55 protein-coding genes and 1 other RNA gene (1 of these 56 only partly in view) are annotated in these 55,742 nt (G+C 65.0%); 32 read left to right on the top strand and 24 right to left on the bottom strand.

Annotated elements, in window-relative coordinates; translation table 11 throughout:
• Positions 1–69: 69 nt before the first annotated feature.
• Together N2603_RS03970 and mddA are read right to left on the bottom strand one after the other, a co-directional pair.
• Complete coding sequence (locus N2603_RS03970) at positions 70–492, bottom strand: GFA family protein (protein WP_260387765.1); 423 nt, start codon at positions 490–492, stop codon at positions 70–72.
• A gap of 87 nt (positions 493–579) precedes the next feature.
• Positions 580–1,368, bottom strand: coding sequence for a methanethiol S-methyltransferase (mddA, locus tag N2603_RS03965; RefSeq protein ID WP_260387764.1), 789 nt, complete (start codon positions 1,366–1,368; stop codon positions 580–582).
• Between the two features lie 133 nt (positions 1,369–1,501).
• Between mddA and N2603_RS03960 the strand changes: the two genes are divergently transcribed.
• Complete coding sequence (locus N2603_RS03960; protein WP_018643407.1) at positions 1,502–3,052, top strand: winged helix-turn-helix domain-containing tetratricopeptide repeat protein; 1,551 nt, start codon at positions 1,502–1,504, stop codon at positions 3,050–3,052.
• Positions 3,053–3,299: 247 nt separating this feature from the next.
• On the opposite strand, the gene irr is transcribed toward N2603_RS03960, so the two are convergent.
• The 4 genes from irr to N2603_RS03940 all read right to left on the bottom strand — a co-directional run bounded on the left by irr (position 3,300) and on the right by N2603_RS03940 (position 6,224).
• A complete protein-coding gene (irr, locus tag N2603_RS03955) occupies positions 3,300–3,782 on the bottom strand; it encodes a Fur family transcriptional regulator Irr (RefSeq protein ID WP_311741122.1) in 483 nt (160 codons plus the stop codon).
• 273 nt (positions 3,783–4,055) lie between these two features.
• Complete coding sequence (locus N2603_RS03950) at positions 4,056–4,625, bottom strand: DUF2147 domain-containing protein (RefSeq protein WP_260387763.1); 570 nt, start codon at positions 4,623–4,625, stop codon at positions 4,056–4,058.
• A gap of 28 nt (positions 4,626–4,653) precedes the next feature.
• The gene (locus N2603_RS03945) at positions 4,654–5,316 is read right to left on the bottom strand and encodes a DUF3313 domain-containing protein (protein WP_260387762.1); all 663 of its coding nucleotides are present in this window, start codon (positions 5,314–5,316) and stop codon (positions 4,654–4,656) included.
• A gap of 269 nt (positions 5,317–5,585) precedes the next feature.
• Complete coding sequence (locus N2603_RS03940; RefSeq protein WP_260387761.1) at positions 5,586–6,224, bottom strand: TetR/AcrR family transcriptional regulator; 639 nt, start codon at positions 6,222–6,224, stop codon at positions 5,586–5,588.
• Positions 6,225–6,440: 216 nt separating this feature from the next.
• On the opposite strand from N2603_RS03940, the gene N2603_RS03935 reads away from it, so the two are divergent.
• From N2603_RS03935 to N2603_RS03905, 7 genes are all read left to right on the top strand, one after another.
• Positions 6,441–7,991 (top strand): ABC transporter substrate-binding protein, encoded by a 1,551-nt coding sequence (locus N2603_RS03935; RefSeq protein WP_260387760.1) that lies wholly within the window; start codon positions 6,441–6,443, stop codon positions 7,989–7,991.
• Positions 7,992–8,196: 205 nt separating this feature from the next.
• A complete protein-coding gene (locus N2603_RS03930) occupies positions 8,197–9,168 on the top strand; it encodes an ABC transporter permease (RefSeq protein ID WP_260387759.1) in 972 nt (323 codons plus the stop codon).
• Positions 9,165–10,004 (top strand): ABC transporter permease, encoded by an 840-nt coding sequence (locus N2603_RS03925; RefSeq protein ID WP_260387758.1) that lies wholly within the window; start codon positions 9,165–9,167, stop codon positions 10,002–10,004. The genes N2603_RS03930 and N2603_RS03925 overlap by 4 nt, the downstream gene beginning before the upstream one ends.
• 2 nt (positions 10,005–10,006) lie before the next feature.
• Positions 10,007–11,626: an ABC transporter ATP-binding protein gene (locus N2603_RS03920; protein ID WP_260387757.1), complete on the top strand. Its 1,620-nt coding sequence runs from the start codon at positions 10,007–10,009 to the stop codon at positions 11,624–11,626.
• Between the two features lie 371 nt (positions 11,627–11,997).
• Entirely contained in the window at positions 11,998–12,174 is a 177-nt protein-coding gene (locus N2603_RS03915; RefSeq protein ID WP_018643416.1) for a hypothetical protein, read from the top strand.
• Positions 12,171–12,380 carry a hypothetical protein gene (locus N2603_RS03910; protein ID WP_183246088.1) on the top strand — a complete coding sequence of 70 codons (210 nt, stop codon included), beginning with the start codon at positions 12,171–12,173 and terminating at the stop codon, positions 12,378–12,380. The genes N2603_RS03915 and N2603_RS03910 overlap by 4 nt, the downstream gene beginning before the upstream one ends.
• A gap of 119 nt (positions 12,381–12,499) precedes the next feature.
• Entirely contained in the window at positions 12,500–13,438 is a 939-nt protein-coding gene (locus N2603_RS03905) for an AEC family transporter (protein WP_260387756.1), read from the top strand.
• A gap of 3 nt (positions 13,439–13,441) precedes the next feature.
• On the opposite strand, the gene N2603_RS03900 is transcribed toward N2603_RS03905, so the two are convergent.
• On the bottom strand, positions 13,442–13,729 hold the full coding sequence (locus N2603_RS03900; RefSeq protein WP_260387755.1) for a hypothetical protein: 288 nt from the start codon (positions 13,727–13,729) through the stop codon (positions 13,442–13,444).
• 181 nt (positions 13,730–13,910) lie between these two features.
• Between N2603_RS03900 and N2603_RS03895 the strand changes: the two genes are divergently transcribed.
• The 4 genes from N2603_RS03895 to N2603_RS03880 all read left to right on the top strand — a co-directional run bounded on the left by N2603_RS03895 (position 13,911) and on the right by N2603_RS03880 (position 18,748).
• Positions 13,911–14,231 carry a helix-turn-helix domain-containing protein gene (locus N2603_RS03895; RefSeq protein ID WP_018643420.1) on the top strand — a complete coding sequence of 107 codons (321 nt, stop codon included), beginning with the start codon at positions 13,911–13,913 and terminating at the stop codon, positions 14,229–14,231.
• 223 nt (positions 14,232–14,454) lie between these two features.
• On the top strand, positions 14,455–15,180 hold the full coding sequence (locus tag N2603_RS03890; protein ID WP_260387754.1) for an outer membrane protein: 726 nt from the start codon (positions 14,455–14,457) through the stop codon (positions 15,178–15,180).
• A gap of 163 nt (positions 15,181–15,343) precedes the next feature.
• Positions 15,344–17,500 (top strand): methyl-accepting chemotaxis protein, encoded by a 2,157-nt coding sequence (locus tag N2603_RS03885; RefSeq protein WP_260387753.1) that lies wholly within the window; start codon positions 15,344–15,346, stop codon positions 17,498–17,500.
• Positions 17,501–17,686: 186 nt separating this feature from the next.
• The gene (locus tag N2603_RS03880) at positions 17,687–18,748 is read left to right on the top strand and encodes an MBL fold metallo-hydrolase (RefSeq protein WP_018643423.1); all 1,062 of its coding nucleotides are present in this window, start codon (positions 17,687–17,689) and stop codon (positions 18,746–18,748) included.
• A 44-nt stretch (positions 18,749–18,792) separates the two neighbouring features.
• Here the strand turns inward: N2603_RS03880 and aroQ are convergent, their stop codons facing one another.
• Complete coding sequence (gene aroQ / locus N2603_RS03875) at positions 18,793–19,224, bottom strand: type II 3-dehydroquinate dehydratase (RefSeq protein WP_063686565.1); 432 nt, start codon at positions 19,222–19,224, stop codon at positions 18,793–18,795.
• Positions 19,225–19,566: 342 nt separating this feature from the next.
• Here aroQ and hemA point away from each other — a divergent pair, with 342 nt between their 5' ends.
• Both hemA and N2603_RS03865 read left to right on the top strand, forming a co-directional pair.
• On the top strand, positions 19,567–20,796 hold the full coding sequence (gene hemA, locus N2603_RS03870; protein WP_130365820.1) for a 5-aminolevulinate synthase: 1,230 nt from the start codon (positions 19,567–19,569) through the stop codon (positions 20,794–20,796).
• A 293-nt stretch (positions 20,797–21,089) separates the two neighbouring features.
• On the top strand, positions 21,090–24,599 hold the full coding sequence (locus tag N2603_RS03865) for a PAS domain-containing hybrid sensor histidine kinase/response regulator (RefSeq protein ID WP_260387752.1): 3,510 nt from the start codon (positions 21,090–21,092) through the stop codon (positions 24,597–24,599).
• Between the two features lie 24 nt (positions 24,600–24,623).
• Here the strand turns inward: N2603_RS03865 and N2603_RS03860 are convergent, their stop codons facing one another.
• The 3 genes from N2603_RS03860 to N2603_RS03850 all read right to left on the bottom strand — a co-directional run bounded on the left by N2603_RS03860 (position 24,624) and on the right by N2603_RS03850 (position 26,744).
• Positions 24,624–25,187 carry a cytochrome P460 family protein gene (locus N2603_RS03860; protein WP_260387751.1) on the bottom strand — a complete coding sequence of 188 codons (564 nt, stop codon included), beginning with the start codon at positions 25,185–25,187 and terminating at the stop codon, positions 24,624–24,626.
• A 72-nt stretch (positions 25,188–25,259) separates the two neighbouring features.
• Positions 25,260–26,288: an alpha/beta fold hydrolase gene (locus N2603_RS03855; RefSeq protein WP_260387750.1), complete on the bottom strand. Its 1,029-nt coding sequence runs from the start codon at positions 26,286–26,288 to the stop codon at positions 25,260–25,262.
• A 36-nt stretch (positions 26,289–26,324) separates the two neighbouring features.
• Positions 26,325–26,744 carry an organic hydroperoxide resistance protein gene (locus N2603_RS03850; RefSeq protein ID WP_260387749.1) on the bottom strand — a complete coding sequence of 140 codons (420 nt, stop codon included), beginning with the start codon at positions 26,742–26,744 and terminating at the stop codon, positions 26,325–26,327.
• 196 nt (positions 26,745–26,940) lie between these two features.
• On the opposite strand from N2603_RS03850, the gene N2603_RS03845 reads away from it, so the two are divergent.
• Positions 26,941–29,796 (top strand): ATP-binding protein, encoded by a 2,856-nt coding sequence (locus N2603_RS03845; protein ID WP_260387748.1) that lies wholly within the window; start codon positions 26,941–26,943, stop codon positions 29,794–29,796.
• 88 nt (positions 29,797–29,884) lie between these two features.
• Here the strand turns inward: N2603_RS03845 and N2603_RS03840 are convergent, their stop codons facing one another.
• The gene (locus N2603_RS03840; protein WP_018643430.1) at positions 29,885–30,556 is read right to left on the bottom strand and encodes a response regulator; all 672 of its coding nucleotides are present in this window, start codon (positions 30,554–30,556) and stop codon (positions 29,885–29,887) included.
• Between the two features lie 342 nt (positions 30,557–30,898).
• Here N2603_RS03840 and N2603_RS03835 point away from each other — a divergent pair, with 342 nt between their 5' ends.
• The gene (locus N2603_RS03835) at positions 30,899–32,524 is read left to right on the top strand and encodes an MFS transporter (protein ID WP_018643431.1); all 1,626 of its coding nucleotides are present in this window, start codon (positions 30,899–30,901) and stop codon (positions 32,522–32,524) included.
• A 129-nt stretch (positions 32,525–32,653) separates the two neighbouring features.
• On the opposite strand, the gene N2603_RS03830 is transcribed toward N2603_RS03835, so the two are convergent.
• Positions 32,654–33,127, bottom strand: coding sequence for a secondary thiamine-phosphate synthase enzyme YjbQ (locus N2603_RS03830; RefSeq protein ID WP_018643432.1), 474 nt, complete (start codon positions 33,125–33,127; stop codon positions 32,654–32,656).
• Between the two features lie 305 nt (positions 33,128–33,432).
• Positions 33,433–33,951 carry a hypothetical protein gene (locus tag N2603_RS03825; protein ID WP_260387747.1) on the bottom strand — a complete coding sequence of 173 codons (519 nt, stop codon included), beginning with the start codon at positions 33,949–33,951 and terminating at the stop codon, positions 33,433–33,435.
• 356 nt (positions 33,952–34,307) lie between these two features.
• Here N2603_RS03825 and N2603_RS03820 point away from each other — a divergent pair, with 356 nt between their 5' ends.
• The 5 genes from N2603_RS03820 (at position 34,308) to gspM (ending at position 36,943) form a co-directional block, all read left to right on the top strand.
• The gene (locus N2603_RS03820) at positions 34,308–34,682 is read left to right on the top strand and encodes an AtpZ/AtpI family protein (RefSeq protein WP_018643434.1); all 375 of its coding nucleotides are present in this window, start codon (positions 34,308–34,310) and stop codon (positions 34,680–34,682) included.
• A gap of 112 nt (positions 34,683–34,794) precedes the next feature.
• Entirely contained in the window at positions 34,795–35,544 is a 750-nt protein-coding gene (locus N2603_RS03815) for a F0F1 ATP synthase subunit A (RefSeq protein ID WP_018643435.1), read from the top strand.
• A gap of 53 nt (positions 35,545–35,597) precedes the next feature.
• On the top strand, positions 35,598–35,825 hold the full coding sequence (locus N2603_RS03810; protein WP_018643436.1) for a F0F1 ATP synthase subunit C: 228 nt from the start codon (positions 35,598–35,600) through the stop codon (positions 35,823–35,825).
• A 60-nt stretch (positions 35,826–35,885) separates the two neighbouring features.
• Positions 35,886–36,452 carry a F0F1 ATP synthase subunit B gene (locus N2603_RS03805; RefSeq protein ID WP_018643437.1) on the top strand — a complete coding sequence of 189 codons (567 nt, stop codon included), beginning with the start codon at positions 35,886–35,888 and terminating at the stop codon, positions 36,450–36,452.
• A gap of 5 nt (positions 36,453–36,457) precedes the next feature.
• Entirely contained in the window at positions 36,458–36,943 is a 486-nt protein-coding gene (gene gspM / locus N2603_RS03800; protein ID WP_018643438.1) for a type II secretion system protein GspM, read from the top strand.
• An 81-nt stretch (positions 36,944–37,024) separates the two neighbouring features.
• Here gspM and truA read toward each other — a convergent pair whose 3' ends face one another.
• The 3 genes from truA to def form a co-directional block, all read right to left on the bottom strand.
• Positions 37,025–37,765 (bottom strand): tRNA pseudouridine(38-40) synthase TruA, encoded by a 741-nt coding sequence (gene truA, locus N2603_RS03795; protein ID WP_260387746.1) that lies wholly within the window; start codon positions 37,763–37,765, stop codon positions 37,025–37,027.
• Positions 37,766–37,879: 114 nt separating this feature from the next.
• Complete coding sequence (gene fmt, locus N2603_RS03790; RefSeq protein WP_260387745.1) at positions 37,880–38,803, bottom strand: methionyl-tRNA formyltransferase; 924 nt, start codon at positions 38,801–38,803, stop codon at positions 37,880–37,882.
• Positions 38,804–38,944: 141 nt separating this feature from the next.
• On the bottom strand, positions 38,945–39,469 hold the full coding sequence (gene def / locus N2603_RS03785; protein WP_018643441.1) for a peptide deformylase: 525 nt from the start codon (positions 39,467–39,469) through the stop codon (positions 38,945–38,947).
• Positions 39,470–39,640: 171 nt separating this feature from the next.
• Here def and N2603_RS03780 point away from each other — a divergent pair, with 171 nt between their 5' ends.
• Both N2603_RS03780 and N2603_RS03775 read left to right on the top strand, forming a co-directional pair.
• Complete coding sequence (locus tag N2603_RS03780; protein WP_260387744.1) at positions 39,641–40,843, top strand: DNA recombination protein RmuC; 1,203 nt, start codon at positions 39,641–39,643, stop codon at positions 40,841–40,843.
• Between the two features lie 176 nt (positions 40,844–41,019).
• A complete protein-coding gene (locus N2603_RS03775; RefSeq protein WP_260387743.1) occupies positions 41,020–42,384 on the top strand; it encodes an AmpG family muropeptide MFS transporter in 1,365 nt (454 codons plus the stop codon).
• A 126-nt stretch (positions 42,385–42,510) separates the two neighbouring features.
• On the opposite strand, the gene N2603_RS03770 is transcribed toward N2603_RS03775, so the two are convergent.
• The 5 genes from N2603_RS03770 to ffs form a co-directional block, all read right to left on the bottom strand.
• A complete protein-coding gene (locus N2603_RS03770) occupies positions 42,511–42,948 on the bottom strand; it encodes a hypothetical protein (protein ID WP_260387742.1) in 438 nt (145 codons plus the stop codon).
• A gap of 30 nt (positions 42,949–42,978) precedes the next feature.
• Positions 42,979–43,581, bottom strand: a complete 603-nt coding sequence (recR, locus tag N2603_RS03765) for a recombination mediator RecR (protein ID WP_018643446.1) — start codon at positions 43,579–43,581, stop codon at positions 42,979–42,981.
• Position 43,582: 1 nt separating this feature from the next.
• On the bottom strand, positions 43,583–43,903 hold the full coding sequence (locus N2603_RS03760) for a YbaB/EbfC family nucleoid-associated protein (protein WP_018643447.1): 321 nt from the start codon (positions 43,901–43,903) through the stop codon (positions 43,583–43,585).
• Positions 43,904–43,931: 28 nt separating this feature from the next.
• Positions 43,932–45,773 carry a DNA polymerase III subunit gamma/tau gene (locus N2603_RS03755; RefSeq protein ID WP_260387741.1) on the bottom strand — a complete coding sequence of 614 codons (1,842 nt, stop codon included), beginning with the start codon at positions 45,771–45,773 and terminating at the stop codon, positions 43,932–43,934.
• Between the two features lie 94 nt (positions 45,774–45,867).
• Positions 45,868–45,964, bottom strand: an RNA gene (gene ffs, locus N2603_RS03750) — signal recognition particle sRNA small type.
• 183 nt (positions 45,965–46,147) lie between these two features.
• On the opposite strand from ffs, the gene N2603_RS03745 reads away from it, so the two are divergent.
• The 9 genes from N2603_RS03745 (at position 46,148) to N2603_RS03705 (ending at position 53,663) form a co-directional block, all read left to right on the top strand.
• Positions 46,148–46,993 carry a transporter substrate-binding domain-containing protein gene (locus tag N2603_RS03745; protein WP_018643449.1) on the top strand — a complete coding sequence of 282 codons (846 nt, stop codon included), beginning with the start codon at positions 46,148–46,150 and terminating at the stop codon, positions 46,991–46,993.
• Positions 46,994–47,182: 189 nt separating this feature from the next.
• Positions 47,183–47,845 carry an amino acid ABC transporter permease gene (locus N2603_RS03740; protein WP_018643450.1) on the top strand — a complete coding sequence of 221 codons (663 nt, stop codon included), beginning with the start codon at positions 47,183–47,185 and terminating at the stop codon, positions 47,843–47,845.
• A complete protein-coding gene (locus tag N2603_RS03735) occupies positions 47,842–48,636 on the top strand; it encodes an amino acid ABC transporter ATP-binding protein (protein ID WP_260387740.1) in 795 nt (264 codons plus the stop codon). Before N2603_RS03740 ends, N2603_RS03735 begins: the two co-directional genes overlap by 4 nt.
• Positions 48,636–49,391 (top strand): SDR family NAD(P)-dependent oxidoreductase, encoded by a 756-nt coding sequence (locus tag N2603_RS03730; RefSeq protein ID WP_018643452.1) that lies wholly within the window; start codon positions 48,636–48,638, stop codon positions 49,389–49,391. The genes N2603_RS03735 and N2603_RS03730 overlap by 1 nt, the downstream gene beginning before the upstream one ends.
• Positions 49,388–50,515, top strand: a complete 1,128-nt coding sequence (locus N2603_RS03725; protein ID WP_260387739.1) for a muconate cycloisomerase family protein — start codon at positions 49,388–49,390, stop codon at positions 50,513–50,515. Before N2603_RS03730 ends, N2603_RS03725 begins: the two co-directional genes overlap by 4 nt.
• Before the next feature lie 257 nt (positions 50,516–50,772).
• Positions 50,773–51,192, top strand: coding sequence for an HIT domain-containing protein (locus N2603_RS03720; protein WP_026312062.1), 420 nt, complete (start codon positions 50,773–50,775; stop codon positions 51,190–51,192).
• Positions 51,193–51,202: 10 nt separating this feature from the next.
• Positions 51,203–52,141 carry an NAD(+) diphosphatase gene (nudC, locus tag N2603_RS03715; RefSeq protein WP_260387738.1) on the top strand — a complete coding sequence of 313 codons (939 nt, stop codon included), beginning with the start codon at positions 51,203–51,205 and terminating at the stop codon, positions 52,139–52,141.
• A 6-nt stretch (positions 52,142–52,147) separates the two neighbouring features.
• Entirely contained in the window at positions 52,148–53,056 is a 909-nt protein-coding gene (locus tag N2603_RS03710; protein ID WP_260387737.1) for a sugar kinase, read from the top strand.
• Between the two features lie 97 nt (positions 53,057–53,153).
• Positions 53,154–53,663 carry an Lrp/AsnC family transcriptional regulator gene (locus tag N2603_RS03705; RefSeq protein ID WP_018643457.1) on the top strand — a complete coding sequence of 170 codons (510 nt, stop codon included), beginning with the start codon at positions 53,154–53,156 and terminating at the stop codon, positions 53,661–53,663.
• 191 nt (positions 53,664–53,854) lie between these two features.
• Here the strand turns inward: N2603_RS03705 and N2603_RS03700 are convergent, their stop codons facing one another.
• Both N2603_RS03700 and N2603_RS03695 read right to left on the bottom strand, forming a co-directional pair.
• Positions 53,855–55,354, bottom strand: a complete 1,500-nt coding sequence (locus N2603_RS03700; protein ID WP_260387736.1) for a phosphomannomutase/phosphoglucomutase — start codon at positions 55,352–55,354, stop codon at positions 53,855–53,857.
• Positions 55,355–55,561: 207 nt separating this feature from the next.
• On the bottom strand, positions 55,562–55,742 hold the 3' portion of the coding sequence (locus tag N2603_RS03695; RefSeq protein ID WP_260387735.1) for a TIGR02281 family clan AA aspartic protease. The gene runs 332 nt beyond the window's last position; only the last 181 of its 513 coding nucleotides appear in the window; its start codon lies off the right edge, out of view — the gene reads right to left on this strand; the stop codon is at positions 55,562–55,564.

The following is a 55,742-nucleotide window of genomic DNA, read 5'->3' as shown; positions in this document are numbered from 1 at the left end:
GAGATCACCCCACCCCGCTCGCGCTTCGCGCGATCGACCCTCCCCCTCCAGGGGAGGGTAAGAACGAGCCTACTCCTGCATCATCTCGCCGCTGCCGCCAAACTCGGCCGGGAAATCCTTCAGCTTGGGCAGGCCGTCATGCATCGGCAGCACGGTCTCAGCGTAGTTGACGTGGACGCCGGGCGTGAAGGCGAGCGTGGGAATGGTGGCGGTGAAGACGTCGATGAGGCCGAGCGGCGGATGATTGGTCATCAGATGGCCGCCGCATTTCCTGCAAAATTTGCGCTGGCTGAGCGGCGTCTTGGCGAAAGTCTCGACATGCTGGGCGCCCTCGGTGATGCGCACGGCTTCGGGCTTCCACAGGCTGAAGGCATTCACCGGTCCGCCGGACCAGGACCGGCAGGAGCGGCAATGGCAATAGCCCATCGCCTCCGGCGCGCCCGTGACCTCGACCGTGACAGCGCCACAGAAGCAGTTTCCGACATGTTTCATTTGGTCGTCTCCATGATGAGGGATCGATATCGCGTGTCGGGGCGCCATGCGTCCTCCTTTCGGTGGACGCATGGCGCGAGGCAGAGACTATACTGATCTGCGCCAGGGAATAAGCATCGACACCCGTTGTTTGTACTGCCGGTACTCGTCGCCGAAGAGCTCGACGAGGTCGCGCTCCTCCAGCGCGATGCCGACGAAGATGTAGATCGTGGTCACGGCCGCGAACAGCAGATGGCCTACAGTCATGACCGGCGCCGCCCAGAACGCGATGATGAAACCGAGATAGATCGGATGGCGAACGAACTTGTAGAGCAGCGGCGTCTTGAAACGCGGCGGCGCGGCTTCCCTGCCGACGAGATGATCGGTCACCTGGGACAGGCCGAACAATTCGAAATGGTTGATGATGAAGGTCGAGGTGAACACCAGCACCCAGCCCGCGAAGGACAGCGTGACCACCGTCACGGCAAGATCCGGGTTCTCGACCTCCCATATGACCGTGGGCAGCGGACGCCACTGCCAGAACAGGAGGAGCAATGACAGGCTCGCGAACAACACATAGGTCGAGCGCTCGACCGGCTTGGGGACGAACTGCGTCCACCACGCCTTGAATTGTTGACGCGCCATCACGCTATGTTGAACCGCAAATAGCGACATCAGCAGCAGATTGATGATGACCGCGCGAAAGACGGGCGCTTCGGCTCCGGTGTCGATGGTCTTCGGCACCATCACCCCCATGACGAAGCCGATGGCGTAGAGAACGGTGACGAAAAAGACGAGATATGCCGCAATTCCGTACAGAAAGGCGATGAACCTGAAAATGCGCGAGCCCGCAACCTCCGGGCCGATGGAATGAACCTGGTGATCAAGTTGGGTCATAGAACGCTCCGTTGTGCCGAGGCATCGGCACTGTTTGGTCTTCGCACCATGCCGGATCGGACGTCCTCCGGCTTTCGCGGAGGGTTGATTTTCGCCTGAGACGACTTTGATTTTTGCTTGAGACGACAGAAACGTGCGATTTTGCTTTGAAAACAACGTGCTGGACGGCGATCTGCGGGAGCTCACCTGCGGCGGGGCGGCCGTGCCGTTGCAGCCGCAGGTGTTCGATCTCCTGCTTTACCTGGTCGCGGAGCGCGCCCGGGTGGTCAGCAAGGATGACCTGATCAGCCAGATCTGGAGCGATCGCATCGTCTCGGATTCCGCCCTGAACAGCCGCATCAACGCCGCGCGCAAGGCGCTGGGCGACGACGGAGCGACCCAGCGGCTGATCAAGACCATTCCGCGCAAGGGCTTTCGTTTCGTCGGCGACGTCAGGGAAGACGTGGCGGCCGCGCCGGTGCCAGCTGAACCCGGCACAGCCCGGCCGCGCGCAGTGACGGACCGCCCGGCGATCGCGGTGCTTGCCTTCGAGAACATGAGCGGCGATCCCGCGCAGGACTATTTTGGTGACGGAATCAGCGAGGACATCCTCACGGCGCTGTCGAGGCAGCGCTGGTTCATGGTGATCGCCCGCAACTCGTCCTTCACCTACAAGGGTCGCGCGGTCCACATCAGGCAGATCGCCGAGGAGCTCGGTGTCCGCTACATCGTCGAGGGCAGCGTGCGCAAGGCGGACAACCGGGTGCGCATCACCGCGCAGCTCAACGACGCCACGTCGGGCAGCCATCTCTGGGCCGAGCGCTACGACCGCGAGCTCGTCGACGTCTTCGCCGTGCAGGACGAGATCACCAACGCGATCGTCGCGGCGATCGAGCCGCAGATCCACGCCGCGGAGAATTTTCGCAGCCATCGCAAGCCGCCCGCGAGCCTGGACGCCTGGGATCTCTTGATGCGCGCGCTGTCGCATTACTGGCGCGTGACCCGGCAGGATCACGAGGCCGCGAAGACGCTGCTCGAGCGCGCGATCGCGATCGATCCGAATTATGGCCAGGCGCTGTCGGTGCTGGCCGTGAACGACATGTTCGGCGTGCATCTCGGCTGGGCCGAGCTGACCGCGGTTGCCCCGGCCGCGGAAACCGCCGCGCTCAAAGCGGTGCGCTGCGACCATGAGGATGCCTGGGCGCACGCCGCGCTCGGCAGCGTCTACTTCTCGACCCGCAGACTTGCGGACGCGTTGTCCGAGTTCGAGCAGGCCCTCGCGCTCAATCCGAACTTCTCGCTGGCGCAAGGCTACCACGCGCTGGCGCTGTCCTATGCCGGACGTTCCGGGGATTCATTCGAGGCGGCGCAGAAGGCGATCCGGCTCTCACCACGCGATCCGTCGCTGGCGATCTATCACGGCATCGCGGGCTATGCGCGCTTCACCGAGCGGCAGTATGACGAAGCCATCGCGCTCGCGCGCGAAGCGATCCGCCACCGCGGCGACCTCACCGGCGCCTACCGCGTTCTCGCCGTTTCGGCCGGTATGACCGGCGATAGCGCGCTCGCAGAGATGGCGCTCGACGAGCTCCGCCGCACACAGCCGGGCATCTCGCTGCACTGGATCGCGACGAAGCTGCCGTGGGCCAGCGACGCCGATCGCGAGCACTATCTGGAGGGATTCAGACGAGCGGGGTTGCGGTGAGGCGCGACGCTGCTCTTACCCTCCCCTCCACAATCGTAGGGTGGGCAAAGGCGCATTTGCTCCGTGCCCACCATCGATCCAATACCGCTAATGAAGAGGTGGGCACGCTTCGCTTTGCCCACCCTACGATATCTATGGGCGTCGACAGAAACTGCCCGTGTTGAGAGATCACCCCACCCCGCTCGCAGCGCGATCGACCCTCCCCCTCCAGGGGAGGGTAAGAGCGGAGGGTAAGAGCGCGGCGACGCTAGGCGACGCTCTTCCGGCGCAGATGGACGATGACGTCGAGCCGCGCGATCTCGTGGCCGGGAAGCGCCTCGGGCACCCTGGTGAAGGCGAGGCCGTCGGCGACATCGACCAGCACATCCTCGCCTTCGAGGTAGAAGTGCGGATGCACCGATGTGTCGGTGTCGAAGAACGACTTGATGCCGTCGGCGGCGATCCGGCGCAACAGGCCGGCTTCGGTGAACTGGTTCAGGGTGTTGTAGACGGTCGCGAGCGACAGATAGGCGTTCGCCGCCATCGCCTCTTCATAAAGGCTCTCTGCGGTGACGTGACGGTGGCCGCGCAGGAACAGCAACTGGCCGAGCGCAAGGCGCTGGCGGGTCGGCCGCAGGCCGGCATCGACGAGCAATTGCAGACAGTGCTGCATGCCCTCATCGACCTCCGGTCCGGCGACATCGGGGCCGCTGTCGTCGCACGCAGGAATATTCGTGACCTGGATGTCCATCGATCGTCTCACGTCTGCAAGAACCAGGACGCGCAACACGACATCCCGCCAGTTGCTATTGGATCGCAGAAGCGGCGCGCCGGCTTTGATCCGGATCAAATTTGGGACTTCGACTGCCTCCACGCCGTCATTGCGAGGAGCCCTTGCGACGAAGCAATCCAGAATCTTTCCGCGGAGAGATTCTGGATTGCTTCGCTGCGCTCGCAATGACGGAATTCGTGGGAGCAGCGCCTGCCCTTTTGGCGACTGGGGAGCCGCCGCAGTTTCGTGCGGCTACTTCGCTTTCACCTGGATCGGCTTCGGGGCCGGCACCGCCGCCCATTCCTTGTCGGCGCGCGGGCCGTTGAGATCGCCGGTCAGGCCGACGAGCTGGCCAGGCAGCACGTCGAGGGTCTGCTGCCAGGTCTGGGTCTGGCACAGGAATTTGATGAGGCAGCCTTTCAGCTTCAGGCGATCGGCGGATTCGCGCCAGAGCGAGACCGAGTAGAACTTGCCGTCCTCGGCATTGTAGATGTCGCCGGCAAACCGTCCCTCCGGCGTCGCCTGCAGGCCCATGATGAGCTGGTGACCGAGCAGCGTGCGGGCACGCTTGTCGGGGTCGGGGTTTTCCTTGTCGCGATAGGGCTGGCCGCGCTTGTCGGCCGGCTCCTTCATCCAGACGATGAAGCCGCAGATGCGGTCGCGCGCCGGGCCGCAGCGCTCGAGCCGGATACGGGCGCGGCCGTCCTCGACGAGCCATGTGCCGCTGGGATCGGCCGGGGCGGCCGCGCCGGCCCGGCCACCGATGATCATCATCACGACGGTGATCGCCACGCGCAGCACGAAGCGAAGGAGAAAGTTCATCTCAATGCCTTTCGTTGAGGGGGCCGCGTCAGTTGAGTTGCGCCATCAGCGCGTCGGCGCCCTTGTCGATGCCGGCGGTGGCGGCCGCGAGCGCGCCGACGCTGGCCTTGATGTCGTAGGCGCCGGGATATTGCTTGGTGACGTAGGCCGAGAGCAGGCGTGAGGTCGAAGCGTCGAAGATCTCGACGCCGTAGATGACCGAGCCGGTCAACATGCCCTCGCCGTCGCGTGCCGCCTGCACGCCGTTGTAGACCGCGCCGGCCATGTCGAAGCGGGAGAGCGTGCCGAGCACCGGCGTGTTGGTGACGGCGCCGGTCAGCGTCAGCCTGATGCGCAGCGTGTTCGGCCCGCGCTCGCGCACCAGCGCGAAGCGGCCGCGCAGCCGGTCGGCGAAACAGTTCTGCATGTAGGCGGCGAGCGTCGCCTTGTCCTTGTCGGACATGTCGCCGAACTGGTGATCCCTGCCGCGATAGACCACGACGGGATCGAGGATCACTTTGTTATATGAGCGCCAATCGACCGGCGTGGAATAGCGGTAGGGCACGCGGCCGGAGGCGTCGGACTTGTCCGGGGCCATGTAGGCCGAGGACGCCATCTCCGAATAGGGCACGGGCGCGACCGAGGCGCAGCCGGCCGAGGTGACGCAAAGCACCAGCGCTCCCAGACCGCGCAGGGCGATCGAGCAATCCATTCCAGACTCCTCTTGCGGCTTCTTTGGAAGGCCAACCTTTAAAGATGCAATGACGACCGCAGCCGCGCTTGGGACCAGACACGGCTGCGGCGCTCACCATTGCCGGCCCAAGGCATCGTCCGGGGCCTTTTCGGATGCCCTTGGCCGTCTCAGTGTTTCCATTTATAAAACCGACCAGTTGGTTTGTAAAGTGTCAAAAGAGAGCCCTGACACATTTGGCCGCAGGCGCGGTTTTGGGCAGCGCTCGGTTGGAATTCGTTAACGATGAATCAGGCGCGCTTGCGCGGGGTTGCCGCCTTGGCCGCCGATGCCGCTCCGGATTTTGCGACACGCTTCGTGGCCGGCTGTTCGAGGCCGGTCCACTGCCCGTCGTCGAGCAGGCGCGCGAACAGCCGCTGGTGCTCGTCCTTGCTGAGCGGCGACATGCCGAACAATGAACTCAGCAGCAGTCCGAGTGCTCCGGCCCAGCGCAGCATCGCGAGATCAGGGTCGGCAGCCTCTTCCTTGATCGCCGTCATCCGCTTCGTCTCGAGTTCGCGCGGCAGGGCCATCAGGCTCGGATTTTCAACCATGGCCGCAACCAGGGCCAGCGCGGCGGAATTCGGCGAGGTCGCCGCCTCCCTGATCGTGGCGAGCTGGGTTGCCAGATTGGGATTTGCCGAGGTCGCGCTCACCTTCGCCATGTATCGGGTCGAGAACTCCTCGAAATGCGCCATCTGCCGCTCGAGCAATGCCTTCAGCACCGCCTCCTTGGTGCGGAACTGGTGCATCACCCCGCCCTTGCTGAGGCCGCTCTCGCGCGCGATCGCATCGAGCGTCAGCCGGCCGGGCCCGTCGCGCGCGATGATGGCGATGGCCGCCTCGAGCGCAGCATTGCGGGACCGTTCGGAGCGCGTGGCATTGTCCATGGCGGACTTGTCTCCGTGACACGTCCATGAATCAAGTGAAAACAGGACGCGCTGTACATTTTTTGTGCGAACCCTGTCGAGACTTTCATCTTGCGGCGCCGAATGAGACTGTGTGAGCCTCGATACCGGATGGGGACTGGGATGGGCCGGCCGTCGCTTTGCGCGCGAGGACGTCGCGAAGCGTTTGCGGCTGGCCGCGCTTGAGAAAGATACGATATGCCAAAACGCGTGTTGCTTGGTCTCCTCCTCGCTTGCGGCCTCACAGCCCCGGCGCTGGCGCAAGAGCCGAAAACGGGAGGCGTGATCAATGCCGTGATCCAGCCCGAGCCGCCCGGCCTGATGCTGGCGCAGGTCCAGAACGGCCCGACCCAGATGGTCTCGGGCAACATCTTCGAGGGCCTGCTGCGTTACAGCCCCAAGCTCGAGCCGCTGCCGGAGCTTGCCGAAAGCTGGAGCGTCAGCGAGGACGCCAAGACCTACACCTTCAAGCTCAAGAAGGGTGTGACCTGGCATGACGGCAAGCCCTTCACCGCCGCCGACGTCCTGTTCTCGATGGAGATGCTGAAGCAGACGCATGCGCGTGCCCGCACCAATTTGGCGCAGGTCGACAAGATCGAGACGCCGGACGACTATACGGTGGTCTTCACGCTGAAGCAGCCGTTCGGCCCCTTCCTCGGCATCTTCGAGGTCGGCTCGATGCCGATGGTGCCGAAACATCTCTACGAAGGCACCGACTGGAAGACCAACCCCTACAACAACGCACCCGTCGGCACCGGCCCCTTCATGTTCAAGGAGTGGCAGAAGGGCTCGTTCATCCGCCTGGTCAAGAACCCGAACTACCACGAAAAGGGCAAGCCCTATCTCGACGAGATCTACTGGCAGATCATTCCCGACGCGGCTGCGCGCTCGGTGGCGTATGAGACCGGTAAGGTCGACGTGCTGCCCGGCGGCTCGGTGGAGAATTTCGACGTGCCGCGGCTGTCCAAGCTGAAAGACACCTGCGTCACCGGCGCCGGCTGGGAGTTCTTCTCGCCGCTGTCCTGGCTGTGGCTGAACAACCGCCAGGGTCCACTCTCCGACAAGCGGGTGCGGCAGGCGGTCATGTACGCGATCGACCGCGATTTCGCCAAGGACGTGATCTGGAATGGACTCGGCAAGGTGGCGACCGGTCCGTCCGCCTCGACCATCAAGTACTATACGGACGACGTGAAGAAATATCCGTACGATCCGGCCAAGGCCAAGGCGCTGCTGAAGGAAGCCGGCTACAAGGGCGAGAAGATCCGCCTGCTGCCGCTCGCCTATGGCGAGACCTGGCAGCGCTGGGGTGAAGCGGTGAAGCAGAACCTCCAGGACGTCGGCATGACCATCGAGACGATCGCCACCGACGTTGCCGGCGGCAACCAGAAGATCGGCGACTGGGACTACGACATCGCCTTCACCTATCTCTACCAGTATGGTGATCCCGCGCTCGGCGTCGGCCGCAATTACATCTCCAGCAACATCGCCAAGGGGCAGGTCTTCAACAACGTCGAGGGCTACTCCAACCCGGAGATCGACAAGCTGTTCGCCGACGGCGCGACCGCGACCCCGGATTCCAAGCGCAAGGAGATCTACGACAAGGCACAGAAGATCCTGGTCGAGGATGTGCCGGTGGCCTGGATGCTGGAGCTGCAATTCCCGACCATCACGCGCTGCAAGGTCAAGAACCTGATCACCACGGGGATCGGGGTCAATGACGGCTTCAAGGACGCATGGCTCGACAAGTGAGGGCGTGCCTTCCTTCACCTCTCCCCGCCTGCGGGGAGAGGTCGAATGTGCGCGAAGCGCATATTCGGGTGAGGGGGTACAGGTCCATCGGCATTCTCACGTGTGGAGAGAGGCCCCTCACCCCAACCCTCTCCCCGCAAGAGCGGGGCGAGGGAGCGCACCGCCCCAGTGGCTCCAGGTCACGTTACAAGATATGATTCTCTAGATGCTCTCCTTCGTCGCTCAGCGTGTCGTGAAGGGCGTGATCGTCCTGCTCGCGATCGTCGTCCTCAATTTCTTCCTGATCCGGCTTGCGCCCGGCGACCCCGCGATCGTGATGGCGGGCGAGGCCGGCGCCAGCGACCAGGTCTTCGTCAAGCAGCTTCGGGAGAAGTTCGGCCTCGACAAGCCGCTGCCCGAGCAGCTCCTCATCTACGTCAAGGGCGTCGCCACCCTCGACCTCGGCTTCTCCTTCCGCCAGCAAGCGCCGGTCGCCAAGCTGATCGGCGAACGGCTGCCGGCGACGCTGCTGCTGACGCTGACCGCCTTCGCGATCTCGCTCGCGCTCGGCATTCTGTTCGGCACATTCGCCGCGCGCTTCGCCGGAACCTTTCTCGACACTGGCATCACCATCTTCGCGCTGATCTTCTACGCCATGCCGATCTTCTGGGTGGCGCTGATGGGCATCCTGCTGTTCTCGGTCACCATGGATTGGCTGCCGAGCTTCGGTTACGAGACGGTCGGCGCCAACCTGACCGGCCTTGCCCATGCGGTCGACGTCGCAAAGCACCTGATCATGCCGGCGATGACACTCGGCCTGTTCTTCATGGCGACCTATACCCGCATGACCCGCGCCTCGATGCTGGAGGTGAAGCGGCTCGACTTCGTCAAGACGGCGCGCGCGAAGGGCCTCTCCGACGCCGTGATCCAGCGCCGCCACGTGCTGCGCAATGCGCTGCTGCCGGTCGTGACGCTTGCCGGCGTGCATTCCGGCACGCTGATCGGCGGCGCCGTCATCACCGAGACCGTGTTCGCCTGGCCCGGCATCGGGCGGCTGATGTACGACGCGCTGCTGCAGCGGGACTACAATTTGCTGCTCGGCGTCTTCGTGATCTGCTCGGCCATGGTCCTCATCTTCAACCTCATCACCGACCTCGTCTATCGCCTGGTCGATCCGCGCATCGAATACGCCACATGAAACAGTTCTGGAAATCGATGCTGAGGAGCCCCAGCGGCGTCATCGGCCTCATCATCCTTCTCCTCGCGATCTCGGTCGCGGTGTTCGGGCCGATGCTGTTCCCGAACTCGCCCTGGCGCATGGTGCAGCGGCCGTTCCTGCCGCCCTTCACGCTCTCGGCTGTGCCGCTCGGCACCGACGCGCTCGGCCGCGACGTGTTCGCCGGCATGATCTTCGGCGCCCGCGTCTCGCTGCTGGTCGGTCTCGTCTCCACCCTGGTCGCACTGGTCGTGGGCGTGCCGATCGGCGCCATGGCCGGCTATTTCGGCGGCAAGGTCGACGACGCCCTGATGCGCTTCACCGAGTTCTTCCAGACCATTCCGAGCTTCGCGCTCGCCATCGTGCTGGTCGCGATCCTGCAGCCCTCGATCTATTCGATCGTGGCCTCGATCGCGGTGGTGAGCTGGCCGCCCGTCGCGCGCCTCGTGCGCGGCGAGGTCCTGTCGCTGCGCACGCGCGAATATGTCCAGGCCGCCGTCGTCACCGGGCAGTCGCACAGCTGGATCATCCTGCGCGAGATCCTGCCGAACGCGCTGTCGCCGGTGATCGTGCTGGCCTCGCTGATGGTGGCGACCGCGATCCTCCTGGAATCCTCGCTGGCGTTCCTCGGCCTCGGCGATCCCAATTTGATCTCCTGGGGCTACATGGTCGGCGCCGGCCGCACCGTGATCCGCCAGGCCTGGTGGATCACGGTATTTCCCGGCGTCGCCATCCTGATCTCCGTGCTCGGGCTGAACCTGATCGGCGAAGGCCTCAACGACGCGCTCAATCCGCGCCTGTCGCGGGAGGGCCGCTGACGATGACCGCCCCGCCCGCCGTCTCGATCAAGAACTTGCGGATCGCGCTGCCCAAGGGCGCCGAGCGTCCCTTCGCCGTCGACGGCGTCTCGCTGGACCTGCGGCCCGGCAAGATCGTCTGCGTCGTCGGCGAATCCGGCTCGGGCAAGTCGATGTGCGCCCATGCGTTGATGGGGCTGCTGCCCGACACGGTCTCCGTCACCTCGGGCGAGATCCAGTTCGAAGGCCGCGATCTGCTCAAGCTCGACGACGACGGCTGGCGCGACCTGCGCGGCCGCCGGCTCGCGATGATCTTCCAGGAGCCGATGACCGCACTCAATCCGTTGATGCGGATCGGCGATCAGATGGCCGAGATGTTCGAGGCCCACGGCCTGCTGACGCCGAAGGAGCGGCGCGCGCGGGCACTCGCTTTGGCGCGCGAGGTCGGCCTGCCCGACCCCGAGCGCATCGTGCGCGCCTATCCGCACCAGCTCTCCGGCGGCCAGCGCCAGCGCGCCATGATCGCGATGGCGCTCGCGCTCGAACCGGCCGTGCTGGTCGCGGACGAGCCGACCACCGCGCTCGACGTCACCACGCAGGCGCAGATCCTGAAGCTGATCCGCAACCTGCAGCGCAACCGCAATATGGCGGTGATGTTCATCACCCACGATTTCGGCGTCGTCGCCGACATCGCCGACCAGGTCGTGGTGCTCCGCCACGGCAAGGTCGTCGAGGAAGGCCCCGCCGCGACTGTCTTCAGCGAGCCGCAGCACGACTACACCAAGGTGCTGCTCGCCGCCGTGCCGTCGATGGATCCGCCGGCGCGCGAGCCCCTCGACGACGAGGCCAGGGCCGTCGAGGTGATCGGGCTGGACAAGACCTATGTCACCTCGGGCGGCTGGTTCCGCGAGGACCGCCGCGTCGATGCCGCGCGCGCGGTCAACTTCAACATCCTCAAGGGCGAGACGCTCGGCCTCGTCGGCGAATCCGGCTCCGGCAAGTCGTCCGTCGCGCGCCTCGTGATGCGGCTGATCGAGGCCGACCGCGGCACGGTGCGGATCGGGGAGACCGATCTCACCTCACTCTCGGGCAAGGCGCTGCGCGCTGAACGCCATCGCATCCAGATGATCTTCCAGGATCCGTTCGCCTCGCTCAATCCGCGCCGCAAGATCGGCAACATCATCGCTGACGGCCCGATCGCGGCCGGCACCGATCCGAAGGTGGCGTTCGATCGCGCCCGCGATCTCTTGAAGATGGTGGGCCTCGATGCCGGCGCACTCGAACGCTATCCGCACGAATTCTCCGGCGGCCAGCGCCAGCGCATCGGCATTGCCCGCGCGCTCGCGCTCGAGCCCGAGATCATCGTCGCCGACGAAGCCGTGTCCGCGCTCGACGTCTCGGTGCAGGCGCAAGTGTTGAAGCTGCTGGAAGACCTCAAGGCGCGCCTTGGTCTGTCGATGCTGTTCATCACCCACGACTTACGCGTCGCTGCGCAAATCTGCGACCGCATCGCGGTGATGCAGCGCGGCGCCATCGTCGAGCTGAAGCCGACCGCGCAGCTCTTCGCTGCGCCCGAACATGCCTATACGCGTGAGCTGCTGGCGGCCGTGCCGGGACGGAAGGAACGCGCGCCGGCGGCCTGAGGCGGCCGATCGCCGTTCATCGATCTCAGTGATGGTTCCAAAACTTGCGCGCTGCGCGAGACGAAACATATTCGATCCAGCAGCATTTGCTTCGTGAGACGATCCTTGCTGATGGCAGCAAGGGGTAAGTTGACACCAGCAATCGTTCGCTCGCCGGCGGGAGCCTTACAGCGAACGTGACGTGGTGGAAGCTTCACAACGCAGCGCGTGAGCCACACCGGGACATTTCGGTTTCCGGGCGCATGGTCACGCGCTTTTTATCCGGTCGTGACCGGCTGCGCCGCTTCAAAGCCGAAGACGGCACCTTAGATAAGGATTGAATGATCGACGTCATCTCATGACGGACTCACACACCGATATTCGGAGCCAACATGGGCGAAGTTATTCGATTTGTCTCAAAGTCCGAGCGCGAGCGAGCACGCCTCATCGCGGAGGCCCGCGCCATCTACGACAGCATCTTCCCGCCGGACGATCCGGCCAACGAGAGCCAGGGCAAGCCGGCGATCGGCCGCGCGTTCATCGGCCGCGACGGAGGTAACCTGTCGTGATCAAGATCATCGCGGTGCTCTGCAGCCTCGCCTCTCCGACCAATTGCCACGAGCAGATCGTCACCACCTCGGACTTCGCGCAGGTCTCGGTGCAGTCCTGCCTGATGGGCGCGCCGCAGCTCGCCGAATGGATGAACCAGCATCCGGCCGAACGCCTGGCGGCGTGGCGCTGCGTGATCGGCCAGCAGACCGGCCGGGGCATCTAGGGCCGGCGGCCCGCTGTCCCCGGACTTTCAAGCCGGAAGCAGCTCACGCAAGGCAGTGACGACGATCCATCGCCGGGGTAACCTCTCGTTGCGGCCATTGGCAGCAAGGGGGAAGCCGGATGGAAGTCGCCAGCCTCGTTCTTCCCGTATTCGCGATCATCGTCACCGGCTGGCTCGCCGGTGAGCTCGGCTATCTCTCACGATCGCTGGCCGATGCGCTGGTGCACTTCGCCTACAATGTGGCGATGCCGGCGCTGCTGATCGTCACGATCGCGCAGGAGCCGGCGCGCAATCTGCTGGAATGGCGTTTCCTGCTCGCCTTCGGCGGCGGCTCCCTGATCTGCTTCGCGCTGGTCTTCGTGGCGGTCCGCGCCGGCGGAAAGCATGATCTCGCCAGCAGCACGATCCATGGCATGGCGGCGGCGATGACCAATACCGGCTTCGTGGCGCTGCCGATCCTGCACGCGATCTACGGCCAACCCGCCGTGCTGCCGGCTGCGGTGGCAACGGTGTTCGTCGCCGCCGTGATGTTTCCGATCACGGTCATCCTGCTGGAAAGGGACGCGCGCGGATCGTCGGCGCAGTCCGCGGGCCTCGCCAAGCAGATCCTGCTCAATCCGATGGTCCTGTCGACACTCGTCGGCCTCGTCTGGGCGATCACGGGCCTGCCGATTCCGGCGCCGGTCGCGGCCTATCTCAACATGATCGCCGCCGCGCTGACGCCCTGCGCATTGTTTGCCATCGGGCTCGGCCTGTCGGTCGAAGGCCTGCGGTCCAACCTCAAGACATCGTCCGCGCTCGCCGCCGTGAAGCTCGTGATCATGCCGCTGATCGTCTACGGACTTTGTGTGATCACCGGCCTCAACGCGCTCTACACCGTCGCCGCCGTGATATGCGCCGCCGTGCCGACGGCGAAGACGGTGTACGTGCTGGCGCACGAGCACAAGGTCGAGGAGAAGCTGGTCGCGGCCACGGTCTCGGTCACGACAATGCTGTCGGTCGCGACGTTGCTGGTCGCGCTGTACCTTCTCTCCGGTCTCGCGACCGGAACGCGCTAGGGCTTATCTCGTGGTATTGCTCCAGGTCGGAACTGAGTTGGTCACGCCGACCGAGGGCCAGCTATACGTTCCGATCGACGGCGCGGTAACGGTGCCGACCGTCTGGCCGGACGAGCCGTAAGCGGCCCTGGGCTGCGCAATTGGCGCGCCGGCACCGCCATAGGTCGGGCCCACCACGGTTGTGTTGTAATAATGCCTGCTCGAGCGGGCCTTCTTGGCTTCGGCCGCGAAAGGCGCAGCCACCAGTCCGGCGGTAATGAGTGCGGCAACGGCCAGCTTCATGCTTGTCATGGCTGATCCTCCTCGTTGGGGCGCCCCTTCGATCATCTGATCATGCATCGGACAATTTCCATAGGCCTCTCGTTCATAACTCCGTGCGCAAGCGAAGGTGCCGCAGTCGAGCGCGCCGCCTTCGGATGGACCCGAATCAGCGCTACTGCATTGCCTGAACGACTTCCTGGACGCGAGTGACATGACCGGCCCTGAACTGAAGCAGCTTCGCAGCGACCTTTCCGACGTGATCGAGCGCAAGCTGACGGCAGCCGATATGGCGAGACTCTGCGGATTGCCGGAGAAGGGCGGGGCCGACACCATCCGGCGCTGGGAGGTGAGCGGCCCGTCGCCGTCGGCGACCAAGGTGCTGCGCGTGCTCGCGATGGCGAGCGAGCGCTATCCGATCCTGGAGAAGTTCGACATCTTCGACCGCCACGACGTGCGCGAGGAGGATCGGCCGGCCAGGCGCGCAGCGTTCCGCGCGCAAATGCGCGACGAGGTGCTGCGGCGTCTCGGCTAACGAAAGGCGCGCGCAAGCTCGCCGGCAGCGCAAAATTAAGCCTTCCTTCAGAATTTCTTAAGCTGCCATTAAGCACGAAAATCAATTGCAGCCCAACAAGTTAGGTTGGCTGCCGCTGTGCCACGGTTGTGACAGCATTTTCATCAAAAGCGAGCTATCTGCAAAACCAACGACGGCGCGGAAATCGCGCCAGCCGGGGTTATCAGTGTTGGAGTTCAAGACTATGAAGAAGATTCTGTTTGCGACCGTGGCGCTGCTGGTGGTGGGCGCTGCCGCGCCGGCGATCGGCGCCGATCTCGGTAACCGCAACTACTACAAGACGCCGGCGCCGGCCTACGTCGCGCCGATCTACAACTGGACCGGTTTCTACATCGGCGGCCATCTCGGCGGCGCCTTCTCCAGTGACAACAATTTCAACGGCCTCTCCACCGGCAACAACGGCAACGGCCGTTTCCTCGGCGGCGTGCAGGTCGGTGCGGACTGGCAATTCAACCCGAACTTCGTGGTCGGCGTCGAAGGCCAGTATTCCTGGCTGTCCGGCAGCGTCGGCGCGGTGTTCCCGGGCGGCATCGCCTATACCAACGACCAGCGCGGCCTCGGCTCGATCACCGGCCGCGTCGGCTATACCTGGGGCCCGGGCCTCGTCTATGTGAAGGGCGGCTACGCCTATTCCGACAACAACGAGAAGGTGACCGTCGGCGGCGTGCCGACCGCTTTCGTCATCACCGGCGATCACCGCAACGGCTACACCGTCGGCGCCGGTCTCGAATATATGTTCGCCCCGAACTGGTCGGCCAAGGCCGAGTACCAGTACTATAATTTCGGCGACGCGAGCTTCACCGGCGGTCCGCTGGCGGGCACCGGCAGCTTCACCACCGACGACCACACGGTCAAGGCCGGCCTCAACTACCGCTTCAACTGGTCAAGCCCCGCCGTCGCGCGCTACTGATCGGTTAGCAAGATCTTATCTCGACGAAGGGCCGGCGATCTCGCCGGCCCTTCTTTTTTCGCTGTGCGGAACCAAGCAAGCAATTGCACCGATTGCGATTTTTTAACCGGCCCTGCCGATACTGCCCGCCACAAAACAGAAGCAAGAGCGTGGGGGAATTTCGATGGCGATCCGTCTGGGCGCTGGCCGTTTGCTTGATCGATTCAAGCCTCGTTTCAAGAAGAAGCCGCAATGGGGCGTGCGCGGGAGCCTGTTCACGGCCTTCGCGGTGATCGCGGGCATGGGCCTCGTGATCGCAGCCGGCGCGGGCCTCGCGCTGCAGAATCTCGGCGGACGCATGACAGAACTGAGCGGGCGGGACATTCCGCGCCTTGCCGCCAGCCTGCAATTGTCGGCCCTGAGCGCGAGTCTTGCGGCACAGGGACCGGCCCTGCTTGCGGCTCAGAGCGAGGAAGCCCTGAACGAGCGCACCAAGAAGCTCAGGGAGTTGCAGGAGCAGACGCAGCAGAAACTCAACGAGATCATCGAGCTCGGCGGTGACAAGTCCGTCGTCTCCGGACTCAGCGAGACCATGAAGAGCATCAACGAGGCGGCCCAGAGCCTGGCCAAGGCCGCCCGCGAGCGGCTGGACGTCGCGGCCCTCCATGACAAGCAATATGACGCGCTGCGCAACGCGCAGGGCGCATTCGTCGGCGCGGCCAGCCCCGCGATGCTCGATGCGCAGACCCGGGTCAACGCCATTCTCGGCTCGGCCAACCTATCGGCCGAAGACGCCACCGAAGCGGCGCAGACCGTCGGCCAGCTCGGCAACGTCGTTGCCAGCGGTAATCTTGCAGCCGCCGACATGAGCGCGGCGCTGTCGGCCAACACGAGCGACAAGCTCGACGACATCCAGAAGGAGTTCAAGACCGCACAAGGACGCCTGCGGTCCAACCTCGATCTGTTGCCGGACAATGAGGGCAACAAGATGCTGCGCGCGACGGCGGAAAAGCTGCTCGCGCTCGGCACCGGCAAGACCGGCGTGTTCAATCTGCGTGAGAAGGAGCTCGACTCCATCGACTACGGCCAGACCATCCTGGACGAGACGCGCAAGCTCAATGTCGGCCTCGGCATCAGCGTGCAGCAGCTCGTCGACGGCGTGCAGAAGGAGACCAACGCCTCGACCTTCCAGGCGCGGCAGGAGATTTCGCTCGCGACCTCGGTCATGCTGGCGCTGGGCGCGTTGATGCTGGTCGGCTCGGCCCTGTTCGTCTGGCTCTATGTCGGCCGCAACATCCTGCGCCGGATCACCGGCCTCCAGCGCGCCATGCAGCAACTCTCGGCCGGCGACCTCGACACCGAGATCGCGCGCTCGAAGCACAATGACGAGATCGGCGCGATGACCGACACGCTGACCGTGTTCCGCGACAGCATGGTCGAGGCCCGCGCGCTCACCAGCGAGCAGGACAAGGACCGCGCCGCCAAGGCCGAGCGTGCCGCGCGCATGGAAGCCAGGATCGCCGAGTTCGAGGGCACGGTGCGCACCGCGCTCGACAATCTGGCGCAATCGGCCAATTCGATGCAGTCGACCGCGCAGAGCATGTCGACCACCGCCGACCAATCCAACGCGCTGGTGAACGCGGTCGCTTCCGCCGCGGAGGAGACCTCGGTCAACGTGCAGACGGTATCGTCGGGAACCGAGCAGCTCTCGTCCTCGATCGAGGAGATCAGCAAGCAGGTCGTCACCTCGGCCGCGATCGCCAAGAAGGCGGTCGACGAGGCCGGCGCCACCGACACCACGGTGCAGAGCCTCGCCGACAGCGCGAGCCGCATCAGCGTCGTCGTCGACCTGATCCAGACCATCGCTTCGCAGACCAACCTGCTCGCGCTGAACGCCACCATCGAGGCGGCCCGCGCCGGCGAGGCCGGCCGCGGCTTCGCGGTCGTCGCATCCGAGGTGAAGAGCCTCGCCAGCCAGACCGCCAAGGCGACCGAAGAGATCCGCACCCAGATCGCCAGCATGCAGCAGGTGACGACCTCTGCGGTCGGCGCGATCCAGGGCATCGGCCGGATCATCGGCGAGATCAACGATGTCACCACCACGATCGCAGCCGCGGTGGAGGAACAGGGCGCGGCGACCCGCGAGATCGCCCGCAACATCCAGCACGCGGCGGGCGGCACCAGCGAGGTCTCCAGCAACATCGTCGGCGTCTCTACGGCCTCCGCGGAGGCCGGCGCGGCGGCAAACGACGTGCTGGGCGCCTCCGACGCGCTCCGCCGCGAGGCCGACTTGCTGCGCGGAGAGATCGACGCGTTCCTCAACAACATGCGGGCGGCCTGATGATCGCCCGTAGCCCGGATGGAGCGCAGCGTAATCCGGGGATAGTCCCTCACGAGAGAAAATCCCGGATTGCGCTGCGCTCCATCCGGGCTACGGAAAAATCAGGCCGGTATGACCGCCATGCGGAGACCACGGCCCGTCCTTTTTCGGCTGGCGCCCCGCCCGCGGTGGGTTTAAGCCGGTAGCATGAACGCAAAACCTGACACCGTGCAGTCCTCGGCCGAGGCCCTGCGCTATCCCTGGGACCAGCATCCCGGCCCCGAAGAGGTCGTGGAGATCAGGCCCGGCGTGCTGTGGGCGCGGCTGAAACTGCCGTTCCGCCTCAATCACGTGAACATCTATCTGCTCGCCGACGGCGACGGCTATGCGATGGTCGATGCCGGCTTCGGCAACGAGGAGACGATCGAGGCCTGGACGAAACTGTTCGACGGCCCGCTGAAGGGCGTCAACATCACGCGCCTGATAGTCACCCATTCGCATCCCGATCATGTCGGGCTCGCCGGCTGGATCGTGGAGCGCTTCAACTGCCCGCTGGTGATGTCGCAGGTCGAATATCTGCAATCAGTCTATCACCAGAACCGCGGCACCGAGGAGCGGAAGGAGGCACAGCGGCTGTTCTTCCGCCGCCACGGCATGGACGAGTCGCTCACCGAAAAGCTGCTCGGCCGCGGCCAGGACTATCTCAAGCGTGTCTCGGTGCTGCCGCCATCCTACCGCCGCATCTCGCATGGCGACGAGGTCGTGATCGGCGCGCGGCGCTTCAAGGTGATCACCGGCGGTGGGCACGCGCTCGACCAGGTGATGCTCTATTGCGCCGACGACAAGCTGTTCCTCTCCGCCGACCAGGTGCTGAGCAAGATCTCGCCGAATGTCAGCGTGTGGGCGGTCGAGCCCGACCAGAACTCGCTCGGCGAATACCTCGCATCGCTCGCAAGCCTCACCACCACCCTGCCTTATGACTTGCTGGTGCTGCCCGGCCATGGCGTGCCGTTCTACGGCCTCAAGACCCGCATCAAGCAGCTCGCCGACCACCACGAGGAGCGCTGCCGCCTGATCGCGGACGCCTGCCGCGAGCAGCCGAAGACCTCGCGAGAGCTGGTGCCCGTGGTGTTCAACAAGCACGTGCTGGACGAACACCAGATGGGCTTTGCCGCCGGCGAGCTGGTCGCCCACGTCAACTACATGATCGTCGAGGGCCGGCTGACGGGCGAGACGAAGGACGGCGTGCTGCAGTTCCGGACGACGTGAGTGGTGCTTCACCTCGCCCCGCCTGCGGGGAGAGGGAGTAGATCTCACTTCATATTCGCGATCGCGTGCAGCGCCGCGATGTAGCCGAACGGCCCCAGCCCGCAGATCACGCCCGTTGCCACGAACGAGATCTTCGAGTGGCGATGATATTCGTCGCGGGCGTGGATGTTGGAGATATGCACCTCCAGCACCGGCCCCTCGAACGTCTTGATCGCGTCCATGATCGAGACCGAGGTGAAGGACAGGCCAGCCGGATTGATGACGATGGCATCGGCATCCTGCCGCGCCGACTGGATCAGATCGACCAGCACGCCTTCATGGTTGGACTGGTGGAAGGCGAGCTTGAGCCCGAGCTTTCCGGCAGCCTCTTCGCAGCTCGCATTGACCTCCGCGAGCGTCGTCGTGCCGTAGATGTGCGGCTCGCGGATGCCGAGCATGTTGAGGTTGGGACCGTTGAGGATCATCACGCGCTTCATGGAAAAGGTCCTTTCGAAGGCCTGGTTTGAGCATGCCCTCCGGGCCAATGGCGCATGCGCTGCGGGAATCGGATTGGGTAGAGCCGGCGGCCGCGGTCAAGGAAAGCGTGTGCCGGGCCGCGAAGAAAGACCAGGGCTGGCCAGACCCGCATCCCGGCTGATGCTGCAAAGCAACATTACGTCTCGCGCGAACTTGATCGGGATCAAGTTTCAAATCGCACGATAGGGCATTTTGCCCAAATGCCCTCCAGGGCCAGATGTGGGATAGCGCATAGACATTGGAGCTGGAAAAGCTCTAAGAAGATGCGGCCCTTTTGGTCAGTTCCGTCTTAGGTTTTGCCGATGGATTACAGCCAGTTCTTCAATTCCGCCCTCGATCGCCTCCATTCCGAGCGGCGCTACCGCGTGTTCGCCGATCTCGAGCGCACGGCCGGCCGGTTCCCGCACGCGGTCTGGCATTCTCCGAAGGGCAAGCGCGACGTCGTGATCTGGTGCTCCAACGATTACCTCGGCATGGGCCAGCATCCGAAAGTGGTCGGCGCCATGGTCGAGACCGCAACCCGGGTCGGCACCGGCGCCGGCGGCACCCGCAACATCGCCGGCACGCATCATCCCCTGGTGCAGCTCGAGGCCGAGCTCGCCGATCTCCACGGCAAGGAAGCCGCGCTGCTGTTCACCTCGGGCTATGTCTCGAACCAGACCGGCATCGCGACCATCGCAAAGCTCATTCCGAACTGCCTGATCCTGTCGGACGAGCTCAACCACAATTCGATGATCGAGGGCATCCGCCAGTCCGGCTGCGAGCGGGTCGTATTCCGCCACAACGACCTCGCCGATCTCGAAGCGCAGTTGAAGGCTGCGGGCCCGAACCGGCCGAAGCTGATCGCCTGCGAGAGCCTCTATTCCATGGACGGCGACGTCGCGCCCCTCGCCAAGATCTGCGATCTCGCCGAGAAATACGGCGCGATGACCTATGTCGACGAGGTTCACGCGGTCGGCATGTACGGCCCGCGCGGCGGCGGCATCGCCGAGCGTGACGGCGTCATGCATCGAATCGACATCCTCGAAGGCACGCTGGCCAAGGCCTTCGGCTGCCTCGGCGGCTACATCGCCGCCAACGGCCAGATCATCGACGCCGTGCGCTCCTATGCGCCGGGCTTCATCTTCACCACCGCGCTGCCGCCGGCGATCTGCTCGGCCGCGACCGCCGCGATCAAGCATCTGAAGACCTCGAACTGGGAGCGCGAGCGCCACCAGGACCGCGCTGCCCGCGTCAAGGCGATCCTCAGCGCCGCCGGCCTGCCGGTGATGTCGACCGACACCCACATCGTGCCGCTGTTCGTCGGCGATCCCGAGAAGTGCAAGCAGGCCTCCGACCTCCTGCTCGAAGAGCACGGCATCTACATCCAGCCGATCAACTACCCGACCGTGCCCAAGGGCACCGAGCGCCTGCGCATCACGCCCTCGCCCTATCATGACGACGGCCTGATCGATCAGCTCGCCGAAGCGCTGTTGCAGGTGTGGGATCGCCTGGGGCTGCCGCTCAAGCAGAAGTCGCTGGCGGCGGAGTAACGTCGTCCTGGCGAAAGCCAGGACCCATTACCCGACTGCGGGTTGTTGCAGCAGGTTGGGGCTACTAGCGTGCCCACTACCGCGTCCTGTGGTTATGGGTCCTGGCTCCCGTGCGCAATTGCGCACTAGGCCAGGACGACGCTGGGGCTGACGGACTGCCAGTCACCTTAACGACAACCCCAGTTCCTCGCCCCGCACGGCATTTCGCTGTCGCTTGCGCCCCTGCAACGCGCTAGATTTACAGGGAAAATGAGAACCGGGCGCGTTGGCGCCCAGGGAGAAGCGCGCTCGCCATGCTGCACGACTGGGGCGTGATCGCCGCCGCCTTCGGCTATATCGGCTTCCTGTTCCTGGTGGCGAGCCATGGCGACCGCCGCTCGCAGGCCAAGGCCGGCCGCGCGTCCGGGCTGATCTATCCGCTGTCGCTGGCGATCTACTGCACCTCCTGGACCTTCTTCGGCTCGGTCGGCTTCGCCACCCGCACCTCGACCGACTTTCTCGCGATCTATGTCGGCCCGATCCTGATGATCGGCATCGGCACCGGTGTGCTGCGCCGCGTGATCCAGCTTGCGAAAGCCCACAACATTACCTCGATCGCCGACTTCATCGGCGCGCGCTACGGCAAGAGCCAGGCGGTGGCGGCGACCGTGGCGCTGATCGCGATCATCGGCTCGGTGCCCTACATCGCGCTCCAGCTCAAGGCCGTCGCCTCCTCGCTGGAGACGATCCTGAGCGAGGACCAGGCCTTCTCCCATATCCCGATCCTCGGCGACATGGCGCTGATGGTGACGCTGGCGATGGCGGCTTTCGCCGTGCTGTTCGGCACCCGGCAGACCGATGCGACCGAGCACCAGCACGGATTGATGCTGGCGGTGGCGACCGAATCCATCGTCAAGCTGGTCGCCTTCCTCGCCGCCGGCATCTTCGTCACCTTCTGGATGTTCTCGCCGCACGAACTCATCGAGCGCGCGATGAAGACGCCGGAGGCGGTGCGCACGATCAACTATTCGCCGTCGATCGGCAACTTCCTGACCATGACGCTGCTGTCGCTGTGCGCGGTCATGCTGTTGCCGCGCCAGTTCCACGTCAGCGTGGTGGAGAATTCCAGCGATGCCGAGGTCGGCCGTGCACGCTGGCTGTTCCCGCTCTACCTCGTCGCCATCAATCTGTTCGTGATCCCGATCGCGCTCGCCGGCCTCGTCACCTTCCCGTTCGGCGCGGCCGACCCTGACATGTACGTGCTGGCGCTGCCGATGGAAGGGGGCGCGGATCTGCTCAGCGTCGCGATCTTCGTGGGCGGCCTGTCGGCGGCGACCGCGATGGTGATCGTCGAATGCGTCGCGCTCTCGATCATGGTCTCGAACGACCTCGTGGTGCCCCTCGTGCTGCAGCGGCGGCCGGAGGGACGCACCGGCGGCGCCGATTTCAGCGACTTCCTGCTGCGCTCGCGCCGGCTCGCGATCTTCGCCATCATGGTGATGGCCTATTTCTACTATCGCGCGCTCGGCAACACCCAGCTCGTCGCGATCGGCCTGCTCTCCTTTGCCGCCATCGCCCAGCTCGCGCCGAGCTTCTTCGGCGGGCTGTTGTGGCGGCGCGCGACCGCACGTGGCGCGATCGGCGGCATGCTGGTGGGCTTTGCGGTATGGCTCTACACGCTGTTCATACCGAGCTTCATGGATTCCTCGACGACGGGCATCCTGCTGCTCCAGCATGGTCCGTTAGGAATCGAGGCGCTGCGGCCGCAGGCGCTGTTCGGCGCCGACCTGCCGCCGCTGATGCACGGCGTGATCTGGTCGCTGTCGCTCAACATCCTCACCTATGTGCTGCTCTCGCTGGCGCGGCGGCCGTCCTCCATAGAGCTGGTGCAGGCCGATCTGTTCGTGCCCAACACGCTCGCCCCGATCGCCCCGAATTTCCGCCGCTGGCGCACCACCGTCACGGTGCAGGACATCCAGACCACGGTGGCGCAGTATCTCGGGCCCGACCGCGCCCGGCATTCCTTCGAAGCCTTCTCTGCGCGGCGCAATGTGCGGCTCGAGCCCGGGGCACCCGCCGATTTCGAGCTGTTGCAGCACGCCGAGCACCTGATTGCCTCGTCGATCGGCGCGGCCTCCTCGCGCCTCGTGATGTCGCTGCTGCTGCGCAAGCGCACCGTCTCCGCTAAAGCCGCGCTAAAACTGCTCGACGATTCCCACGCGGCGCTGCATTTCAACCGCGAGATCCTCCAGACCGCACTCAATCATGTCCGGCAGGGCATCGCGGTGTTCGACGCCGACCTGCAGCTGATCTGCTCCAACCGGCAGTTCGGCGATCTCCTCAATGTTCCTCCGCATTTCATCCAGTTCGGCACGCCCTTGCGGGAAATCCTGGAATTCATGGGCGTGAGCGATCCGGACAATGAGGCCGACCGGGAGGCGATGATCGAGCAGCGGCTCGTGGCCTACACCACCGACAGCGAGCCCTATCTCGAGCGCCTGCCGGAACGCCACATGGTGATCGAGGTGCTCACAAACCGCATGCCCGGCGGCGGCTTCGTCATCACCTTCACCGACGTCACGCCGACCTTCGAGGCGGCGGAAGCGCTGGAGCGCGCCAATGCGACGTTGGAAAAGCGCGTACGCGACCGCACCGAGGAGCTGACCCGGCTGAACTCGGAACTCGCGCTGGCCAAGAGCACGGCGGAAGATGCCAGCATCTCCAAGACGCGCTTCCTCGCCGCCGCGAGCCACGACATTCTGCAGCCGCTGAACGCGGCCCGGCTCTATGTCACCAGCCTGGTCGAGCGACAGCACAGCGGCGAAGAGACGCGGCTGGTCGAGAACATCGACGAGTCGCTCCAGGCCATCGAGGAGATCCTCGGCGCGCTGCTCGACATCTCCCGGCTGGATGCCGGCGCGATGGCGACCTCGATCTCGAGCTTCAAGATGGCCGATCTGATGCGCTCGCTGGAGATCGAGTTCGCGCCGATCGCGCGCGCCAAGGGCCTCGACCTCGCCTTCGTGCCCTGCTCGCTGCCGGTGCAGTCGGATCGGCTCTTGCTGCGGCGCCTGCTCCAGAACCTGATTTCCAACGCGATCAAATACACCCCGCGCGGCCGCGTGCTGGTCGGCTGCCGCCGCCAGGGCGCCTCGCTCAAGATCTGCGTCTACGACACCGGCGTCGGCATCCCGCCGGTCAAGCGCGGCGAGATCTTCAAGGAATTCCACCGCCTGGAGCAAGGCGCTCGAATCGCGCGTGGCCTCGGCCTCGGGCTGTCGATCGTCGAACGGCTGGCGCGCGTGCTCAACCACAGCATCGCCATCGACTCCAATGTCGGCGGCGGCTCGGTCTTCTCGGTAACGGTGCCGACCGCGAAGGCGATCACCCTCACCGCCGCCGTCACCAGCGCCACGCCGCTGGCGCGCACGCCGATCGCAGGCGCGCTGATCGTCTGCATCGAGAACGATGCCGCGATCCTCGACGGCATGCGCACGTTGCTGAAGGCATGGGACGCCGAGGTGATCGCGGTCGCCGATCCCGAGGCCGCGATCGCCGCGATCGAGGCTGCCGGCAAGCGCGTCACCGGCCTGCTCGTCGACTATCACCTCGACCGCGGCAACGGCATCGCCGCGATCCGCGACATCCGCCGCCGCTTCGGCGACGCCATCCCAGCGATCCTGATCACCGCCGACCGCAGCCCCGCCGTGCAACAGGCCGCGCGCGAGGAAAAGATCGCGGTGCTCAACAAGCCGGTGAAGCCGGCCTCGCTCCGCGCCCTGCTCGGCCAGTGGCGCACGCAGCAGATGGTGGCGGCGGAGTAAGGCGATGCTGCGTGCCTTCGCGTCTCAAGGCGCGAGCCGCGTGAAGACGTAGTCGCGGCTCTTGGCGCGGGCTTCGTGACAGCCCCAGCAGGTGCGATGCTGCGCTTCATCGACGGGTTTGCCGTCGATGAAGCGGCCGAAACCCCAGCCGCCCGTCGAGGCATATTTCTGGGAATCCTTCACCATCACCTGCACCGTAGTGGCGGCGCCGGGAATCGTCGCGGATGCGAATTCCGGTGACTGTTTCCGCTTCCAGGCGCGCTTGACCAGAATCGTGCCGTCCGGGAACGGAAGCTTTCCGGCCTGATAGGCCTCGATGGCGGTCTGGTTGCCGACAACGGCGCGAAGCTCGTCGAGCGGCGCCGCCTCCTCGGCCGGCGCAATCAGCTCCCACTGCTTGTAACCGGCCGGTATCGTGACGCCGAAAATCGGCGAGGCGTCCGCCGCATTGCTCTGCGCGGGGCCTTCGGCAACAGCGATCGAGACCAGATAGGGCAGGCAAGTCAGGAGAACGACGAGAAGGAGCGCCGCAAGCGTAATCACCGTAGTGAAGGAGCGCTTTTTCGTTTCAGGTTCATTAGACGTCATGATGTTTCTTCAAGTGGGGACCGCGGCACGTCCTCGGTCCAGCCGCGCTGGACCGAGGCATCGAATGTGTCCTCAGGCGCCGTCGGCGTCGATGACGGCCTTGGCAAAGGCCTGCGGTGCCTCCTGCGGAAGATTGTGACCGATGCCGCCGGTGATCAGGCGAAAGTCGTACCGGCCGGAGAATTTCTTGGCATAGGCGCTCGGATCAGGATGCGGCGCGCCGTTGGCGTCGCCTTCCATCGTGATCGTCGGCACGGCGATGACGGGAGCTGCCGCGAGCTTCTTTTCGAGCTCCTCATACTTCGCCTCGCCCTGGGCAAGCCCAAGCCGCCAGCGGTAATTGTGGATCGTGATCGCGACATGATCCTTGTTGTCCAGCGCCGCCGCGCTGCGATTGAAGGTGGCGTCGTCGAACTTCCATTGCGGCGAGGCCAGCTTCCAGATCAGCTTTGCGAAATCGTGCGTGTACTTCTCGTAGCCGGCGCGGCCGCGCTCGGTCGCGAAATAGAACTGGTACCACCATTGCAGCTCGGCCGATGGCGGCAAGGGGGCGGCGCCGGCGGCCTGGCTGGAGATCAGATAGCCGCTGACGGACACCAGCGCGCGGCAGCGATCCGGCCACAGTGCGGCGATGATGTCGGCGGTGCGCGCGCCCCAGTCGAAGCCGGCAACGACCGCCTTCTTGATGTCGAGCTTGTCCATCAGCGCGATGATGTCGGCGGCCATCGCGGCCGGCTCGCCATTGCGCGGCGCTTCGCTGGAGAGGAACTGCGTCGTGCCGTAGCCGCGCAAATACGGGATGATCACGCGATAGCCGGCCTTCGCCAGGATCGGCGCGACATCGACGAAGGCGTGGATGTCGTAGGGCCAGCCGTGCAGCAGGATCGCCACCGGACCGTTCGATGGACCTGCCTCGGCATAGCCGACATTGAGGACACCGGCCTCGATCTGCTTGATCGGGCCGAAGGACGCATTCGATGCGGCGACGCGCGGCGCTTCCGTTTCGGCGCGGGCAAGGTCGAGAACGCCGAGACCGACGGCGACGCTTCCCGCGGCGACGCCAAGAAACTTGCGGCGGTGCTGGTCGATGAGCTGCTTCATGATGTTGCTACCTCGTTGATGATTGGTGATGGTGCGTCAGATCAGTGCGACCGCGACGTCGATGTTGCCGCGGACGGCCTTGGAGTAAGGGCAGGTCTCGTGCGCCTCATCGACGATGTCGCGCGCAACCTCGCGATCGAGGCCCGGCAAGCTGACATTGAGGCGCGCCCGCAGGGCGTAAGTGCCCTCATCGAGAAGAAGATCGATTTCCGCATCGATCGCGCTTTTTCTCGGAAGCACGATTTTTCGCTTGCGCGCGGCGATCTCCATCGCGCCTTCGAAGCATGCCGACCAGCCGGCCGCGAACAATTGCTCGGGATTGGTGCCGATGCCGGCGTTGCCCGGCGGTGACAATTTGACATCCAGGCGGCCATCGGAACTGCGGGACATGCCGTCCTGCCGCCCGCCGCTGGTGCGGGTCCTGGCCGTGTAGAGCAGCTTTGCCGCTTGCGTCATGAAAGTCTCCTTGCCGTCGCGCAACTGACTATCAGCCGCCTCGGCAGGACACCCGTTGGGACTTGTGAGAAGTTGTGAGGCCGGCAGGGAACCCGATCAGGAGGCCTGCAAACGCGGTCTTATGCCGATGCAAGGCCGGTCTTGCGGGATCGGCGCCCGCTGGTTATCCGGTTCACCAAATGAGCAAGATTTCGCGATGACTGATCCGGCCGCGCCCGCGGCAACAACACTGTCGTTCGGGCCATTCACCGTGAGGCCACATGAGAGGCTCGTGATGCGCGACGGCGTCGCGCTGCAGATGGGTGCCAAGAGCTTCGATACGCTGATCGCACTGATGTCGCGGCCGAACGAGGCCATCAGCAAGTGGGACCTGATGGCGCGGGTCTGGCCCGGCATGGCCGTCGAGGAGGCGAACCTACGCTTTCACATCGCGGCGCTTCGCAAGGCCCTCGGCGACGGCAAGGACGGCGCCCGCTACATCACCACGCTCTCGGGCCGCGGCTATTGCTTCGTGGCGCCGATCTCGCAGACGCCGATCTCGCAAACGGAGATTGCGGCGAAGCCACGCCCCGCACCGCGGATGGAGCTGCCGCCGGTGAAGCTGCCGAACCGGCTGCAACGCATGGTCGGACGCGACGACGCCGTCGCCGCCATCTCGGACAAGCTCATCACCGCTCGCTTCGTCACGATCGCCGGCCCGGGCGGCGTCGGCAAGACGGCCGTTGCCGTGGCGATCGCTCACGACCTGCTCGAAAATTTCTCCGACGCCGCACACTTCGTCGATCTTGCTGCTCTGAGCGATCCCGATCTCGTGATCACGTCGATCCTGCTGATGCTGGGCCTGCCGGCCGAGACGGATGATCCCCTGCCCGCGCTGCTCGCGCATCTGCGCGACAAACGGATGCTGCTGATCCTGGACAATTGCGAGCACGTCATTGCCACGGCGGCGCCACTCGCGGCGGAGATCTTCCACGCCGCGCCGCATATCCATATCCTCGCAACCAGCCGTGAAGCCCTGCGTGTCGAGGGCGAGCAGGTCTATCGATTGGCGCCGCTCGCCGTTCCGCCGGACAGTGCCGGACTGACTGCGGCGGCCGCGCAGACCTATCCGGCGCTTCAGCTTTTCCTCGAACGGGCCACCGCCGGCGGCGCGCAGATCGCGCTCGACGACGGCAATGCCGCGATCGTCGCCGGCATCTGCCGCAAGCTCGACGGCATGGCCCTGGCGATCGAGCTCGCTGCAGGACGGGTCGAGGCCTACGGCCTGGAGCAGACGGCGGCGCTGCTCGACGAGCGCCTCAATCTGCTCTGGCAGGGTCAGCGCACCGCGCCGCCACGGCAGAAGACCTTGCAGGCGACGCTGGACTGGAGCTACGGGCTGCTGTCCGACACCGAGCGCCTCGTACTGCGCAGGCTCGCGGTCTTCGCCGGCCATTTCACCCTCGACGCCGCGCTCGAGGTCGTGCCGGCCGCGCACGTCGACCGCGCCCGACTGTTCGATGCCATCGACAGCCTCGTCGCCAAGTCGATGGTCGCACCGCGACCGATCGGCGCCATGATGCGTTACCGTCTGCTCGACACGACGCGCGCCTATCTGTTCGAGGTCGAGCCTGATGACGCGGCACTATCGGCGCGCCACGCGATCTACTACCGGCGATGGCTGGAGCAGGCCGGCACGACATGGGCGACGGTGCCGAGCGCCGACGAACGGGCCATCCATTTCTCCGCGCTTCACAATGTGCGCGCCGCTCTGAGCTGGTGTTTTGGCGCGAACGGCGATGCGAACATCGGTATAGCGCTGGCTGCCGCTGCAGCTCCGATCTTCCTCGCGATGTCACTGCTGATCGAATGCCGGCGCTGGTCGGAACGGGCGCTGCTGGCGATCGATCCGACCTCGCGTGGCAGCGCCGAGGAAATGCACATCCAGGCCGCCCTCGGCCTGACCTTGATGTTCACGCGCGGCGGCAGCGAGGCGGCGCTGACCGCGCTGCGCAGAAGCCTTGCGATCGCACGGGCGCGCGGCGACGCGCCGAACCAGCTTCAGCTGCTCGGCCGGATGCATATCTTCCACGAGCGGATGGGACAGTTCGACGCCGCGCTTGGTTATGCGCGGCAGAGCCTCACCGTCGCCGAGACGCTGGGCGATGCCGCATCCATCGCCCTCGCCCATTCACTCCTCGGTGTCTCCTTGCATCTGGCCGGCGAGCATCGCGATGCGCTGAAGATGCTGCAGGCTGCCTGGCAGGGGCCGGGCACGGAGCGGATCAGCACGGTCCACGGCTTCGATCACCGCAACCGCGCCGGCATCTCGCTGGCACGGGAGCTGTGGTTGCAGGGCCGGCCCGCGGATGCGCGGATGTTGGCGCGGCAGACGGTCACCGAGGCCGCGCAGATGGACCATCCGATCACGCTTTGCATCGCGCTGATCTGGGCGGTCTCGATCGATCTCTGGAGCGGAGAGCTCGACGATGCCGACGAGAACATCGACCGCTTCATCGCGCATGCCGAGGCGCGCTCGATGGGGCCTTATCTCGCGGTCGGTCGCGGCGTCAAAGGCGAGCTGGCGATCCGGCGCGGCGACGCCGCCAGCGGCGTCGAGACGATAAGCGCCTGCCTGCGCGAGCTCCACGATGCCGGTTACGAGCTGCTCACCACGACGTTCAACATCGCGCTGGTGCAAGGCTTGTTGGCACTCGGTCAGGCCGAGCAAAGCGCGCGCGTGATCGACGATGCGATCCGGCTCGTCGAGCAAGCCGGCGACCATCTCTACATGCCCGAGCTGCTGCGGATGAAGGCCAAGGTCCGCTTGCACCTGCCAGAGCCGCAGATCGAGGACGCAGAGGCCTGCCTCATGCAATCGCTGCAGCTCAGCCGCAGCAAGGGCGCGAAAGCCTGGGAACTGCGCGCGGCAATCGATCTTGCCGAATTCCTTGTCGAACGCGACCGACGCGAGGAAGCAAGGCTATTGCTTCAATCGGCGCTCGAAGGCTTCGCCGAGGGCTCGGAGACCGCGGATATCACGGCGGCCAACAGCCTGCTGCAGACATCATAGAGGCGTACCGTATCAAGCTCCGTCATCCTTCGAGGCCTCCGCTACGCTCCGGCGCTTCAGGATGACGGATTTGATAGTGCCGCAACGCTCACCCCGTCGGCGTGCCCTGCTTCCACTGGCCGCCGGCGATCTTCGCGGCGGCGATCACGGCCTGGGTGCGGCTCTCGACACCGAGCTTTTGCAGGATCGCCGAGACATGCGCCTTGATGGTGGCTTCGGAGACGCCGAGCTCGTAGGCGATCTGCTTGTTGAGGAGGCCCTCGGACAGCATCATCAGGACCCGGACCTGCTGCGGGGTCAGCGTCACCAGGCGGTCGCGCAGGCGCGTCATGTCAGGATCGGCGGCGGCGGACAGGTCGGTGTCGGCGGGAACCCAGACGTCGCCTTCCATCACCTTGAGAATGGCGTCGCGCAGCGTCTCGACGCCGAACCGCTTGGGGATGAACCCGGAGGCGCCGAAATCGAGCGAGCGGCGGATCGTGGCGCTGTCGTCAGAGGCCGAGACGATCACCACCGGGACGGCCGGATATTGCGCGCGCAGATAAATCAGACCGGAGAAGCCTGAGATCCCGGGCATCGAGAGGTCGAGCAGGATCAGGTCGACGTCGGAGGTCTGTTCCAGGAGCTTGGTCAGATCCTCGAACGATCCGGCCTCGTCGATCCTGGCCGAGGTCAGGACGCTCGCCACAGCCTGCCGGAGCGCATCACGGAACAGGGGGTGATCATCGGCAATGACGAGATGGGTCGAGGGAGCGTTCATCGTTCTCTTGCTGTCGTTCGCAACCGGCCGGCGAGTCGCTGCCGCGGCAGGTCAATTCTTCCCTGCCCGGCCGTGGCATGCAAGTGCACATTATCCCTTTGCTGCAAAGGGGTTAATCCGCAAGCCTTCGCGGTACGCACCGGCGCCCGATACCGGGCAGTCAGGTGCGCGTCAGTGCGCAAGGCCGAAAGTCGTATTGGGGCGGGTTTCACGCCGATGTTACCTTGCGGGCAAGACCTGGGTCGATCCGGCATGTCCGGACGCCCGGGGCGCGAGGAAACGCATTTCGGGGAGCGACTCAATATGTCGACAATGGCTGTGTCTCAGGCTGGCGCAGGAGGGATGACGAAGGACGAACGGTTCGTCATTCTCGCCTCCTCACTCGGTACCGTGTTCGAGTGGTACGATTTTTACCTCTACGGTTCGCTCGCCTCGATCATCGGCGTGCAGTTCTTCTCGGACTATCCGCCGGCCACCCGCGACATCTTCGCGCTGCTGGCATTCGCCGCCGGCTTCCTGGTGCGTCCGTTCGGCGCGATCGTGTTCGGCCGTATCGGCGACATCGTCGGCCGCAAATACACCTTCCTCGTCACCATCCTGATCATGGGCCTGTCGACCTTTATCGTCGGCCTGCTGCCCAATGCGGCCACCATCGGCATCGCGGCCCCGATCATCCTGATCGCGCTGCGCCTTGCGCAGGGCCTTGCCCTCGGCGGCGAGTATGGCGGTGCGGCGACCTATGTCGCGGAGCACGCGCCGAACGGCAAGCGCGGCTACTACACCTCCTTCATCCAGACCACGGCGACGCTCGGTCTGTTCCTGTCGCTGCTGGTGATCCTGTTCACCCGCACCGCGACCGGTGAAGCCGATTTCGCGAAGTGGGGCTGGCGCATCCCGTTCCTGGTCTCGGTGCTGCTGCTCGGCATCTCGGTCTGGATCCGGCTTCGCCTCAATGAATCGCCGATCTTCCAGAAGATGAAGGACGAGGGAAAGAGCTCGAAGGCGCCGCTGACGGAAGCCTTCGGCAACTGGCAGAACGGCAAGCTCGTGCTGCTCGCGCTGCTCGGCGGCGTGATGGGCCAGGGCGTGGTCTGGTACACCGGCCAGTTCTACGCGCTGTTCTTCCTGCAATCGATCCTGAAGGTCGACGGCTACACCGCCAACCTGCTGATCGCCTGGTCGCTGCTGCTCGGCACCGGCTTCTTCATCGTGTTCGGCGTGCTGTCCGACAAGATCGGCCGCAAGCCGATCATCCTCGGCGGCTGCCTGATCGCGGCGCTGACCTTCTTCCCGATCTTCAAGATGATCACCACCAACGCCAACCCGGCGCTGGAAAAGGCGATTGAGTCGGTCAAGGTCGACGTGGTGGCGGATCCCGCAGGCTGCGGCGACCTGTTCAACCCGGTTGGCACCCGCGTCTTCACCGCGCCTTGCGACACCGCGCGCGCCTACCTGTCGCAGTCGTCGGTCAAGTACTCGACCACGCCAGGCGCGGCCGGCTCCGGCGTGAAGGTGGTCGTCAACGGCAAGGAAGTTCCGTACGCGAACGCCAAGGAGAGCAACCCGGCCGTCCTCGCCGCGGTGCAGGCTGCGGGCTATCCCAAGACCGGCGATGCGGGCATCGTGAAGATGGCCCATCCGTTTGACGTCTTCCGTCCGCAGGTGGCCGCGACCATCGGGCTGCTGTTCATCCTGGTGATTTTCGTCACCATGGTCTACGGCCCGATCGCCGCGATGCTGGTCGAACTGTTCCCGACCCGCATCCGTTACACCTCGATGTCGCTGCCCTACCACATCGGCAACGGCTGGTTCGGCGGCCTGCTGCCGGCGACCGCCTTCGCCATCGTGGCTTCGACGGGCGATATCTATGCGGGCCTTTGGTACCCGGTCACGTTCGCGGCCATCACCGTTGTGATCGGCTTCCTGTTCCTGCCCGAGACCAAGGACGTCGACATCAAGGCGACCTGATCGGAAGCAGCGAACCCAAAAGATACGAACCGGCCGCGGTCTCCGCGGCCGGTTTTGTTTTGGATCAGAGCTTTTTGTTTCGACGCGTTGTCTTCACGCGAACCGGGATTCAGTTCGCTCGAAAACGCCCTACTGATTGCTGCCGATGAATTGCAGCACCACCTCGCGCCGGTGCGGGCGGGCGCGATGCTCGATCAGATAGATCGCCTGCCAGGTGCCGAGCGCAAGCCTGCCGTTCAGGACCGGGACCTGCAGCGACGTCTGCGTCAGCATGGTCTTGACGTGCGCGGGCATGTCGTCCGGTCCCTCGGTATCGTGCGTCCAGCCGGCGTTCTCCGGCGCCAGCCGGGACAGCGCGGTGGTGAGATCGACCAGCACGGAGGGATCGGCGTTCTCCTGGATCGTCAGCGACGCCGAGGTGTGGCGAATGAACAGCGTCAACGCGCCCTCGCCTGCGTGCGCCTCGGCGATGAATTTTGCGGCTTCGCTGGTGAGGTCGGTGAAGCCGCGACCCGGCGTCTGCACGGTGAGCAGTGACGATGAGATGGTGGTGGCTTGCACCGTCGATGGCGCCGAGCGGGTTACGGATTTGGCTGATGTCATCAAAGGTCTCGACTGATCGAACACTGCCGTAGGGTGGCGGGCAAAGGCGCGTAGCGCCGTGCCCACGTCTTCCTTCATTGTTGTAGAATCATGGTGGGCACGGCGTAAGAACGCCTTTGCCCACCCTACGGCACCTCAACGCATGGATCGCGCGAAGGGGCCATCTGATGTCATCAAATTCTCTCAACTCCGAAAGCTGCCGTAGGGTGGGCAAAGCGAAGCGTGCCCACCATCCCCGCGACTATATCGAGGTGGTGGGCACGGCGCGTCGCGCCTTTGCCCACCCTACGGCAGCTCGTCACATGCTAAATCTTCCCCGACACGTCCTTTTGCACCCGGTTGGCCATGTCGATCAGCCGGCGCCAGGCCTTTTCCAGGAACGACATCACGCGATCGAGGTCCTGATCGCTGGGCAGCGGGATCTCGATCTTGCGGTCGCCCTCGGCGACCTTCGGCTCCGCCTTCTTCAGCGGATCGGATTTCGGCAGCGCCTCCTCGATCTTGCCCGACACGGTCGGCCCGGCCGCGAGCTGTCCCTTCAGCTTCTCGACCTCGGCCTGGAGCCGGCCGATCTCGGCATCGAACGCGGCGCGCTCGTCGGGCACCGCGTAGCAGGCCCAGCCGGTGCCGTTCCTGGTGCAGGTCGACATCGTTCCTGTGCGGGTATCGAGCCGCAGCACCCCCTCCGGGATCGGCGTCATGGTGTAGCGGCCATTTTCGCCGTCGGGCGCCGATTGCGCGGCCACCAGGCTGCCGCTGACGACCATCAAGGCGGCGAACGACGCCGCGAGCCATGATGCTGTGGATGACGTCACTGGTCTCATCGCGCTCTCCGCCACCACGCGTGTGGCACGTCCGCAATTCTACACCGCGGCGCAGCGATCTGCCGCCAAAAACACCCGCCGAAATCAACGATCCCGCCGGCCCGTTTGATCCCGTCAGCGCGGCGAAATGGCGACGACATCCACCGATCAAGAGGAGAGCTGCTGCGGTGCGGCGTCACGCTGTGCGCAGCGCTGCCGCGCGCGCCAATATTGTCAGGTAAATCAGCTACATAGCAGAAAGCGACGCAATCGTGACTTGGCTTGACTTGATTATAGGCCATCAGTATGGTCCGCGCGGCTTTTGAGGGTGGCGGGCGTAATTTCCATTCAGCCGGTGCGTTTCGGGTCTTCGTTGCATGACACAGGGCACGGGACACGGCGAGAATGGAGATCGCGATAGATCGCCCGAGGAAGCTGCGCTTTCCGAACGGCTCGGAAATCTTGATCAGCGGTTGTCCGAACTTCGCGACCGCCGCACCAAGACCGAGCAACCCGCAGGTGACGGTGAGGACAGAGCGGCCAGAGCCTCGGCGATGGCGCTTGGTTTTCGGTTATCCTCCGAGTTGGTCGCCGGTGTCGCTGTCGGGGCGGGGATTGGCTGGGGGTTCGACCGCTTGCTGTCGACGTCGCCTTTCGGATTTATCGTGTTCCTGCTGCTGGGCTTCGTGGCCGGCGTGGTGAATGTGGTGAGATCGGCAGGCGCGGGTCAAAACAGGCGCGGTGGCTCGTAAGGCGATCCGCACAGGAGAGGAATGATCGTGCCGGCCTTGCCGGTACGGGCCGGCCCGGCCGGCAGACCGAGACCCGCCGGCATTGCCCGGCAGACCAAGAGATGCCGCGCCGATGAAAATCGATCCGATCCACCAGTTCAACATCGAGCCTCTCTTTACGATCGGCCATATCGGCAATCACACGATCGCCTTCACCAATTCATCGCTCTACATGCTGGTGGCAGTTGCGATCATCTCGCTCCTGATGCTCGCCAGCGGCTCGCAGCTGATTCCCGGGCGCCTGCAGTCGGTCGCCGAGATCTCCTACGAGTTCGTCGCCTCGACCATCCGTTCGACGGCCGGCGCGGAAGGCATGAAGTTCTTCCCGCTGATCTTCTCGCTGTTCATGTTCATCTGCGTCTCGAACCTGGTCGGCATCATCCCCTACACCTTCACGGTCTCGAGCCACCTGATCGTCACCGTCGGACTGGCGCTGCTGGTCTTCTTCACTGTGCTGATCTACGGCGTCGCCAAGAACGGCCTGAAATTCTTCTCGATTTTCGTTCCTCACGGCGTCCCGGGCTACATCCTGCCGCTGGTCATGTTCATCGAGATCCTGTCGTTCTTCCTGCGGCCGGTCTCGCACAGCATTCGTCTGTTCGCCAACATGCTGGCCGGCCACATCGCGCTGAAGGTGTTCGCGGGCTTCGTCGCCATGCTGGGCTTCTCGCTCGGCGCCATCGGCTGGGTCGGCGGCGTGCTGCCGCTGGCGCTCACGGTCGCGCTGTACGCCCTCGAGATTCTGGTCGCGTTCCTGCAAGCCTATGTGTTTGCGATCCTGACCTGCATCTACCTCAACGACGCCATTCATCCGGGACACTGAGCGGTCCGGGGAATTTCCACCCACAACCCAATCTTTCTTCCAAGGAGTCTAAAATGGATCCGGCAGCAGCAAAACTTATCGGCGCGGGCATCGCGTGCATCGGCATGGGCGGTGCGGGCGTCGGCGTGGGCGTGATCTTCGGCAACTACCTCGCCGCAGCGGTCCGCAACCCGTCGGCCGCCCAGGGCCAGTTCGGCAACCTGATCTTCGGCTTCGCCGTGACCGAAGCGCTCGGCATTTTCTCGCTGCTGATCGCGCTGCTTCTGCTGTTCGTTTTCTGAGAACGACTTCTTTCGCGCCGCTTCATCCGAAGCGGCGCGTGACAGCAACAGGAGTACTCCATGGCCGAGAGTCATGGCGGGGCAAAAGGACCGGCGGCGGGTGCCCACACCGAAGCCGATGGCGGTCATCACAGCGGCGGCTTTCCGCCGTTCGAGAGCAGCACCTTTGCTTCACAGCTGGTGTCGCTCGCGATCTTCTTCGTCCTGCTTTACGTGATCGTGTCCAAGCTCGCTCTGCCGAAGGTCGGCGGTGCGATCGAAGCACGTCAGAACAAGATCGAGGGTGACCTCACTGAGGCGCAGAAGCTGAAGGACCAGTCCGAGGCGGCGCTGAAGGCCTATGAAGGCGAGCTCGCTTCGGCGCGTTCGCGGGCACAGGCGATCGGCAACGAATCCCGCGACAAGGCGAATGCGCAGGCGGACGCCGAGCGCAAGGCGCTGGAAGAGCAGCTGGCGGCCAAGCTCGCCGAGGCGGAGAAGACCATCGCCTCGACCCGCACGACCGCCATGAGCAACGTCCGCGGCATCGCGGCCGATGCAGCAGGCCAGATCGTGCAGCAGCTCACCGGCGTCGTTCCGGATGCGGCGTCGGTCAATGCCGCCGTTGATGCGTCCTTGAAGGGTTAGTCGAGATGTTCTTCGATCCTGAAACCTGGGTCGCCGTCGCCTTCGTGGTCCTGATGGTCGTGTTCGGCTATCTCGGGGTCTTCAAGTCGGCGATGACCGCGCTCGATCATCGCGCTGAGCGCATCAAGGCCGAGCTCGAGGACGCGGCGCGTCTCAAGCAGGAAGCCGCCAAGGTGCTCGCGGACTACAAGGCGCGCAGTGCCACGGCCGAGCGCGAGGCAGCCGACATCATCGCCAACGCCAAGGCCGAAGCCGAGCGCATCGCGGCCGACGCCAAGGCGAAGATGGAAGATTTCGTCGCCCGCCGCACCAAGACCGCGGAGAGCAAGATTGCGCTCGCCGAGGCCCAGGCGCTGGCCGATGTCCGCGCCGCAGCCGCGGAAGCCGCCGTCCAGGCCGCTTCCACGATCCTGTCGCAGTCGGTCAAGGGCCAGGTCGCCGACGACCTGCTCGCCAAGGGCATCAACGAGGTTCGGCAGAAGCTGAACTGAGGCCCTAGCCCTCATCAATCAAAAAGCCGGCGCGCGAGCGCCGGCTTTTTTGTTTGTCCGAGAGCGCTCCCGCAACCCGCCTCAGTCGTAATCCACCTGCATCAGATACAGCCCATCCGGCGGGGCGACGATGCCACAGGCGGTGCGGTTGCGGGCGGCAAGGGCTGCGGAGAGATCATCCGCGGTCCAGCGGCCCTCGCCGACCCACACCAGCGATCCCACCATCGAGCGCACCTGGCTGTGCAGGAACGATCGCGCCGAGGTGACGACGGTGATCTCGCGGCCGTCGCGAATCACATCGAGCTGGTCGAGCGTCTTCTCCGGCGATTTGGCCTGGCACTCGGTGTCGCGGAAGGTGGTGAAATCGTGCTTGCCGAGCAGGCGCTGCGCCGCCGCGTGCATGGCCTCGGCATCGAGCCGGCGCGGCACGCGCCAGGCATGGCCGACGTCGAGCGCGAGATTGGCGCGGGTGTTGAGGATGCGATAGCGGTAGTGGCGCTTGACCGCCGAAAAGCGCGCCTCGAACGTATCGGGCACGATCTCGGCCTCGAGCACCGCAATCGGATGCGGGCGCAGATGCGCATTGAGCCCGTCGCGAAAACGGCCGGGCGGAAACTGCTTCTCGACGTCGACATGCGCGACCTGGCCGCGCGCATGCACGCCGGCGTCGGTGCGGCCGGCGCCATGCACCCGCAAATCCGCGCCGGTCATCGCCTTCACCGCCGCCTCGAGCGCGCCCTGCACCGACGGCAGCGTGTCCTGCACCTGCCAGCCGAAGAACGGCGCGCCGTCATATTCGATGGTGAGCTTGTAGCGGGGCATCTTTCCCAGTGTCATCGTCCGCGCAGGCGGGCGATCCAGTACGCCGTGACGGTTCGGTTCAATTTCAAAAGCCTCGGCGTACTGGATACCCCGCCTTCGCGGGGTATGACAGCGTCAGTTGAATTTGGCGCCCACCCTCAGCGGCACGCCGCGCAGGAAGTCCGCGGCCTGCATCCGGCCCTTGCCCTCGCGCTGAAGCTCAATGATGCGGATCGCGCCGTCGCCGCAGGCGATCGTGAGCTGGTCGTCGAGCACCTCGCCGGGCTCCCCCGATCCTTTCGCGAGCTCGCAGCGCAGGATTTTGACGCGCGCATTTTCGAGCTCGGCCCAGGCGCCGGGAAACGGCGACAGGCCATGGATGTGGCGCAGCACCGCGCGCGCGGGCTTGCTCCAGTCGATCCGGGCCTCGGCCTTGTCGATCTTGGCGGCGTAGGTGACGCCGTCCTCGCTCTGCTGCTTGAGCTGGAGGCCACCGCGTTCGAGCGCGGCCATGGCGCGTACCATCAGGTCGGCACCGAGGCGGGAGAGACGGTCATGCAGGTCGCGCGCGGTCATGTTGTCGGTGATTGGAAGGCGCTCGGCCATGGCAACGTCGCCGGTGTCGAGGCCGACATCCATCTTCATCACCATGACGCCGCTCTCGGCATCGCCTGCCATGATCGCGCGATTGATGGGGGCGGCACCGCGCCAGCGCGGCAAGAGCGAGGCGTGCAGATTGTAGCAGCCGAGCTTCGGCGCATCGAGGATCGCCTGCGGCAGGATCATGCCGTAGGCGACGACCACGGCCGCGCCGGCATCGAACGCACGAAACTCCTCGAGCGCTTCCGGAGTCTTCAGCGTCTTCGGCGTCAGCACCGGAATGCCGAGCTTCCGCGCGGCTTCCTCGACCGGGGTAGGCTGCAATTGCAGGCCGCGCCGCCCACCCGGCTTCGGCGCGCGCGTATAGACCGCCGCGATCTCATGGCCATGCGCGACCAGCTCGAGCAGCGTCGGCACGGAGAAATCGGGCGTGCCCATGAAGATGAGGCGGAGGGGCATCAGAAAACCTGCGAAGGACGCAATTCACCAACAGTCATTCCGGGGCGGCTCGAAGAGCCGGACCCGGAATCTCGAGATTCTCAGGTGCGCAATTGCGCACCATGGTTCGATGCTGCGCATCGCCCCGGAATGACGGCAAGCTTATTCCGCGCGCTTGGCGGCTTTCTCGAACTTCTTCATCACGCGGTCGCGCTTGAGCTTCGACAGATAGTCGACGAACAGCACCCCGTTGAGATGGTCGATCTCGTGCTGGATGCAGGTGGCATAGAGGCCTTCGGCATCCTCCTCGTGCACCTTGCCGTCGAGATCGGTGAAGCGCACGCGCACCTTCGCAGGCCGCTCGACCTCCTCGTAATATTCGGGAATCGACAGACAGCCTTCCTCGTAGACCGAGAGCTCTTCGGAGGACGCCAGGATCTCCGGATTGATGAAGACGCGCGGCTCGTGCTTGGTCTCGCCGCTCTCGTCGCGCTTGGCGAGATCCATGGTGATCAGCCGCAGCGGCTGCGCGACCTGGATCGCCGCGAGGCCAATGCCGGGCGCGTCGTACATGGTCTCGAACATGTCGTCGGCAAGCTTGCGGATCTCCGAAGTGACCTTCTCTATCGGCTTGGAGACCAGCCGCAGCTGCTTGTCGGGCAGGATGATGATTTCTCGTAGGGCCATGGCCGCGATTTAAGCCCCGCGCCGGATGCGGTCAATGCGGAGAGGAACCCCGTTAACCCTCCGTTAACCATAAAACTTCAGGTTTTGTTAACCATAAAAATTCAGGGACCATTAACCTAAGACGTTCCCTCTTCGTTCGCGCCGGGCAGCGAATCGGTTAGAAGGGCTGGCATGAACGAGATCATTTTCATGCTCGGCGACTGGCCGGTGCGCACCATCGACGCGCTGATCGGCTTCGGTGCGCTCGTCCTCATCCTGCTGGTTGTGATTGCGGTCGTGATCGCGCGCTCCGGGCGGCGCGGCGCGGAACTCGCCATGGCACACGCGATCCGGGCCGACGAGCTCGAGGAGCGGCTAAGCCAGGTACTCCGCGCCCAGAGTGAGGCCTCGGGCCGGGTCGACGCCATGACCCAGGCGCTGGCCGGCCGGCAGGCCGAGATGGCACGGGCGGTCAACGAGCGGCTGGATTCGGTGACCCATCGCGTCGGCCAGTCCATGGAACATTCGACCCGCAACACCATGGAGAGCCTGCGCGCCCTGCACGAGCGGCTCGGCATCATCGACAACGCGCACAAGAACCTGACCGACCTCACCACGCAGGTGACGACGTTGCGCGACGTGCTCGCCAACAAGCAATCGCGCGGCGCCTTCGGCCAGGCGCGGATGGAGGCGATCGTCCAGGACGGTCTCCCCAAGGGGTCCTACGAGTTCCAGTTCACGCTCTCGACCGGAAAACGACCCGACTGCGTCGTGTTCCTCCCCGACCAGCGCCCGCTCTGCATCGACGCCAAATTCCCGCTGGAGGCGATGACGGCACTGCACGACGCCCGCACCGACGAGGAGCGGCGCGTGGCCACGCAGCGGCTGCGCGGCGACGTGATGAAGCACGTCAGCGACATCGCCGAAAAATACCTCGTCACCGGCGAGACCCAGGAGATGGCGCTGATGTTCGTGCCGTCGGAATCCGTCTACGCGGAGATTCACGACGGCTTCGACGACGTGATCCAGAAGGCCTATCGCGCCCGCGTGGTGCTGGTGTCGCCCTCGCTCCTGATGCTCGCGATCCAGGTGATGCAGCAGATCATGAAGGACGCGCGCATGCGCGATGCCGCCGACCAGATCCAGACCGAGGTGATCAAGCTCGGCGACGATCTCGGCCGCCTGCGCGAGCGCGTGGTCAAACTGCAGAAACATTTTTCCGACGCGAATGAGGACGTCCGCCAGATCCTGATCTCCGCCGACAAGATCGAAAAGCGCGCGGGGAGAATCGAGGAGCTCGATTTCAGCAAGACCGACGCGCCAGCGGAGGGCCCGCGGCTGGTGGCAACGGCTGCGCCGGAACTGTTTCCGCGGAAGCTCCAGGCGGGGGAGTGATTTGCTTACCTCTCCCCGCTTGCGGGGAGAGGTCGGATAGCTCTTGCGATCCGGGTGAGGGGGTGCAGGTCTCCTCGACCTCATGCGCGGAGAGAGGCCCCTCACCCCGCCCTCTCCCCGTCAGAACGGGGAGAGGGAGACGAGGCATCAGGGCCAGAATCTGCTAACACCACCCCATGACCGCTCCCGACGCGACCTCCTCCGCCGCGACTGCCGCCCCTGCGCCCTCCTGGCGCGAGAGCCTTGCCGTGTACCTGCAACCGCGGGTGCTGATCGTGCTGTTCCTCGGCTTCTCCTCGGGGCTGCCGCTGGCCTTGTCGGGCTCGACGCTGCTGGTGTGGATGCGCGAGGCCGGGGTCGATCTCAAGACCATCGGGCTGTTCGCGCTGGTCGGCACGCCCTACACGCTGAAGTTCCTGTGGGCGCCGCTGGTGGACGCGCTGCATGTGCCGCTGTTCACCCGCGCGTTCGGGCGGCGGCGCGGCTGGCTGGTGTTCTCGCAATTGCTGCTGATCATCGCGATCCTGCTGCTGGCGATGACCGATCCTGCACGCTCGCCGTTCTACGTTGCGCTCGGCGCGCTGCTGGTGGCGACGACGTCGTCGACGCAGGACATCGTGGTCGATGCCTTCCGCGTCGAGAGCCTGCCCGAGAGCGAGCAAGCCGCCGGCATGGCGGCCTACGTCGCCGCTTATCGCATCGGCATGTTGGTCTCGACCGCGGGCGCACTGTTCATCGTCTCGGGTTTCGAAGGCACCGGCATCCCGCGACCATCGGCGTGGATGTGGGGCTATGTGGTGATGGCGGCGATGGTGCTGATCGGGACGATCACGGCGCTGGTCGCGACCGAGCCCGAACAATCAGTGCGGGCCGAGGCCGTGACGCAAGAAGAGACTGCGTTCACGCGCGTGCTGCATGCGGCGATCGGCGCCTTCTCGGAGTTCCTGTCGCGCAAGGACGCGCTCGCGGCACTTACCTTCGTGGTGCTGTTCAAGTTCACCGACGCCTTCTCGGGCACGATGACGGCGCCGTTCGTGATCGACCTCGGCTTCACCCGCAACGACTATGCGGCGATCGTGAAGGGCGTAGGCCTTGCCGCAACCCTGATCGGCGGCTTTGCCGGCGGGTTTGTCGCGCGGCGCTATTCGCTGGCGACATCGCTCTGGATCGGCGGCGTGGTGCAGGCGCTGGCCAATTTGTCCTTCTCCTGGCTCGCCGTGGTCGGCACCAACCAATGGGCGCTCGCGCTCGCCATCTGCGCCGAGAATTTCACCAGCGCGATCGGCACCGTGATCTTCGTCGCCTATCTCTCGGCGCTGTGCCAGAATCCGCTGCACACGGCGACGCAATATGCGCTGCTCACCGCGCTTGCGGCGGTGGGACGGACGTATCTCTCGTCAGGCGCCGGGTACGTCGCGGAGACGACGGGCTGGGCGCTGTTCTTCGTGATCTGCGTGCTGGTGGCGATCCCGAGCCTGATGCTGCTGGCGTACTTGCAGAAGCGCGGGCATTTTGACGCGCTGGGACCGGTGAGGGTGTGAAGCTGCCGTCTCTCCTCCGTCATTGCGAGCGAAGCGAAGCAATCCAGACTGTCACCGGAGAAACAGTCTGGATTGTTTCGTCGCAAGGGCTCCTCGCAATGACGACGGAGAGAGCGAACCGCCGCCCTACTGCTTCTTGACCAGGCTCCACTTCGTGATCACGGCCTCGCTCATCTGGCCGGGATCGCTGGCGCAGGCGACCTCGTCGACCTTGACCGAGATCTCCTTGCCGACGAACGACTTCAGCTGCGCGGCCTGCGCGTCGCTGGAGGTGACGAGCTGGAACGTCTCAGGTCCCGTCTCGAGATTGCACAGCCCGTTCGGCGCCGGCAGGCGGCGCGGCTCGGAGGTGATCTGGTACATCGCAACACGCTTGCCGGCATTCTTGACGTCGCGCACCTTCATCGCGTTCAGCTCGCCCGAGAGCACGTCGCCGGTGTTGATCGGCTTGCCGGGCTTGGGGGCTGGCGGCGCCGCATCGTCCTGCTGCGCGGAGATGGCCGGGGTCACCAGCAGCATCATCGTCGCGGCCAAAGCCAAGCGTGTGGCGAAAAGTTTCGTCATGTCGTCCGTTCCGTGAAGTCTGCAGGATGGCTAGAACAAGGTCCGCTGCCGCATGGCGGCCGATAGCGTACCTTCGTCGAGATAATCAAGCTCGCCACCGACCGGCACACCATGCGCGAGTCGGGTTACTTTTACGTTGGCGTCCTGAAGCAGGTCGGTGATGTAATGCGCCGTGGTCTGGCCGTCCACCGTCGCATTCAGCGCCAGAATGATTTCGTGCACTTCCGGTGCGTGGGCGCGCGCCACCAGCGCGTCGATGGTGAGGTCTTGCGGACCGACGCCGTCGAGCGGCGACAATGTCGCGCCCAGCACATGGTAGCGCCCCTGGGTCGCATTGGCCCGCTCCAGCGCCCAGAGGTCGGCGACGTCGGCGACGACGACGATGATCGCGGGATCGCGCTTCGGATCGGTGCAGACCGTGCAGGGATTTTGCGTGTCGATGTTGCCGCAGGTCTTGCAGACCTGGACCTTGTCCAGCGCGACCTGCAGGGCGGACGACAGCGGCATCATCAGCGCTTCGCGCTTCTTGATCAGATGCAACGCCGCGCGCCGCGCGGAGCGCGGACCAAGGCCCGGCAGCCGCGCGAGAAGCTGGACCAGCCGCTCGATCTCGGGACCTGCAACCGCGCCCATGTTACTGGCCGAACAGCCCCGGCGGCAGGCCGAGCCCGCCGGTGAGCGACTGCATCTTGTCCTGCACCGCCGTTTCCGCCTTGCGGCGGGCATCTCCGAGCGCGGTGACGAGCAGGTCTTCCAGCACCTCGCGCTCCTCCGGCTTCATCAGCGAGGGATCGATCTTGATGCCCTTGACGTCCATCTTGGCGGTCATGCGCACGGTGACGAGACCACCGCCGGAGATGCCTTCAACCTCCACATTGGCGAGCTGCTCCTGCATCTCCTGCATCTTGGATTGCAGTTGCGCCGCCTGCTTCATCATGCCGAGAAAATCAGCCATAGGTCGCGTGTCCCTTGAAAAGGTCGGCTCAGAGATCGTCGTCGGCGTCGGAACCGTCGACAGGATCGTCACTGCCATAGTCCGCATTAATATTGGATTCCGGCGCCTCGGGGGCAAGCCTGCGGACCTCGACGACCTTTGCACCGGGGAAGCGCGACAGCACCTCCTGCACGCGCGGGTCGGCTTCGGCGGTACGCGCATGCTCCTGCTTGGCGGCCTGGTTCAGCGAGCGCAGGGTCGGCTGACCCTGCTCGTTGGAGACGATCACGGTCCAGCGCCGGCCGGTCCACAGCTCGAATTTTTTCGCGAGCTCCGAGATCATGGTCTTGGAGGCGTTCGGCTCGAGCGCGACCTCGAGCCGGCCCTCCTCGAAACGGACGAGGCGCATGTCGCCCTCGAGCGCGCCCTTGGTCATGAGGTCGCGCTTCTGGCCGGCGACCGCCACGAGCTGGGTGAAGCTGGTGATGCGCAGCTGGGGCGCCGCGCCCTGCGGATCCGGCGCGGGTGCCGCCATCTGCGGACGGGCCGCGCCGGCGAATGCCGTCGGCGACGATGTCGGCATACGAACGGGCGCCGCTGACGCAACCGGCGTCGCCGAGGCCATCGGTGCGGCCGGCGCACTGCTGCGCGCAGCACCGCCGCCGTTCACGACCGGCGAGCCGCCGCCGTTCTGCTCCAGCATCCTGATCGCTTCGTCCGGCGTCGGCAGATCGGCGACATAGGCGATGCGCACCAGCACCATCTCGGCGGCCGCCGCCGGGCGCGTCGCGGCCTGCACCTCGGCAATGCCCTTGAGCAGCATCTGCCACATCCGCGACAGCACCCGCATCGAGATTTTCGAGGCGAAATCCTTCGCGCGGAGGCGCTCGGTCTCGCCATAGGCGACGTTGTCGGCGGTCGCCGGAACGATCTTCACGCGGGTGACGAAATTGACGAATTCGGCAAGGTCGGAGAGCACCACGATCGGATCGGCGCCGACATCGTACTGGTCGCGGAACTCCTTGAACGCGGCGGCGATGTCGCCGCGCGCCAGCGAATCGAAGAGGTCGATGACGCGGGTGCGGTCGGCAAGGCCCAGCATCTGCCTGACGGCATCCGCCTTCACCTGCCCCGCCGCATGCGCGATCGCCTGGTCGAGCAGCGACAGAGAGTCGCGCACCGAGCCTTCCGCGGCGCGCGCGATGATGCCGAGTGCCTCCGGCTCGATCTCAACGCCCTCCTTGGCCGCGATGTTGGCAAGATGCTTCATCAGCACATCGGCCTCGACGCGGCGGAGATCAAAACGCTGGCAGCGCGACAGCACCGTGACGGGAACCTTGCGAATCTCCGTCGTCGCGAACACGAACTTGGCGTGCTCCGGCGGCTCCTCCAGCGTCTTCAGGAAGGCGTTGAACGCCGCCGTCGACAGCATGTGGACTTCGTCGATGATGTAGACCTTGTAGCGGGCGCTGGCCGGCGCGTAGCGCACGCTGTCGTTGATCTGGCGGACGTCGTCGACGCCGGTGTGCGAGGCCGCGTCCATCTCCAGCACGTCCATGTGCCGGCTTTCCATGATCGCCTGGCAATGCACGCCGAGGGTCGGCATGTGGATGGTCGGGCCCTGCACCGAGCCGTCCGGCATCTCGTAGTTGAGCGCACGGGCCAGGATGCGCGCAGTGGTGGTCTTGCCGACACCGCGGACGCCGGTGAGGATCCAGGCCTGCGGAATGCGGCCGGTCTCGAACGCATTGGAGACGGTGCGGACCACGGCCTCCTGGCCGATCAGGTCGTCGAAGCTGGAAGGACGGTATTTGCGCGCCAGCACCCGGTAAGGCGCGTTGCCAGCCGGGCCGGCGCTGTCAGGATTGGGAGGGGCGCCAGCGTCGGTCATCGGTCGATCCGCAATGAAATCTCTCTCGGCCGGCTTTTGCGGAAAGGAGCGCGCTGGCGGGGGGCCCGCCGGCGCAATTCGCTCAGAAAAACAGGTAGGAGACTGACGAGCGACCCGATCCGGACCTCGTTAGGGCTGCTTCCTTCCGGACCTGACCCGGTTGGCGAGTGGCTCGTCCACCGCCAATCTCCCGGTCCCTATTTGGGGCCAAAGGAAGCGGAAAGCAAGCGGGTATCGGTCTGAACAGCTTCAGTTTGCCCAGCATCCGGGCAATCCCGGTCCTGCCCAGCCGATAGGCTGTGCTTTCGCTGCGGGGGCCACCTTGCTAAGAACGCTGCCGGAACTCCATCCAACCAGAAAAGCGATTGATCCCAATGGTTACACGTCGTGATGTTGCATCGATTGTCGGACTTGGCGCGGTGACCGCGGCCGCGCTGGCCGCGCCAGCCGTGGCCCAGACCGCCGATCCGAACGAATCGACCTTCGCCCGCATCCGCCGGACCAAGAAGATGCGGATCGGCGCCGTCGGCGGCGGCGCGCCCTATTATATGAAGGACCTCGCCACGGGCCAGTGGAAGGGCTTTTACATCGACATTGCCAAAGGCCTCGCCGACGACATGGAGGCCGAACTCGAGATCACCGAGACCACCTGGGGCAATTCGGTGCTCGACCTGCAGTCCAACAAGATCGACATCTTCTTCGGCCTCAACCCGACCCCGAAGCGCGCGCTGGTGGTCGACTTCTCGGTGCCGGTCTTCAACAACGCCTTCGGCATCCTCTGCAAGAAGGACTTCAAGCCGAAGAGCTGGGCCGAGCTGAACTCGCCCGACATCAAGATCGCCGTCGACCAGGGCTCCTCGCACGACCAGGTCGTCAGCCGCCTGACGCCGAAGGCGCAGATCTCGCGCCTGAAGACCGCCGACGATGCCACCGCGGCGCTGCAGACCGGCCGGGTCGACGCGCAGTGCCTGATCACCATGCTGTCGCTCACCGTGCTGAAGAAGAATCCCTCGCTCGGCCAGTTCGTGCTGCCGACGCCGATCTTCGCGACGACGTCGAACGCCGGCTTCCGCCGCGAGAACGACAAGACGTTCCGCGACTTCGTCAACACCTGGATCGACTTCAACAAGGGCCTCGGCTTCATCCGCAACGCGATCATCACGAATATGGAGCTGGTGGGCGTGACCGAGGCGGACATTCCGCCGGGCGTGTCGCTGTAAGTTATCCGTTTGGGGCAAGTGCGAGCCGCGCACACCGCTCCTCTCCCTCTCCCGCTTGCGGGAGAGGGCTGGGGTGAGGGTGTCTCCGCTGGCAAGACTCCCCCAGAGGAGAGAGCCCTCACCCGCATCGCATCTCCGATGCGATGCGACCTCTCCCGCAAGCGGGAGAGGTGAAGCAAGAAAGCACGCATGTATCAGTGGGACTTCGGCATCCTCTGGAGCTATCGCTGGCTCTTTCTCAACGGGCTCGGCGTCACCGTCGGCTTCACCGTGGTCATCGTGGTGCTCGGGCTCGTCTTCGGCCTGTTCGGCGCGTTCGGCAGCCTGTCGCGCTTCAGGGCGCTGCGGCTGACTGCGCTCGCCTTCATCGAGGCGTTTCGCTGCACGCCGATCCTGGTGCAGCTGATCTGGTTCTATTACGCGCTGCCGATCCTCGCCGGCGTCGAGATGACGCCGATCACCGCCTCGGCGCTGGCGCTCTCGCTCTATGGCGGCTCATTCTACTCGGAGATCATCCGCGGCGGCATCATCTCGATCGACAAGGGCCAGTCGGAAGCAGGCGCCGCGCTCGGCATGACACCCAGCCAGAGCATGCGTCGCATCGTGCTGCCGCAGGCGATCAAGCGCATGATCCCGGCGCTGATGAACCAGTCGATCATCCAGTTCAAGAACACCTCGCTGGTCTCGGTGCTGGCGGTGCCTGATCTGGTCTATCAGAGCCAGGTCGCGGCCCATGACAGCTACCGGCCGCTGGAAACCTACACCGCGGTTGCGGTGGCCTATGCGGCGATCCTGATCCCGCTCACCATCATCGTCCGCCGCGGCGAGAAGCGACTGGCGGTCAGCGAATGAGCGACACAACGAAGATCGAGATCCGGGCCTTGCGCAAGAGCTTCGGCAGCAACGAGGTCCTGAAGAACATCAATCTCGACGTCGCCAAGGGCGGTGTCGTCGCGCTGATCGGGCCGTCAGGCTCGGGCAAGTCGACGCTGCTCCGCTGCATCAATCTGCTGGTCGTGCCCGACGGCGGCAGCGTCCGCGTCGGCGATACGCGTTTTGCATTCGGTGAAGGCACCAGACTCCCCGACGTGAAGGCGCTGGCAAAATTCCGCGCCACCACCGGCATGGTGTTCCAGCACTTCAATCTGTTCCCGCACATGACGACGCTCCAGAACGTGATGGAGGGACCGGTTACGGTACGGCGCATGGCCAAGGCCGACGCCGAGAAGCTCGCGCGGGCGCAGCTCGCCAAGGTCGGCCTTGCCGAGAAAGCCGACCAATATCCGGCAACGCTCTCCGGCGGACAGAAGCAGCGCGTCGCGATCGCACGGGCACTCGCGATGGAGCCTGACGTGATGCTGTTCGACGAGGCCACCTCCGCGCTCGATCCCGAGCTCGTCGGCGAGGTGCTCAACGTGATGCAGCGGCTGGCGTCCGAAGGCATGACCATGGTGATCGTGACCCATGAGATTGCCTTCGCCCGCGAGGTCGCCGACCGCCTGATCTTCATGCGCGACGGCGTCGTCGTCGAGGAAGGCCCGGCGCGGCAGGTGATCGACAATCCGCAGCAAGCCGCAACGCGCGCCTTCCTCAGCCATTTCCACCGCACCGGCGCATTGCCGCCGGCCACACCTGCACCGTGATGCCAAATATCGATCGCGCCTATCTCGTCACCGGTGCCGCCAGCGGCATCGGTCGCGCCACCGCAAAGCTGCTCGCGGCGCCTGGCACCGCGCTGGTGCTGCACACGCGCTCGAACGCGGAAGGCCTCGACACCACCGCCGCGGAAGCTGAAGCCAAAGGCGCCGTTGTCGCAAAATGCCTCGGCGATCTCGCCGAGGACACGGCGGTCACCGACGCCATCGCCGCCGCGCAACGCGCCTTCGGCCGGCTCGACGGACTGGTTCTCGTCGGCGGCCATGCCCGCCGCGGCAGCGCCATCGGCACGCCCGCCGATCTGTTCCGCCAAGCGATGGACGAATCCGCGCTGGCCTTCACGCGGCTCGTTGACGCCGCGCTGCCGCTGCTGCGCGCGGGACAAGATGCGCGGATCGTCGCGGTCTCGTCCTTTGTCGCGCATGCGATCCGGCCCGAATTCGCGCCTTTTGCCGCGACCGCCGCGAGCCGCTCCGCGCTCGAGGCGCTGGTGCGCCTCACCGCGATGGAGCTGGCCAAGGACGGCATCACCGTCAACGCGGTTTCACCCGGCCTCATCATCAAGGACAAGCCGAGCGAAAGCCGGCTCTCGCCCGAGCAGATCGCCGCAACCGAAGCACTGATCCCGATGCGCCGCCGCGGGCGGCCGGAGGAAGTCGCCGAAATCATCGCCTTCCTGGCATCACCGAAGGCGTCCTACGTCACCGGCCAGGTCTGGCACGTCAATGGAGGCCTGACATGACCGAAGCAACCGTCGCACGCATCAGGCTGTTCCTGATCGAAAGCCCGATCAAGATGGCGCGCCTGCAGGGTGTCGGCAACGTCAAGGGCACCGTGAAGCGCGTGCTGATCGAGCTGACGTCCAGCGATGGTATCGTTGGCTGGGGCGAAGCGGCGCCGTGGGAGGTGTTTACCGGTACGCCCGAGGCTGCCTTCTCTGCGCTCGACATCTATCTGCGGCCGATCGTGCTCGGCAAGCCTGTGCGCCGCATCCGCGCGCTGATGGCCGAACTCGACCGCGCGCTGGTCGGGCATGCCGAGGCCAAGGTCGGAATCGAGATGGCGCTGCTCGACATCGTCGGCAAGTCGTCGGGACTATCGGTCGCCGATCTCCTCGGTGGCCGCGTGCGCGACACGATTCCCCTCTCCTTCTCGATCGCCGATCCGGATTTTTCCGCCGACCTCGAACGGATGCGAAAGATGGTTCCGGAGGGGAACGTCATCTACAAGGTCAAGACCGGCGTAAAACCGCATCGCGAGGATCTCGATCATCTCGAAGCGATCCGAAAAGAATTCGGCGACAAGGTCGATCTGCGCGTCGACTACAACCAGGCGCTGGCGCCGTTCGGCGCCATCAAGATCCTGCGCGATGTTGAGCAGTTCGCGCCGACCTTCATCGAGCAGCCGGTGCCGCGCAAATATCTCGATGTGATGGCGCAGCTCACCGCAGCGCTGGAGACGCCCGTGCTCGCCGACGAAAGCTGCTTCGACCGCCGCGACATGATGGAGGTGGTGCGGCGCGAAGCGGCGGACGCCGTCTCGATCAAGCTGATGAAGGCCGGCGGCCTGTTCGAGGCGCAGGCGATCATGGCGATCGCCGACATCGCCGGCCTGCCCGGCTATGGCGGTACGCTGTGGGAGGGCGGCATTGGGCTTGCCGCCGGCACGCAGCTGATCGCGGCGACATCAGGCATCTCGCTCGGCTGCGAGTTCTACATGCCGCATCACGTGCTGACCGAGGACGTCCTGGAAGAGCGCGTCGCCAACCGCGCCGGCCATGTCGTGGTGCCCGACGGCCCCGGCCTCGGCATCCGCGTCAGCGAAGCCTCCGTCCGCGCCAATGCGCGCGTGCTGGCGGAGGCGTAGTTTTTTGGTCGTCCTGGCGAAAGCCAGGACCCATTACCCCAACGCGGGGTTGTGACACGCAGCTGGTCACCACGAGTCATCGCAAAACTACTCCCTGGGGTAATGGGTCCTGGATCTGCGCTCCGCTTTGCTACGCTTGTCCAGGACGACGATCGAGTATGCAGAGACGGCGGAGCCCCAACCTTCCCCTGGCTAACTCCCTATCGTATGGTCTCCGCAAACATGCCCGTTCCCCGTCGGGCCACCCGGAAACGCATATGCCCGAACCCGCCTGGTCGCTGCACTCCCGCCTGAAAGAGGATACCATCGACATCGGCGATCTGCCGCTGTCCAAGGTGCTGGTCATCAAGGACGCGCATTACCCTTGGCTGCTGCTGGTGCCGCGGCGGGTGGATGCGGTCGAGATCATCGATCTCGACGAGGTGCAGCAAGCGCAGCTGATGACTGAGATCTCCCGCGTCTCGCGTGCGCTGAAGGAGATCACCAAATGCGACAAGCTCAATGTCGCAGCGCTCGGCAACCTCGTGCCGCAGCTGCACGTCCACATCATCGCGCGGCGGACCAGTGACGCGGCCTGGCCGCGACCGGTGTGGGGCGTGATGCCGCCTCTCGCACACGATGCGACCGAGGTTCAGAATTTCATCAGCGCGCTTCGCCGAAAAATCTGGTTGGGTTGAAAGAACAACAATGTCAGCATTCGACGCATTTCCACTGGGGCAGCCGGCCTTCGTCACCAACGTCCTCGACCGCGCCGCGCATCTGCGCCGTGACGACGAGAAGCTGTTCGCGCTGGAGCAGAAGCCATCGTCGCGCGCCTACGTCGTCTATCGCGATTCGCTGCTGGTGAAGCGCGAAGGCGACAAGGTGCGCGCGCTGCTCTCGATCGACGAGGCGCTGAAATGCGGCGCCAATCCCGGCACGATTTTCCTCGGTCTGCGCGATGGCGCCGCGATGTTCGGCATGGGCCTGGCGCAGGCCGCGGCCGAGAAGCTGGTCGGGCGCGAGGACTATACCGTCACCGAGCTGCGCGGCATGGCGATGCAGGGCACGATCCCGCCCGACGAGCTGTCGGCGATCGCGATGGCGAAGTCGATGGTCGGCTGGCATCAGCGCCACGGCTATTGCGCCAATTGCGGCGCCCGCAGCGGAATGAAGGAAGGCGGCTGGAAGCGCGAGTGCCCGGCTTGCAAGGCCGAGCACTTTCCGCGCACCGATCCGGTCGTGATCATGCACGTGGCATCCGGCGAAAAGTGCCTGCTGGGCCGCCAGAAGCAGTTTCCGCCGGGCATGTATTCGTGCCTTGCCGGCTTCGTCGAGGCCGCCGAGACCATCGAGGACGCGGTGCGCCGCGAGATATTCGAAGAATCCGGCATTCGCTGCACCGACGTGCAGTATTACATGACCCAGCCCTGGCCCTATCCGTCGTCGCTGATGATCGGCTGTAGCGCGCGGGCCGTGAGCGAGGACATCGTCGTCGACCATTCCGAGCTCGAGGATGCACGCTGGTTCACGCGCGAGGAGGCGGCCCTGATGCTGAAACGCACGCATCCCGACGGATTCGCCGGCCCGCATCCGTTCGCGATTGCCCATCATCTGCTCGGCCGCTGGGTGCACGACAAGAGCTGACCGCCGATGGCGCCATCTGTGCTCGCGCCGCGCATCCTCTGCATCGGCATTCCCGTGCGCGACCTCACCTTCCGGGTCGAGGCCGTGCCTGCGCGCGGCAGCAAGGCCAATGCCACGCATCTCGCGGAGATCTGCGGCGGCAATGCGCTCAACGCCGCCATCGCGATGACGCGACTTGGCGGCCGCGTTTCGTTTGCGGGGCCGATGGGCGATGCGCGGGAAAGGTCGAGCGATTTCATTCTGGCGCGGATGGCGCATGAGGGCATCGACACTGCGCATATCGTGCGCATGCCGGGCCTGAGCACGCCTGTCTCCGCCTCCGGCGAGCGGACGCTCACGATCTTTCGCGATTCCGCGCTCTGGGGCATGAAGCTGCCCGACACCGACGAACTGCTGGCCGATTGCCAGGCCGTCCTGATCGAGAGCCGCTGCGGCGCCTTTTGCATTGATCTCTGCATCGAGGCACGCCGGCGCGGCATTCCCGTCATCATCGGTGTCGACCGCGCGATGTCGTTGCAGGACGAGCTGCTCACCGCGGCCTCGCACCTGCTGTTCGCCAGCGAGCAGGTGCAGGAGACGGCCGGCATCGCCGATGACGGCGAGGCGTTGAAGCGCTTGGCAAGCCTGACGCCGGCCTTCCTCGCCGCCACCCGCGGCCCGCAGGGCACGATCTGGCTCGACGAGGCGGGCGCGCTTGAGGAGACCCCGGCCTTCCCGGTCGAGGCGGTCGATACGCTCGGCGCCGGCGACGTCTTCCATGGCGCATTCGCGTTTTGCCTCGCCGAGGGTAAGGGGGTGCGGGAGGCGCTGCGATTCGCCGCGGCTGCCGCAGCGCTGAAATGCACCCGCCATGGCGGCGGCCTGGCGGCCCCGCAACGCATTGAAGTTGAAGGGTTTTTACGCAGCCAACCCTAGAGCGATTCCACTGAAGCGCCAAGATTATGGGCTTGCTGTGGAAAGATTTTCTCTATATCAGGGAAATTAGCCCATGAAATGGAACAAAGTTCTTCAAATGACTGATGCCGCTGTCCAGATCCCCGAGACCAGCCGCCGCCTCGACGCCATCGACCGCAAGATCCTGATGGTACTCCAGGAAGATGCCTCCCTGTCCGTCGCCGAGATCGGCGACCGCGTCGGGCTGTCCTCGACCCCCTGCTGGAAGCGTATCCAGCGCCTGGAGGCCGATGGCGTGATCCTGAAGCGGGTCGCCCTGGTCGACCAGAACAAGATCGGGCTCGGCATCTCCGTGTTCGTCTCTGTGGAAAGCTCCGACCATTCCGATGCCTGGCTCAAGAAATTCGCCGAGGCCGTCAGCGCCATGCCCGAGGTGATGGAGTTCTACCGCATGGCCGGCGACGTCGATTACATGCTGCGCGTCGTGGTCGCGGACATGCAGGCCTATGACATCTTCTACAAGAAGCTGATCAGCGCCGTGCCGCTGAAGAACGTCACCTCGCGCTTCGCGATGGAGAAGATCAAGTCGGTCACCGCACTGCCGATCCCGGCGGTGGTGGCTGCCTGATATTCAAGCGGCGTTTCGTTCACCTCTCCCCGCTTGCGGGGAAAGGTCGGATTGCATCGCTAGATGCAATCCGGGTGAGGGGGTACAGGTCTCGCAGCAGCCTCATGCGCGGAGAGAGGCCCCTCACCCCAACCCTCTCCCCGTAAGAACGGGGCGAGGGAGTGGACCGCCGTCGGAGCGGCCGCCTCGCCTCAAATCGTCTGATTGTACTCGCCGACTTCGGGATGCGTGCGCAGCACGCTGTTCACCATCTCGAACATGTCGTGCATGCGCTGCTCGGAGACCGGGCTCTCGACCACGACGACGAGCTCGGGCTTGTTGGAGGAGGCGCGCACCAGGCCCCAGCTGCCGTCCTCGACCGTGACGCGCACGCCATTGACGGTGACGAGATCCCGGATCGCCTGGCCGCCGATCTTCGCGCCCTTGGCCTGCAAACCTTCAAAATGCTTCACGACCTTGTCGATGACGCCGTACTTCACCTCGTCGGCGCAATGCGGCGACATGGTCGGCGACGACCAGGTCTTGGGCAGCGCGTCCTTCAGATCGGCCATCGTCTTGCCGGGCGCACGATCGAGCATGTCGCAGATCGCGATCGCTGAGACGAGACCATCGTCATAGCCGCGTCCATAGGGCTTATTGAAGAAGAAGTGGCCGGACTTCTCGAAGCCGGCGAGCGCGCCCGTCTCGTTGGTGCGGCGCTTCATGTAGGAATGGCCGGTCTTCCAATAGGCGGTCTTGGCGCCCTGCTTCTGCAGCACGGGATCGGTGATGAAGAGGCCAGTCGACTTCACGTCGACGATGAACTGCGCGTCCTTGTGGATCGCCGACATGTCGCGCGCCAGCATCACGCCGACCTTGTCGGCGAAGATCTCCTCGCCGGTGTTGTCGACGACGCCGCAGCGGTCTCCGTCGCCGTCGAAGCCGAGGCCGACATCGGCCTTGTGATGCAGCACCGCGTCGCGGATCGCGTGCAGCATCTCCATGTCTTCCGGATTCGGATTGTATTTCGGGAAGGTGTGATCGAGCTCGGTGTCGAGCGGAATCACCTCGCAGCCGATCGCCTCCAGCACCTGCGGCGCGAACGCGCCGGCGGTGCCGTTGCCGCAGGCCGCGACGACCTTGAGCTTGCGCTTAAGCTTCGGACGATTGGTGAGATCGGCGATGTAGCGCGCCGGATAATTCTCGTGGAACTGGTAGGCGCCGCCGGCCTTGTTCTTGAATTCGGCGTTGAGCACGATCTCCTTCAGCCGCGTCATCTCGTCGGGACCGAAGGTGAGCGGACGGTTGGCGCCCATCTTCACGCCGGTCCAGCCATTGTCGTTGTGCGAGGCCGTGACCATGGCGACGCAGGGCACGTCGAGATCGAATTGCGCGAAATAGGCCATCGGCGTCACCGCGAGGCCGATGTCATGCACCTTGCAGCCCGCCGCCATCAGGCCGGAGATCAGCGCATATTTGATCGAGGCCGAATAGCCGCGGAAATCATGACCGGTGACGATCTCCTGTTTGACGCCGAGCTCGGCGATCAGCGCGCCCAGGCCCATGCCGAGCGCCTGCACACCCATCAGGTTGATTTCTTTCTGGAACAACCAGCGCGCGTCGTATTCGCGAAAACCGGTGGGCTTCACCATCGGCTCGGATTCGAAGGCGTAGGTGTTGGGCAGCAAGACGGGTTTCGGCTTGGGAAACATTGAGACAGTCTCGTGAAAAGGGCAGGAATTGATGCAGCCTTAGCGAATGCCGGGCCGCAGCGGAAGGCGGGAATGAAGGCTTATGGCCGATAATTGCGGCAGTTTGGTAACGGGGAAACGTGATCTTGCGCGGGCCTTGCGCCCGTGCAGTCGAAAAATTCGTGCGAATGGCGGTACGTCAGCTCGCGACGGAGCGCATGTCGCGACTTACTGCTCCAGCACCATCTGCCCGTTGGCGTATTCAAAGCGCTTGAGGCGGGACAGGAAGGAGAGGCCGAGCAGGTTTTCGGAAAGCGCCTCGTCGGGCAGCACCATTGCGTCGACATCGCGCACGATGAGGCCGCCGACATCGAGCATGGCGATGCGGGTACGCGCGGCCTTGATGGTG

Origin of the sequence: Bradyrhizobium huanghuaihaiense (assembly GCF_025200885.1) — a bacterium.
In the GTDB taxonomy this organism is placed as follows: Bacteria; Pseudomonadota; Alphaproteobacteria; order Rhizobiales; family Xanthobacteraceae; genus Bradyrhizobium; species Bradyrhizobium huanghuaihaiense.
The sequence above is the reverse complement of the archived record's forward strand: the minus strand, read 5'-3'. Positions and strand labels throughout refer to the sequence as shown.

Coding starts and splice junctions, on each gene's coding strand:
- N2603_RS03970 (WP_260387765.1), bottom strand. CDS start 492: ATGAAACATGTCGGAAACTGCTTCTGTGGCGCTGTCACGGTCGAGGTC.
- mddA (WP_260387764.1), bottom strand. CDS start 1,368: ATGACCCAACTTGATCACCAGGTTCATTCCATCGGCCCGGAGGTTGCG.
- irr (WP_311741122.1), bottom strand. CDS start 3,782: ATGGACATCCAGGTCACGAATATTCCTGCGTGCGACGACAGCGGCCCC.
- N2603_RS03950 (WP_260387763.1), bottom strand. CDS start 4,625: ATGAACTTTCTCCTTCGCTTCGTGCTGCGCGTGGCGATCACCGTCGTG.
- N2603_RS03945 (WP_260387762.1), bottom strand. CDS start 5,316: ATGGATTGCTCGATCGCCCTGCGCGGTCTGGGAGCGCTGGTGCTTTGC.
- N2603_RS03940 (WP_260387761.1), bottom strand. CDS start 6,224: ATGGACAATGCCACGCGCTCCGAACGGTCCCGCAATGCTGCGCTCGAG.
- N2603_RS03935 (WP_260387760.1), top strand. CDS start 6,441: ATGCCAAAACGCGTGTTGCTTGGTCTCCTCCTCGCTTGCGGCCTCACA.
- N2603_RS03930 (WP_260387759.1), top strand. CDS start 8,197: ATGCTCTCCTTCGTCGCTCAGCGTGTCGTGAAGGGCGTGATCGTCCTG.
- N2603_RS03925 (WP_260387758.1), top strand. CDS start 9,165: ATGAAACAGTTCTGGAAATCGATGCTGAGGAGCCCCAGCGGCGTCATC.
- N2603_RS03920 (WP_260387757.1), top strand. CDS start 10,007: ATGACCGCCCCGCCCGCCGTCTCGATCAAGAACTTGCGGATCGCGCTG.
- N2603_RS03915 (WP_018643416.1), top strand. CDS start 11,998: ATGGGCGAAGTTATTCGATTTGTCTCAAAGTCCGAGCGCGAGCGAGCA.
- N2603_RS03905 (WP_260387756.1), top strand. CDS start 12,500: ATGGAAGTCGCCAGCCTCGTTCTTCCCGTATTCGCGATCATCGTCACC.
- N2603_RS03900 (WP_260387755.1), bottom strand. CDS start 13,729: ATGACAAGCATGAAGCTGGCCGTTGCCGCACTCATTACCGCCGGACTG.
- N2603_RS03895 (WP_018643420.1), top strand. CDS start 13,911: ATGACCGGCCCTGAACTGAAGCAGCTTCGCAGCGACCTTTCCGACGTG.
- N2603_RS03890 (WP_260387754.1), top strand. CDS start 14,455: ATGAAGAAGATTCTGTTTGCGACCGTGGCGCTGCTGGTGGTGGGCGCT.
- N2603_RS03885 (WP_260387753.1), top strand. CDS start 15,344: ATGGCGATCCGTCTGGGCGCTGGCCGTTTGCTTGATCGATTCAAGCCT.
- N2603_RS03880 (WP_018643423.1), top strand. CDS start 17,687: ATGAACGCAAAACCTGACACCGTGCAGTCCTCGGCCGAGGCCCTGCGC.
- aroQ (WP_063686565.1), bottom strand. CDS start 19,224: ATGAAGCGCGTGATGATCCTCAACGGTCCCAACCTCAACATGCTCGGC.
- hemA (WP_130365820.1), top strand. CDS start 19,567: ATGGATTACAGCCAGTTCTTCAATTCCGCCCTCGATCGCCTCCATTCC.
- N2603_RS03865 (WP_260387752.1), top strand. CDS start 21,090: ATGCTGCACGACTGGGGCGTGATCGCCGCCGCCTTCGGCTATATCGGC.
- N2603_RS03860 (WP_260387751.1), bottom strand. CDS start 25,187: ATGACGTCTAATGAACCTGAAACGAAAAAGCGCTCCTTCACTACGGTG.
- N2603_RS03855 (WP_260387750.1), bottom strand. CDS start 26,288: ATGAAGCAGCTCATCGACCAGCACCGCCGCAAGTTTCTTGGCGTCGCC.
- N2603_RS03850 (WP_260387749.1), bottom strand. CDS start 26,744: ATGACGCAAGCGGCAAAGCTGCTCTACACGGCCAGGACCCGCACCAGC.
- N2603_RS03845 (WP_260387748.1), top strand. CDS start 26,941: ATGACTGATCCGGCCGCGCCCGCGGCAACAACACTGTCGTTCGGGCCA.
- N2603_RS03840 (WP_018643430.1), bottom strand. CDS start 30,556: ATGAACGCTCCCTCGACCCATCTCGTCATTGCCGATGATCACCCCCTG.
- N2603_RS03835 (WP_018643431.1), top strand. CDS start 30,899: ATGACGAAGGACGAACGGTTCGTCATTCTCGCCTCCTCACTCGGTACC.
- N2603_RS03830 (WP_018643432.1), bottom strand. CDS start 33,127: ATGACATCAGCCAAATCCGTAACCCGCTCGGCGCCATCGACGGTGCAA.
- N2603_RS03825 (WP_260387747.1), bottom strand. CDS start 33,951: ATGAGACCAGTGACGTCATCCACAGCATCATGGCTCGCGGCGTCGTTC.
- N2603_RS03820 (WP_018643434.1), top strand. CDS start 34,308: ATGACACAGGGCACGGGACACGGCGAGAATGGAGATCGCGATAGATCG.
- N2603_RS03815 (WP_018643435.1), top strand. CDS start 34,795: ATGAAAATCGATCCGATCCACCAGTTCAACATCGAGCCTCTCTTTACG.
- N2603_RS03810 (WP_018643436.1), top strand. CDS start 35,598: ATGGATCCGGCAGCAGCAAAACTTATCGGCGCGGGCATCGCGTGCATC.
- N2603_RS03805 (WP_018643437.1), top strand. CDS start 35,886: ATGGCCGAGAGTCATGGCGGGGCAAAAGGACCGGCGGCGGGTGCCCAC.
- gspM (WP_018643438.1), top strand. CDS start 36,458: ATGTTCTTCGATCCTGAAACCTGGGTCGCCGTCGCCTTCGTGGTCCTG.
- truA (WP_260387746.1), bottom strand. CDS start 37,765: ATGCCCCGCTACAAGCTCACCATCGAATATGACGGCGCGCCGTTCTTC.
- fmt (WP_260387745.1), bottom strand. CDS start 38,803: ATGCCCCTCCGCCTCATCTTCATGGGCACGCCCGATTTCTCCGTGCCG.
- def (WP_018643441.1), bottom strand. CDS start 39,469: ATGGCCCTACGAGAAATCATCATCCTGCCCGACAAGCAGCTGCGGCTG.
- N2603_RS03780 (WP_260387744.1), top strand. CDS start 39,641: ATGAACGAGATCATTTTCATGCTCGGCGACTGGCCGGTGCGCACCATC.
- N2603_RS03775 (WP_260387743.1), top strand. CDS start 41,020: ATGACCGCTCCCGACGCGACCTCCTCCGCCGCGACTGCCGCCCCTGCG.
- N2603_RS03770 (WP_260387742.1), bottom strand. CDS start 42,948: ATGACGAAACTTTTCGCCACACGCTTGGCTTTGGCCGCGACGATGATG.
- recR (WP_018643446.1), bottom strand. CDS start 43,581: ATGGGCGCGGTTGCAGGTCCCGAGATCGAGCGGCTGGTCCAGCTTCTC.
- N2603_RS03760 (WP_018643447.1), bottom strand. CDS start 43,903: ATGGCTGATTTTCTCGGCATGATGAAGCAGGCGGCGCAACTGCAATCC.
- N2603_RS03755 (WP_260387741.1), bottom strand. CDS start 45,773: ATGACCGACGCTGGCGCCCCTCCCAATCCTGACAGCGCCGGCCCGGCT.
- N2603_RS03745 (WP_018643449.1), top strand. CDS start 46,148: ATGGTTACACGTCGTGATGTTGCATCGATTGTCGGACTTGGCGCGGTG.
- N2603_RS03740 (WP_018643450.1), top strand. CDS start 47,183: ATGTATCAGTGGGACTTCGGCATCCTCTGGAGCTATCGCTGGCTCTTT.
- N2603_RS03735 (WP_260387740.1), top strand. CDS start 47,842: ATGAGCGACACAACGAAGATCGAGATCCGGGCCTTGCGCAAGAGCTTC.
- N2603_RS03730 (WP_018643452.1), top strand. CDS start 48,636: ATGCCAAATATCGATCGCGCCTATCTCGTCACCGGTGCCGCCAGCGGC.
- N2603_RS03725 (WP_260387739.1), top strand. CDS start 49,388: ATGACCGAAGCAACCGTCGCACGCATCAGGCTGTTCCTGATCGAAAGC.
- N2603_RS03720 (WP_026312062.1), top strand. CDS start 50,773: ATGCCCGAACCCGCCTGGTCGCTGCACTCCCGCCTGAAAGAGGATACC.
- nudC (WP_260387738.1), top strand. CDS start 51,203: ATGTCAGCATTCGACGCATTTCCACTGGGGCAGCCGGCCTTCGTCACC.
- N2603_RS03710 (WP_260387737.1), top strand. CDS start 52,148: ATGGCGCCATCTGTGCTCGCGCCGCGCATCCTCTGCATCGGCATTCCC.
- N2603_RS03705 (WP_018643457.1), top strand. CDS start 53,154: ATGACTGATGCCGCTGTCCAGATCCCCGAGACCAGCCGCCGCCTCGAC.
- N2603_RS03700 (WP_260387736.1), bottom strand. CDS start 55,354: ATGTTTCCCAAGCCGAAACCCGTCTTGCTGCCCAACACCTACGCCTTC.